Source organism: Burkholderia sp. Tr-862, assembly GCF_011753085.1.
Lineage (GTDB): Bacteria > Pseudomonadota > Gammaproteobacteria > Burkholderiales > Burkholderiaceae > Burkholderia > Burkholderia ambifaria.
Genome location: NZ_VWWG01000001.1, coordinates 56,476 through 114,146, shown reverse-complemented (window position 1 = coordinate 114,146; position 57,671 = coordinate 56,476). Strand labels below are relative to the sequence as shown.

Annotated in this window: 44 protein-coding genes (2 of these 44 only partly in view); 18 read left to right on the top strand and 26 right to left on the bottom strand. The window is 66.2% G+C overall.

Annotated features, from left to right (window positions below; all coding sequences use genetic code 11):
* The 15 genes from F3J14_RS00470 to F3J14_RS00400 form a co-directional block, all read right to left on the bottom strand.
* Nucleotides 1-1,059: the 5' portion of an FUSC family protein gene (locus F3J14_RS00470; protein ID WP_166721286.1), read on the bottom strand. It extends 972 nt beyond the left edge of the window; only the first 1,059 of its 2,031 coding nucleotides appear in the window; it begins with the start codon at nucleotides 1,057-1,059; its stop codon lies off the left edge, out of view.
* Nucleotides 1,060-1,073: 14 nt separating this feature from the next.
* Nucleotides 1,074-1,673, bottom strand: a complete 600-nt coding sequence (locus F3J14_RS00465) for an LUD domain-containing protein (protein WP_166721285.1) — start codon at nucleotides 1,671-1,673, stop codon at nucleotides 1,074-1,076.
* Nucleotides 1,670-3,043, bottom strand: a complete 1,374-nt coding sequence (locus F3J14_RS00460; protein ID WP_166721284.1) for a lactate utilization protein B — start codon at nucleotides 3,041-3,043, stop codon at nucleotides 1,670-1,672. The genes F3J14_RS00465 and F3J14_RS00460 overlap by 4 nt, the downstream gene beginning before the upstream one ends.
* Nucleotides 3,040-3,783 (bottom strand): (Fe-S)-binding protein, encoded by a 744-nt coding sequence (locus F3J14_RS00455; protein WP_166721283.1) that lies wholly within the window; start codon nucleotides 3,781-3,783, stop codon nucleotides 3,040-3,042. Before F3J14_RS00455 ends, F3J14_RS00460 begins: the two co-directional genes overlap by 4 nt.
* A 39-nt stretch (nucleotides 3,784-3,822) precedes the next feature.
* Entirely contained in the window at nucleotides 3,823-4,803 is a 981-nt protein-coding gene (cydB, locus tag F3J14_RS00450) for a cytochrome d ubiquinol oxidase subunit II (protein WP_166721282.1), read from the bottom strand.
* Between the two features lie 11 nt (nucleotides 4,804-4,814).
* Complete coding sequence (locus F3J14_RS00445; RefSeq protein WP_166721281.1) at nucleotides 4,815-6,230, bottom strand: cytochrome ubiquinol oxidase subunit I; 1,416 nt, start codon at nucleotides 6,228-6,230, stop codon at nucleotides 4,815-4,817.
* A gap of 159 nt (nucleotides 6,231-6,389) precedes the next feature.
* Entirely contained in the window at nucleotides 6,390-8,084 is a 1,695-nt protein-coding gene (locus F3J14_RS00440; RefSeq protein WP_166721280.1) for an ATP-binding protein, read from the bottom strand.
* A 376-nt stretch (nucleotides 8,085-8,460) separates the two neighbouring features.
* Entirely contained in the window at nucleotides 8,461-9,222 is a 762-nt protein-coding gene (locus tag F3J14_RS00435; RefSeq protein ID WP_166721279.1) for a response regulator transcription factor, read from the bottom strand.
* A 78-nt stretch (nucleotides 9,223-9,300) separates the two neighbouring features.
* The gene (locus F3J14_RS00430; RefSeq protein ID WP_166721278.1) at nucleotides 9,301-9,828 is read right to left on the bottom strand and encodes a TetR/AcrR family transcriptional regulator; all 528 of its coding nucleotides are present in this window, start codon (nucleotides 9,826-9,828) and stop codon (nucleotides 9,301-9,303) included.
* 199 nt (nucleotides 9,829-10,027) lie between these two features.
* The gene (locus F3J14_RS00425; RefSeq protein WP_166721277.1) at nucleotides 10,028-10,729 is read right to left on the bottom strand and encodes a PqiC family protein; all 702 of its coding nucleotides are present in this window, start codon (nucleotides 10,727-10,729) and stop codon (nucleotides 10,028-10,030) included.
* Complete coding sequence (locus F3J14_RS00420; protein ID WP_166721276.1) at nucleotides 10,726-12,321, bottom strand: MlaD family protein; 1,596 nt, start codon at nucleotides 12,319-12,321, stop codon at nucleotides 10,726-10,728. The genes F3J14_RS00425 and F3J14_RS00420 overlap by 4 nt, the downstream gene beginning before the upstream one ends.
* Before the next feature lie 40 nt (nucleotides 12,322-12,361).
* Nucleotides 12,362-13,735: a paraquat-inducible protein A gene (locus F3J14_RS00415; RefSeq protein ID WP_166721275.1), complete on the bottom strand. Its 1,374-nt coding sequence runs from the start codon at nucleotides 13,733-13,735 to the stop codon at nucleotides 12,362-12,364.
* Between the two features lie 136 nt (nucleotides 13,736-13,871).
* Nucleotides 13,872-15,338, bottom strand: coding sequence for an efflux transporter outer membrane subunit (locus F3J14_RS00410; RefSeq protein WP_166721274.1), 1,467 nt, complete (start codon nucleotides 15,336-15,338; stop codon nucleotides 13,872-13,874).
* The gene (locus F3J14_RS00405) at nucleotides 15,335-18,499 is read right to left on the bottom strand and encodes an efflux RND transporter permease subunit (RefSeq protein WP_166721273.1); all 3,165 of its coding nucleotides are present in this window, start codon (nucleotides 18,497-18,499) and stop codon (nucleotides 15,335-15,337) included. The genes F3J14_RS00410 and F3J14_RS00405 overlap by 4 nt, the downstream gene beginning before the upstream one ends.
* Complete coding sequence (locus F3J14_RS00400; RefSeq protein ID WP_166721325.1) at nucleotides 18,496-19,629, bottom strand: efflux RND transporter periplasmic adaptor subunit; 1,134 nt, start codon at nucleotides 19,627-19,629, stop codon at nucleotides 18,496-18,498. The genes F3J14_RS00405 and F3J14_RS00400 overlap by 4 nt, the downstream gene beginning before the upstream one ends.
* Nucleotides 19,630-20,046: 417 nt before the next feature.
* Here F3J14_RS00400 and F3J14_RS00395 point away from each other — a divergent pair, with 417 nt between their 5' ends.
* Nucleotides 20,047-20,772, top strand: coding sequence for a TetR/AcrR family transcriptional regulator (locus F3J14_RS00395; protein ID WP_166721272.1), 726 nt, complete (start codon nucleotides 20,047-20,049; stop codon nucleotides 20,770-20,772).
* Nucleotides 20,773-20,825: 53 nt separating this feature from the next.
* Here F3J14_RS00395 and F3J14_RS00390 read toward each other — a convergent pair whose 3' ends face one another.
* The gene (locus F3J14_RS00390) at nucleotides 20,826-21,455 is read right to left on the bottom strand and encodes a TetR/AcrR family transcriptional regulator (protein ID WP_166721271.1); all 630 of its coding nucleotides are present in this window, start codon (nucleotides 21,453-21,455) and stop codon (nucleotides 20,826-20,828) included.
* Between the two features lie 132 nt (nucleotides 21,456-21,587).
* Here F3J14_RS00390 and F3J14_RS00385 point away from each other — a divergent pair, with 132 nt between their 5' ends.
* The 7 genes from F3J14_RS00385 (at nucleotide 21,588) to F3J14_RS00355 (ending at nucleotide 28,294) form a co-directional block, all read left to right on the top strand.
* Nucleotides 21,588-22,670, top strand: coding sequence for an alkene reductase (locus tag F3J14_RS00385; RefSeq protein ID WP_166721270.1), 1,083 nt, complete (start codon nucleotides 21,588-21,590; stop codon nucleotides 22,668-22,670).
* A gap of 57 nt (nucleotides 22,671-22,727) precedes the next feature.
* On the top strand, nucleotides 22,728-23,516 hold the full coding sequence (locus F3J14_RS00380) for an SDR family oxidoreductase (protein ID WP_166721269.1): 789 nt from the start codon (nucleotides 22,728-22,730) through the stop codon (nucleotides 23,514-23,516).
* A 40-nt stretch (nucleotides 23,517-23,556) separates the two neighbouring features.
* Entirely contained in the window at nucleotides 23,557-24,402 is an 846-nt protein-coding gene (locus tag F3J14_RS00375) for an alpha/beta hydrolase (protein WP_211080313.1), read from the top strand.
* A 56-nt stretch (nucleotides 24,403-24,458) separates the two neighbouring features.
* The gene (locus F3J14_RS00370) at nucleotides 24,459-24,857 is read left to right on the top strand and encodes a helicase (protein WP_166721267.1); all 399 of its coding nucleotides are present in this window, start codon (nucleotides 24,459-24,461) and stop codon (nucleotides 24,855-24,857) included.
* Nucleotides 24,858-24,863: 6 nt separating this feature from the next.
* A complete protein-coding gene (locus tag F3J14_RS00365) occupies nucleotides 24,864-26,114 on the top strand; it encodes an NADH:flavin oxidoreductase/NADH oxidase family protein (RefSeq protein ID WP_166721266.1) in 1,251 nt (416 codons plus the stop codon).
* Between the two features lie 248 nt (nucleotides 26,115-26,362).
* Nucleotides 26,363-27,226 carry an alpha/beta hydrolase gene (locus F3J14_RS00360; RefSeq protein WP_166721265.1) on the top strand — a complete coding sequence of 288 codons (864 nt, stop codon included), beginning with the start codon at nucleotides 26,363-26,365 and terminating at the stop codon, nucleotides 27,224-27,226.
* 66 nt (nucleotides 27,227-27,292) lie between these two features.
* Nucleotides 27,293-28,294 (top strand): NADP-dependent oxidoreductase, encoded by a 1,002-nt coding sequence (locus F3J14_RS00355; protein ID WP_166721264.1) that lies wholly within the window; start codon nucleotides 27,293-27,295, stop codon nucleotides 28,292-28,294.
* Between the two features lie 103 nt (nucleotides 28,295-28,397).
* Here F3J14_RS00355 and F3J14_RS00350 read toward each other — a convergent pair whose 3' ends face one another.
* Genes F3J14_RS00350 through F3J14_RS00335 form a run of 4 tightly spaced genes read right to left on the bottom strand, consistent with a single transcriptional unit; the run spans nucleotide 28,398 to nucleotide 33,981 of the window.
* Entirely contained in the window at nucleotides 28,398-29,510 is a 1,113-nt protein-coding gene (locus tag F3J14_RS00350) for a Rieske 2Fe-2S domain-containing protein (protein ID WP_166721263.1), read from the bottom strand.
* Nucleotides 29,511-29,534: 24 nt separating this feature from the next.
* Complete coding sequence (locus F3J14_RS00345; RefSeq protein WP_166721262.1) at nucleotides 29,535-31,235, bottom strand: tryptophan 7-halogenase; 1,701 nt, start codon at nucleotides 31,233-31,235, stop codon at nucleotides 29,535-29,537.
* Nucleotides 31,236-31,279: 44 nt separating this feature from the next.
* The gene (locus F3J14_RS00340) at nucleotides 31,280-32,365 is read right to left on the bottom strand and encodes a monodechloroaminopyrrolnitrin synthase PrnB family protein (protein WP_166721261.1); all 1,086 of its coding nucleotides are present in this window, start codon (nucleotides 32,363-32,365) and stop codon (nucleotides 31,280-31,282) included.
* Nucleotides 32,365-33,981 carry a tryptophan halogenase family protein gene (locus F3J14_RS00335; RefSeq protein ID WP_166721260.1) on the bottom strand — a complete coding sequence of 539 codons (1,617 nt, stop codon included), beginning with the start codon at nucleotides 33,979-33,981 and terminating at the stop codon, nucleotides 32,365-32,367. Before F3J14_RS00335 ends, F3J14_RS00340 begins: the two co-directional genes overlap by 1 nt.
* A 1,079-nt stretch (nucleotides 33,982-35,060) precedes the next feature.
* On the opposite strand from F3J14_RS00335, the gene F3J14_RS00330 reads away from it, so the two are divergent.
* The 5 genes from F3J14_RS00330 to F3J14_RS00310 all read left to right on the top strand — a co-directional run bounded on the left by F3J14_RS00330 (nucleotide 35,061) and on the right by F3J14_RS00310 (nucleotide 44,167).
* A complete protein-coding gene (locus F3J14_RS00330) occupies nucleotides 35,061-37,334 on the top strand; it encodes a LamG-like jellyroll fold domain-containing protein (protein WP_166721259.1) in 2,274 nt (757 codons plus the stop codon).
* 59 nt (nucleotides 37,335-37,393) lie between these two features.
* Nucleotides 37,394-39,730 (top strand): dockerin, encoded by a 2,337-nt coding sequence (locus F3J14_RS00325; RefSeq protein WP_166721258.1) that lies wholly within the window; start codon nucleotides 37,394-37,396, stop codon nucleotides 39,728-39,730.
* A 554-nt stretch (nucleotides 39,731-40,284) separates the two neighbouring features.
* Entirely contained in the window at nucleotides 40,285-41,475 is a 1,191-nt protein-coding gene (locus F3J14_RS00320) for a M20 aminoacylase family protein (protein WP_166721257.1), read from the top strand.
* Between the two features lie 56 nt (nucleotides 41,476-41,531).
* A complete protein-coding gene (locus F3J14_RS00315) occupies nucleotides 41,532-42,863 on the top strand; it encodes an MFS transporter (RefSeq protein WP_166721256.1) in 1,332 nt (443 codons plus the stop codon).
* A gap of 188 nt (nucleotides 42,864-43,051) precedes the next feature.
* Nucleotides 43,052-44,167, top strand: a complete 1,116-nt coding sequence (locus tag F3J14_RS00310; protein ID WP_166721255.1) for a succinylglutamate desuccinylase/aspartoacylase family protein — start codon at nucleotides 43,052-43,054, stop codon at nucleotides 44,165-44,167.
* A 281-nt stretch (nucleotides 44,168-44,448) separates the two neighbouring features.
* Here F3J14_RS00310 and F3J14_RS00305 read toward each other — a convergent pair whose 3' ends face one another.
* Complete coding sequence (locus tag F3J14_RS00305; protein WP_166721254.1) at nucleotides 44,449-45,237, bottom strand: IclR family transcriptional regulator; 789 nt, start codon at nucleotides 45,235-45,237, stop codon at nucleotides 44,449-44,451.
* Nucleotides 45,238-45,463: 226 nt separating this feature from the next.
* Between F3J14_RS00305 and pcaF the strand changes: the two genes are divergently transcribed.
* Nucleotides 45,464-46,666 (top strand): 3-oxoadipyl-CoA thiolase, encoded by a 1,203-nt coding sequence (gene pcaF, locus F3J14_RS00300; RefSeq protein WP_041491539.1) that lies wholly within the window; start codon nucleotides 45,464-45,466, stop codon nucleotides 46,664-46,666.
* Between the two features lie 107 nt (nucleotides 46,667-46,773).
* Here the strand turns inward: pcaF and F3J14_RS00295 are convergent, their stop codons facing one another.
* Entirely contained in the window at nucleotides 46,774-47,301 is a 528-nt protein-coding gene (locus F3J14_RS00295; protein ID WP_166721253.1) for a DUF523 domain-containing protein, read from the bottom strand.
* Nucleotides 47,302-47,681: 380 nt separating this feature from the next.
* Between F3J14_RS00295 and F3J14_RS00290 the strand changes: the two genes are divergently transcribed.
* Nucleotides 47,682-49,226, top strand: coding sequence for a PAS domain-containing methyl-accepting chemotaxis protein (locus F3J14_RS00290; protein ID WP_166721252.1), 1,545 nt, complete (start codon nucleotides 47,682-47,684; stop codon nucleotides 49,224-49,226).
* A 56-nt stretch (nucleotides 49,227-49,282) separates the two neighbouring features.
* On the opposite strand, the gene F3J14_RS00285 is transcribed toward F3J14_RS00290, so the two are convergent.
* From F3J14_RS00285 to F3J14_RS00275, 3 genes are all read right to left on the bottom strand, one after another.
* On the bottom strand, nucleotides 49,283-50,428 hold the full coding sequence (locus F3J14_RS00285) for a hypothetical protein (protein ID WP_247682083.1): 1,146 nt from the start codon (nucleotides 50,426-50,428) through the stop codon (nucleotides 49,283-49,285).
* Nucleotides 50,429-50,568: 140 nt separating this feature from the next.
* Nucleotides 50,569-52,038, bottom strand: coding sequence for an NADP-dependent succinate-semialdehyde dehydrogenase (gene gabD / locus F3J14_RS00280; protein ID WP_166721251.1), 1,470 nt, complete (start codon nucleotides 52,036-52,038; stop codon nucleotides 50,569-50,571).
* A gap of 90 nt (nucleotides 52,039-52,128) precedes the next feature.
* Complete coding sequence (locus F3J14_RS00275) at nucleotides 52,129-53,418, bottom strand: 4-aminobutyrate--2-oxoglutarate transaminase (RefSeq protein WP_166721250.1); 1,290 nt, start codon at nucleotides 53,416-53,418, stop codon at nucleotides 52,129-52,131.
* 119 nt (nucleotides 53,419-53,537) lie between these two features.
* Here F3J14_RS00275 and F3J14_RS00270 point away from each other — a divergent pair, with 119 nt between their 5' ends.
* Entirely contained in the window at nucleotides 53,538-55,046 is a 1,509-nt protein-coding gene (locus tag F3J14_RS00270; RefSeq protein ID WP_166721249.1) for a PLP-dependent aminotransferase family protein, read from the top strand.
* 88 nt (nucleotides 55,047-55,134) lie between these two features.
* Here F3J14_RS00270 and F3J14_RS00265 read toward each other — a convergent pair whose 3' ends face one another.
* Complete coding sequence (locus F3J14_RS00265) at nucleotides 55,135-55,971, bottom strand: DMT family transporter (RefSeq protein ID WP_166721248.1); 837 nt, start codon at nucleotides 55,969-55,971, stop codon at nucleotides 55,135-55,137.
* Between the two features lie 108 nt (nucleotides 55,972-56,079).
* Here F3J14_RS00265 and selD point away from each other — a divergent pair, with 108 nt between their 5' ends.
* Together selD and F3J14_RS00255 are read left to right on the top strand one after the other, a co-directional pair.
* Nucleotides 56,080-57,144 carry a selenide, water dikinase SelD gene (gene selD, locus F3J14_RS00260; protein ID WP_166721247.1) on the top strand — a complete coding sequence of 355 codons (1,065 nt, stop codon included), beginning with the start codon at nucleotides 56,080-56,082 and terminating at the stop codon, nucleotides 57,142-57,144.
* A gap of 73 nt (nucleotides 57,145-57,217) precedes the next feature.
* Nucleotides 57,218-57,671, top strand: partial view of a LysE family transporter gene (locus F3J14_RS00255; RefSeq protein WP_166721246.1) — the 5' portion only. 137 nt of this gene lie beyond the right edge of the window; 454 of the gene's 591 nt are visible here — the first part of the coding sequence; the start codon lies at nucleotides 57,218-57,220; the stop codon falls past the right edge of the window.

Genomic DNA, 57,671 nt, shown 5'->3' with positions numbered 1-57,671 from the left:
CGGCGCCTGGTTTTGATCGCCGGCGCGGATATCGCCGATATCGGTGAATGCCGTCACGAGCGTCATGCACGATTGCAGCCATGCGCGCGCGTGGTCGTCGAGTGCGGAACCGTCCGCGCGCAGCGTCGCGCCGCGCATGTCGGCCGCCAGCCGGTTGCGCAGCCGTGCGAGCGCGGCCTCGCAGCCTGGCCGTTCGAGCACCGCATCGGCATGCGCATCGATCAATGCGACGAGCCGGTGCAGCAACGGAACGAGCAGGGTGGCCGCGGTGGTGCAGTCCGCGGGACGGTTGCACAGCAGGCTTTCGAGGCCCGCCAGCAACGCGATCGACCTTTCGCCGCCGAGTTGCCACACCGTGGCGGCCGTGCCGGCGCCCATCGGCTCGGCTCGGGCCGTGCGCGTCATCGCGTCGAGTCGCGTTCGCAACGCGGCGCGACTCGAGCCGCTTGCGCGCCGTGGATCCTGTGCGACCGGCACCAGCGCGCGCACGAACGAACTCGCCGCATACAGGTATGCGAAGGCCGCCCTGCGTGCGCGGGCTGTGTGGCTTTCCCGCCAGAATCCCACGAGACAGACGACCGCCCACAGGCTTCCGCCGGCAAAGCTCGCGGCATACTGGGCGGGCGCCGGCCATGGATGCGCGGGAAACGCGGCCGACACCGCGCATGCGGTGGCGAGCAGCAATCCGCGCGTGCCCATCACCGCGCCGCCGAGCCGTGCGAGGCCGCCGATGTAGACCGCGACGCCCGTCAGCGCGACGGCGAGCCACCCGACATCCGCGACGGTCGTCGCGCACGCGGACGCGAGCGCACCGATCGCACCGAACCACAACCCCGCACCGGTGCGCGTGCGGATCGATTCGGACGGATCGTCTGCAAGACACGTCCAGAACGCGGCGATCGCGGCCCAGCACAGCAACGGCGCGTGCAGCGTGGCGGCGAGCAGCGCGGGCGCCGCGCAGATCAGCCCGGCCTTGAGCGCTGCCGAGAGCGGCAGGTGGTGCCGCCCGTCGCGCAATGCGCGGGCGATCGTGTCGCGGATGCGCTTGATGGCGCTCATCGCATGCTCCTGCGTTATCGCGTGGTAACTGGCCTCGGCACCGGGATGATGGTGAGCGACCGAATGCCTTGCGCGCCGCGAACCAGTACGCCCTCGATGTCGGCGGTCGCCGACGGTCCGCTCATCAGCACCGCATAGTTGGCCGCGAAGAACTCGCTGCGGTGATACGCGTGATGCAGGTTGCCGACGATGTCCGCGGGGTCGAGCAGCGCGACCAGGTGCTGCGACAGGTAACCGAGCGCGTTGACGTTGTATTGCGTCTCGCTGAGCCATATCGAGCCTGTCTCCGAGACGGCGAACGCGGGGCGCACGATCCCGACGTCGACATCGTTCAGCTCACGCGGATCGTCGATCGCCGCGAGGTCGCGGTTGCCGTCGAATTCGGGGGGCGCGGAGCAGAACACGGATGCGCCGGGAAACCGGGAGCGAATGAATGCGTCGAGCGACGTGCGCTCCGGCAACGCGCACCACGTGCCGCCGAGCCGCGCGAGCGACGTGCGAAACGTGTCGACGGCGGGCGGCAGATTCGTGTCGAACATCGGCACCTGCGGCAGCGGCCGGCGGGTGGGGCGCACTTCGCGCAAACGGGAAAGCATCAGGTCTCGGCTGCTCATTTCTTGTTCCTCTTCAGATACCAGTCACGGAAAGTCTGCTCGGGCGCGTCGGGCACTTCGCGTTGCTTGCCCCACACATTGAGCGGGTTGTAGAGCACGGCGCGCGGCAGCACCGATACCGCGGTGCCCGCCGTCTTGACGGCCGCGCGGTACAGCGCGGGCCGCGACAGCACCTGGCCGGCGACTTTCATCGCCTCCTGCTTGACGAACGGCAACTCGTGCTGTTCGGCCACGATCTGCCGCCACTTGTAGATTTGCTCGTGGATGTTGATCCTCACCGGGCACACGCTGGTGCAACTGCCGTTCATCGTGGACGCGAACGGCAGCGAGCTGTACTTGCGCAGGTTGAAGGTCGGGTTGATGATCGCGCCGATCGGCCCCGAGTACACGCCGCCATAGCTGAGGCCGCTGCTGCGACGATAGACCGGGCACGTGTTCATGCACGCGCCGCAGCGGATGCACTTCAGCGAGTACCAGAAATCGTCCATGCCGAGTCGCTCCGAGCGGCCGTTGTCGACCAGCACGAAATGCATCTCGCCGCCTTTTTTCGGCCCGCGGAAGTGCGATGTGTACTGCGTGATCGGCGAGCCGATCGCGTTGCGCGACAGCATGCGTATGAACACGCCGAGATGTTCGAGCTTCGGAATCAGTTTCTCGATGCCGATCGACGCGATGTGCAGCGGCGGCACGTTGGCGCTCAGGTCCGCGTTGCCTTCGTTCGTGCACACGGTGATGCCGCCCGTTTCCGCGACCGCGAAGTTGCATCCGGTCATGCCTGCGTCGGCGTTCAGGATCAGCGGGCGCGTGGCGTTGCGCTGCGCTTCGGCCAGTTTGGGAATGCTGCTTTCGTTCGGGTCGGTGCCGATCTTCTCGGAGAAGATTTTGGCGACGTCAGTCGCGAGCTTGTGCACGGCCGGCACGACGATGTGCGAGGGCAGCTCGTCGTCGAGCTGCTGGATCTGCTCGCCGAGATCGGTCTCGACGACCGTGATGCCGCGCTCTTCCAGATACGGGCGCATCTCGCATTCCTCGGTCAGCATCGACTTGCTCTTGACGAGCAGCTTCGCGTTGCGCCGGTCCAGGATCTCGTACACGATCCGGTTGTGTTCCTCGGCGTCTTTCGCCCAGTGGACGACGACGCCGTTGGCCGTCGCGTTGCGCTCGAATTCCTCGAGATACTCGGGCAGATGCGTGAGCGTGTGCTCCTTGATCTCCGACGCGAGGGTACGCAGCTCCTCCCATTCGGGGATGCCGTGCACTTCGGCGTCGCGCGACGTGCGCAACTCCCACAAGCGCTTGTCGTGGAACTGGATGTGTTTCTCGTCCGCGATGAATTTCTCGGACGCTCCGACGTGGTCTACGCGTTTCATGCTCGTGCTCCATTCAGAATCTGCGCGATATGGATGAATTTCAGGCCGAGCTCGAGGCGGTCCGAGCAGCCTTTCTGGTGCATCAGGCACGACGAATCGGCTGATACGATGTACTCGGCGCCGTTGCGCTGATGGTCGCGAACCTTGTCCGCGCCCATGCGCGCCGACACAGGCGCCTCCGATACGCAGAAGGTGCCGCCGAAGCCGCAGCATTCGTCGGGGCGGTCGGGCTGGATGAATTCGATGCCTTTCACGCCCTGGAGCAGCGCCAGCGGCTTCGAGAAGAACGGCTCGTCGATCTCCGACATCTTCGCGGTACGCAGCGCGCGCAGCGTGCCGCAACTGTTGTGCAGCCCGACCTTGTGCGGGAACTCGGCCCACGGGAATTCGCGCACGCGCAGCACGTCGTGGAGAAATTCAACGAGCTCGTACGTGTTCTTGCGCACGGCGACTGCGTCGCGCGTCTGGTCGGCGGCCGTGAGGTGGTCGCGCACGTGGTGCACGCAGCTGCCGCTCGGCGCGACGATGTAGTCGTAGCCGGTGAAGTTCTTCACGAACAGGTTCTGTGTCGCCGCGGCCTGTTTTTCGCAACCGCTGTTGCCCATCGGCTGGCCGCAGCAGGTCTGGTCGAGCGGATAGTCGACATCGCAGCCCAGGCGCTCGAGCAACTGCAGCGTGGCAATGCCGACCTCGGGGTAGAACGCGTCGATGAAACACGGAATGAAAAGGGCGACTTTCATGGGATTCCTCGGTTGAATGGAATGCTGGAAGCGAATGCGTCAGTGGTACGCGTGCACGCTGGACGCCTTGCCGCGAAACACCGAATACGCGACGTACGTGTAGAACACGATGAACGGCAAGATGAACAGCCCGGCTCCCCAGAACATGAACGTCTGGCTCGAGCGCGGCGCGGCAGCCGCGTCGAGCGTGACGTCGAACGGCACGATGAACGGCAGATACGACGCGGCGAGCATCAGCACCATCGCGATGCATCCGGCGGCGGCGAACAGATAGGCCGCCGCACCCTCGCGTCGCGCCGCGGAGGGCACGTAAAGGAATGTCAGGCACGCGGCGACCGGCAGCGCGAACAGCAGCGGATGCAGGAGCCAGCGCGTTTCGACGGCAGTTTCGGTCAACAGGGTCGACGCGAGAATCGACAGGACGAACAGCGCGGTGATCGGCGCGAGCCGGTTGATCGCGTCGCGACCGATGTGCTGCAATGCGTCGCGTCCCTTCAATACCAGCCACCCCGAGCCGAGCAGCACATAGCCGAGCGCGAGGCTCGCGCCGCACCACAGCGCGAACGGCGAGCACCATTCGAACCCGTTGCCCGTGTAGCGCAGGTGATCGACCGGCAACCCCTGTGCGTAGGTGCCCACGCACACGCCCTGCATGACGCTTGCGAGCAGCGAGCCGGCGAACAGCAGGACGTCCCAGATTCGGCGCGAGCGGACCGCCTTGTGGCGGAACTCGATCGCGACGCCGCGCATGATCAGGCCGGCCAGCATCATGCCGAGCGGCGCGTACAGCGCCGGCAGCACGATCGAATACACCGACGGGAATGCGCCGAACAGGATCGTGCCGGCAATGACGAGCCACGTGCCGTTGCCGTCCCACACCGGCGCGATCGACGCGATCATCTCGTCGCGCGCATCGCCTGCAAAGGCCGTCAGCATGCCGACGCCGAGATCGAACCCGTCGAGCATCAGGTAAGCGACGAGCGCGAACGCAAGCTCGACGAACCAGAACCAGTTCATCATCGAAGTTCTCCTTATCGAATCTTGTGGACGGTCGGCGTCGGTGCGCGCTCCGGCCGCGCCGCGAGTGCATACGTCCGCTGAATGACATGGCCGTTCCAGACCGTCAGCACGTTGCCGTCAGCGAGGCCGCGCTGCACGATTCGCACGATGTAGTACACGCCGAAGCAGAAAATGAACGCGTAGATGGCGACGAACAGCGCGAGCGTCGCGGCGGCGAAGTGCGCGGTGAGCCCGGGCGTGAGCGCGTCGGCGGTGCGCAGCACGCCCCACACGGTCCAGGGCTGCCGCCCGACTTCGGCCGTGAACCAGCCGGCCAGGATCGCGATGAAGCCGAGCGGGAAGCTGAGCGCGAGCGGCCAGAGCAGCCAGCGTCGTTGCTCCAGCCTGCCGCGCCGGGCAACGGCGGTGCCTGCCCACGCAAGCGCCAGCATGACGAGCCCGCACCCGGCCATCACGCGGAACGCGAAGAACGGAATCAGCACGGGCGGCCGGTCGGCGGCGGCGAAATCGGTCAGCCCGACTTCACGCGAGTCGACGGTGCCTGACGCAACGAGGCTGCCGAGAACCGGCACTTTCCATTCGAGGCGATTGCGCTCATGCGCGGCATCGGGAATCGCGAAGATCACTTCGGCGGCCGGCTGCTCGTCGGTCCATCGTCCTTCGACCGCGGCGAATTTGGCCGGCTGATCGTCGTGCAGGTAGTCGCCGGTGAGGTGGCCGAACACGATCTGCAGCGGGACGAGTACGGCGGCGAGGGTGACGGACATCCGTACCATGACCGTGGCCTCGATCCGGTAACGATCCTTCAGCAGATACGCGGCGCCGACGGCAGCCACGCAAAATGCGGTCGTCAGATAGGCGCCCAGCAGCATGTGCGGGAAGCGGACCCATACGACGTGGTTGAAGATGATCGCCGCCCAGTCGGTCGGCACGAATACGCCGTTTTGTACGACGTATCCGACCGGATGCTGCATCCACGAGTTGTTGACGAGAATCCAGAACGCCGACATCGTCGTGCCGGCGGCGACGAGGATGCACGACGTCAGATAGAACCACGGCCGCACCCGGGCGCGGCCGAACATCATCACGCCGAAAAACGTGGCCTCGAGCGCGAACGCGGTAAACGATTCGTAAGTGAGCAGCGGCCCCTGGATCGGGCCGCTCGCGCGGGACAGCTCGCTCCAGTTCGTGCCGAACTGGAACGCCATCACGATGCCCGAGACCACGCCCATGCCGAACGCGACGCCGAAAATCTTCAGCCAGAACTCGAACACGCGGCGGTACACGCGATTGCCGGTCGCAACGGACATGGCCTCGAGCACCGCGAGCCACGCCGCGAGCCCGATGGTGAACGACGGGAAGATGATGTGAAACGAGACTGTGGCCGCGAACTGGATTCGGGACAGCAGGAGTGCCGTTGCTTCCATGCGTACGCTCCATTGCGAGATTGCGTTGCAATGGAGTGTCGGCGTTCGGCATTTCTCGTGCGTTGCAGATTGCGGCTGCCGTGTTACATCTGAAATCGAACCTGCCGTCGACGGCGACGGCGCGTCATGCGCGTCATGCGCGGCCGGCCCGGCGGTCGGTCAGCGCAGCACGGCGGCGAGCGCGCGCGCGAGATCGTGCGTCTTCAGCGGTTTGCGCAGCACCATCCTGACGCCGAGCGCGTCGGCCTCTCGTTCGAGCGCCGGTGTGCTGAAACCGCTGCACAGGATGACCGGAAGGTCGTTGCGCCGCCGCGCGATGCGCGCCGCGAGCTGCAAGCCTGTCAGATGCGGCATCGTATGGTCGGTCACGACGACGTCGAAGCGGGCCGGATCAGCATCCAATGCAGTCCAGGCGGCCTCGCTCGATGAAAATCCGACCGGTTCGTAGCCGAGATCGGCCAGCACCTCTTCCCCGAGCCGGACGAGCGCGTCCTCGTCGTCGACCAGCAGGACCACCTGCCCGCCGCCGTGAGGCACCGGGATCGTCTCGGCTAGCCGGGCCGGGCGCGCGTCCGCGGCGGGCAGATAAACGTCGAAACGCGCACCTTCGCCGGGCGTGGAGTGGACGTCGACGGCCCCGCCGTGTTCGCGGACGATGCCGTCGACGAGCGACAGGCCGAGACCGATCCCCTCGCCGGCGGCGCGCGTCGTGAAGAACGGATTGAAGATTCGCTCGAGGATCTCGGCCGGAATGCCGTTGCCGCCGTCCGCAACCGAGAGACGCACGAAACGGCCGGCGCTCACCGCGCCGTGCGACAGCGAGCGCGGCGTCTCGATGCAGACCAGGTCGAGTTCGACGCGCAGCGTGCCGCCTGAAGGCATGGCATGGATCGCGTTGCTGCACAGGTTCATCACGACCTGATGCAGATGCGTGGCGTCGCCCAGAATGCACATATCGTGCGCCGGTACGCGCACCTCGAGTGCGACCTGCGCCGGCAGCGTCTCGCGCACGAGCTCGATCGCCTCGTCGACCACCGCGCCGACATCGACGGGCACCCTGGCCGTCCGGCCGCTGCGGCTGAACGTCAGGATGCGCTCGACCAGCAGCCGCGCGCGTTCGCCGGCCCTCAGCACCTGTTCGATGTAGCGGTGTGCCGGTGCGTCGGGCGCAACGCTGGCGAGCGCCCGATCGCCGAAGCCGAGAATCGCGGCAAGGATATTGTTGAAGTCGTGCGCAACACCGCCGGCAAAGGTGCCGAGCGCTTCGAGCTTCTGCGACTGCCGCAACTGGCGCTCGAGGCCATGTCGCGCCTCTTCGTCGGCCCGGCGCTGCGTGATGTCCTCGACCGTCGCGATGATCAGGTCTTCCGCGTCCGTGTCGGCCGGCTGATGAGCGGAAAACACGCGCGCCACGCTCATGTCGGTCCACACGACGCGGCCGTCCCGGTGCACGTAACGCTTTTGAAACCTGACGCGATCCTGGCCGCGCACCAGCTGATCGATATGATTTTGCGTGAGTGCCCGATCGTCGGGATGCGTGATGTCCGATGCGCGCCGCTCAGCCAGCTCGCGGTCGCTGTAGCCGACCATCTGCTGAAAGGCGGGGTTGGCCATCAGGTAGCGGTCGTGAGCGCGCAGCACCAGGATCCCGACGGGGGCGTTCTCGAATACGGTGCGCCAGCGCTGCTCGCTTGCGCGCATCGCCCGGCTCGCGTGTTCCAGCCGGCGCATGTACGCGGTTAGCACATACATCAGCAGAATCACGCCCACGAAGATGGCGCCGACGCGAAACGTCGTGTCGTGAACGAACGCGGCGAGTACGAGCAGGAGGGCGAGGCAGCCGGCCAGCATCATGGCCCGGTGGCGCCTGGCTCGCCAGCGCGTACGGTGATAGGGCGACGTGTGTGGCATGGGCGTTCAGTCCTGCATCGACGGCGGGTTTCGTCTGTCACGCGCGGCGCCGCTGCGTGAAACGGCGCAGCAAGCGGGCGCGGCTGGAATCGGGCGGGTGCGCCGTGGCGTCGGCAGCCCAATTTTGTCCCTTTCGGAGCACGCTGTGCACGCACTGCGCGAGGTCGATGCGTTGCTCGGGGCCGACTGCACGTTACGCAAGCCGGTCGCGGCAGCCGAGCGCGTCGGCCTCGTCGTCCGGTTCGTCACACCGGCTTGCGGCTGCAACCGGCGCCGGCGCGGGGAAGGACAGGCCCCTCGGGGTGCGCGGCCGGTCCGCTCACTCGGCGCTCGCGCTCGTCCATCCCGCCGCCGCGCTCAGTCGGGTAACCGGCGCGTCCATCACGTAACCGGCGCCGCGCACGGTACGGATGAAAACCGGATGCGACGGATCGGGTTCGATCTTGCGGCGCAGGCGCAGGATCTGGACGTCGATCGAGCGGTCGTACACGTCGTCGTACAGCCGGCTGGACTCGAGCAACTGGTCGCGGGACAGCACGCGCCCGGGTGCGGCGAGAAACGCATTGAGCAGACAGAATTCGCCTTTGGTGAGTTCGACCGGGGCGCCGTCCGGATCCGTCAGCCGCCGGGTGCCGACGTTCAACTCCCAGCCGCCGAATCGATACGCGCGGGCGTCGTTGTTGCGCCCGGTCGCGGGGGCCGTCGCGCCGGCCCGCCGGAGCAATGCGCGGATGCGCGCGAGCAGCTCGCGGTTGCTGAATGGCTTGGTCAGGTAGTCGTCGGCGCCGAGCTCGAGCGCCATCACGCGGTCGGCTTCGTCCCGCTTGCCGGACACGATGATGATCGGCAGGTTCGAGCGCGCGCGCAGCTCGCGGGCGATCTGCACGCCGTCTTCCCCCGGCATGCGCAGGTCGAGAATCACGAGATCGATCGCAAACGTATCCAGCGCGCCCGCCATTTCCTGGCCGGAAGCGGCAACCGTCACGCGGATGTCGTTGTCGGACAGATAGCCGGACAACAGTTCGCGGATCGCCGGATCGTCGTCGACTACCAGCACGTGAGGAAGATTGGCGTCCGTCATTGTGCGGATACTCGTCGGGGAACGGCTGAAATTATAGCCGGGGGCGACGGTTCGAACGGGCGCTCGCGTGGTTGCTTGCTACGCTGGATCGTCGCGCCGGGCATCCCGCGCGCTGACGCTCAGCAGCGCGACGCCGAGCGCGGCTGCCCAGCCGGTCGCGGACGGCATCCGATCGGCGGCGCCCGCCGCGCCGCTGGCCGGCTCCGCTAGCGCAGCCGGTTCGGTGTGCAGGCAGTCGACGATGTGCCGAAACGCGGCATCGCGCAGCGCGTACAGATGAACCTCGACCCACAGCGGGAAACATTCCCAGCCGGCGGCAATCTCCGCGTAGTCGGCTGCGCTGCAGGCGCCGCCGCTCTCCGGCGCCGCCAGCCGAACTTTCGTGATCATTCGATCGTGGTCGCGGCGAAGGATCTCGATCAACAGCTCGCGCTTGTGTTCGAAGTGTGCATAGAACGCGCCGCGCGTGTACCCGGCGCCCTCGGCGATATGTTCGACGCTCGTATCGGCAAAGCCTTTCGCGATGAATAGCGCGCGAGCGGTGGCGATGAGCCGTTCGCGGGTGTCGAGCCTGCGTTGCTCGCGCGTGAGTCGGGCGGGTTTCATCCTGGGTTGTCCATGCAGGTGGAAATGATCGAAGCGGCGCCACACCGCACCGCGCGAAACGCTGGATCGACGCGGGAACGGCGCAGCGCCGATTCGTTTTTCGTCGGGATGATTTCGTCTAACGATGTCGCTTGATCGTGCAGGGCGCCGGCGCGAGGCCGGTCGCCCAACCTGACCGGGCGCGATTTCGCGGCCCGATTCAATCGTCGAGCGGATCCGGCGCGCCGCGCTCGGCGACGGGGGGCGCGATCCGTCGGTCGAGTGTTCCCGCGCGGCATCCGGCGGGCGGCGGCGCGTGCGTGGCCGCCGCGCGAATGCCCGCGGCGATGCCGAGCGCGAGCGTGTCGAGCGCATGGCGATGCGCGTCGACGAGCGCGTCGTAGCCCGCCGATGCACCGGCCCGAACGATGCTGCGGCACGTCAGTGCCGGCTGTCCGGAGCCGGCGTCCACGGTCCACGTCGCATCGAGCAGCACGTGAGACGCCGGCCACGATTCGACACGCTGGACGTCCACGGCGACCCGATAGACCGGCGTGCCATCCGGATGGGCGACGCGGTGAACGTCGATCGTGTTCAGCCGGGACGTGACGCGCGTCGACAGTCCGCCGCGCATCTCGTCGCCGAGCGGCGAAACCCAGCGCTCCTGTTCCAGAATGTCGACCCGTTCGGGGCCGCGCTGCACCGCGAGCCGGTTGCCGTCCGCTGGCGCCGCGACGTGCACGCTCTGCATGTCGATCAGCCATGCGGGACGCGAGGCGCCGGTTTCGCCGCCCGCGCCATCCGCCATTCCGAGCGTATGGAACCGTACGGGCGGCGACGCACAGGCGCTGAGCACGGCCAGTGCGACGCACGTTGCGATGCGGATCGGCATCCGGATCGTGCGAAACGAATGCAGCATCATTTCGGTTCTCCTTTCTTGCCGAAGAGCAGCGCTTCCGGATGCCGCTCGAGATAGTCGGCCAGCGTATTGAGCGACTGGAGCGTATGCGTGAGCGATTGCATCGCGTCATGAACGTCCGATTGCATCGGCGAATCCTGTCGCAGCGTCGCCTGCGCGGCGTCGAACGTGCGTTGCGCCGCCGCCAGCGTGTCGCGCGCCTGCGGCACGACCTGCTCGTCGAGGTGGCCGAACAGCTGATTCGCATGCTCGAGCGCACCGTTCAGACTGTTGCCGATCTGGTCGAACGGAACCTTGTCGAGCTTCCGTGCGATGTCGGCGAGCTGAACCTGCAGTTCGTCGAGCGTGTTCGGAACGGTCGGCAGCTCGACCGGCGTGCGGCGCACGTCCACGCTCGCGCGCGGCGCCTTCGGGAACATGTCGAGCGCCACGTACAACTGGCCCGTGAGCAGGCTGCCGGTGCGCAGTTGCCCGCGCAGCCCCTGCAGCACCAGGTGCTCGAGGAGTTCGTGGCCGCCGGCCGTATCGGGGGCCGGTAGCGCGGTGTCGCTGTGCCGGCTCAGTCTCGACGGATACAGCGCCATCGTGACCTTCATGCTGAACGTGCGCGAGTGCTCGTTGTACTCGATCCCGATGTTCGTGACCTGACCGAGCGCGATGCCGCGCAAATCGACCGGCGCGCCGACGGACAGTCCGCGCAGCGACTGGTCGAAGCGCATGACGACCATCAGCGGCGTGCCGTCGGGGTCGCGCATCGCCTCGGCTTCGTCCGGCGCGAGCCGGAACGACGCGTTGTCGGCCGCCGGCGGTGCATCGGCTTGCTCGGGCGGCGACTGAAACGCGAGGCCGCCGACGACCACCGTCGCGAGCGACTGCGTGTTCAGCTTCAGGCCGTTCGAATCGAGCCGCAGATCCACGCCGCTTGCATGCCACCAGCGCGTGTTGGTGCCGACGTATTTGTCGTATGGCGCCTTCACGAACGCCTGCACGTCGACGCCCGTGCCATCCTTGTCGAGCGAGAAGCCGACCACCTGGCCGACCTGCAGGTGCCGGTAGAACACCGGCGAGCCGATGTCGATCGAGCCGAGCGAATCGCCGTGCAGCAGGTAGCGGCGCCCCTGCTGGTCCGCGGTGACGGCGGGCGGCGTCTCGAGGCCGGTGAAGTCGGTCTGCTCATGCGGCGAGCGGCCGAGGTCCGCGCCGATGTACGCGCCGGAGAGCAGCGTGCCGAGCCCGGAGATGCCGGTGGCGCCGACACGCGGCCGAACGACCCAGAATCGCGTATCGCGGTTCGCGAACCGCGCGGCTTCCTTGGTGAGCTGGATGCGCACGATCACGCGCTTGAAGTCGGGCGTGAGCGTGATGGCCTGCACCGAGCCGATATCGACGTCCTTGTAACGGACCTTGGTCTTTCCGGCTTCGAGGCCTTCTGCGTTCGCGAACGTGACGGTGATCGTCGGGCCGGTCGCGGCAATGTTGCGGTACACGAGCGACAGCCCGATCAGCGCGCACACGAGCGGAACGATCCAGACGAGGGACGGGATCCAGCGGCTGCGCGGCCGGATCTCGGGTTCAGGCAAATCGAGGGGAAGCATCGTATGAATAGTCGTAGAGTTGCGACGGGCTTGCGCTCGTTCAGGATCGAGGGCTGGCGGCGGAGCGGTGCGCGCCGTCCCAGATGAGTCGCGGATCGAACTGCATCGACGCGCACATGGTGAGTACGACCACGGCACCGAACGCCAGCGCGCCGGGGCCGGGCGTGATCTCGGCGAACGAACCGAAATGCACGAGCGCGATCGTCAGCGCGACGACGAACACGTCGAGCATCGACCAGCGGCCCACGCGCTCCACCAGTCGATGGAGCCGCGCGCGTTCCAGCGGGCGCCGTGGCGTGCCGCGATGCGCGGCGATGGCCTGCAACGCGAGAATCGCGAGCTTGAGCATCGGCACGAGCACGCTCGCGACGAACACGACGACGGCGAGCGGCCAGTCGCCGGACGTCCAGAAGTACGCGACGCCGGCGAGAATGGTGTCGTCCTCGGCGCGGCCGAGCGAGGTCGCGTGCATGATGGGCAGCAGGTTCGCCGGAATGTAGAGAAGCGCGGCCGCGATCACGAGCGCGCCCGTGCGGGCGGTGCTGTGCGGGCGGCGTTCGTGCAGCGTCGAACCGCAGCGCGTGCAGCGCGCGTCGGCGACCTCGGTATGCGGTTGCTGCACGCGTCCGCAGGTATGACATGCGACCAGCCCCGCGGCACGGGCCGTGACGCTTGCCGGGCGGTGGTGCCCCGTCGCGCTGGTCGCGTTCATGGCGTCCGCTGTGTCGGGCGCCACCGGTGCAGCGCGTCGCGGCGTGTGCCGCCGGCGCGACTCCGCGGCGGGCGTACCGCCGTCGCGCAGCGCGATGATTTCGTCGCGCGCTTCCCACAGGCCGCCCGGGTCGAACGACGCGAGAACGCCGAGCATCACGGTGAGGGCGCCGAACGCAAACAGCGCGGGGCCCGGTATCACGTGCGCGACGCTCGTCATCTTGACGATCGTGACCAGGATGCCGAGCAGGAACACTTCGACCATGCTCCACGGACGCAGCCGTTGCATGTTGCGCAGGACCGGCTCGAAGCAGGGCGGTACGCGGCCCGCGCGCAACGGCACGAGCACGTACAGCCATGCGGCGAGTTCCAGCAGCGGGAACAACATCGTCGTGCCGAACACGATCGCCGCCACGACCGGTTGCCCGTGCAAGCGCAACGCGGCCACCGCGTCGGCCAGCGTCGCGTGTGATGCGATGCCGGCTGCATCGAGCGCGACGATGGGAAAGGCCTGCGCGATGAACAACGTGAACAGCGCGGCGAGCGCGATCGCGCACCGCCGGTCCAGCGCCGGACGGCCGTGCGCGCTGCCGCCCACGCGGGCACGGCACCTCGGGCAGTGCGCAGCCAGCGCGCGCAGGCGCGGCGGCCGCCAAAACAGCAGGTCGCATTCGTGGCAGGCGACCAGGTTTTCGGGTTTCATCGGGAATCGATCATGCGGAGTAAAGGAGTGCTCGGCGCCGCGGTACTCGCGGTGCGTCGGGCGTCCGGCGCCGGGCGTCGGGCGCCGAGGTCCGGGCCGGCGGCACGCGCGGCCGACCCGTCGACGCAAGCAGCCGTTATTGCCGGGCCGCGACTGCCGTGCGGGCGTCGGGCGGCAACTCGCCCATTGCCTGCAGCAGCGCCGCCGTATCGGTCATTCGCCGGCTCGCGGCACGGACCGCGTCGAGCTCCGCGGTCAGATATTGCCGCTCGCTCGCCTGCTGCGCGGACACCGGAACGGCGCCCAGCGTGCGACGCTGCGCCGTTTCGTCGAAGGCCGCGCCTGCCGCCCGCGCCGCGATTTCGTTCGCGGCGAGCGTCTGCGCGTCGTTGTCGAGTGCGGCGAGCGAATCCGCGACGTCACCGAACGCGGACAGCACCGCCGACTTGTACTGAAGCACCGCCGCGTCGTACGAATCGAACGCCGCACGCCGGTGGGCCAGCAGCGCGCCGCCATGGAAGAGCGGCTGCGACAGGCCTGCGCCGACCGCCCACAGCCCGCCCGCCCCCGACAACAGCGCCGGCCAGCTGAAGCCGCCGCGTCCCAACGTCGCCGTGAGCGACAAACTCGGGAACAACTGCGCGGTCGCTTCGCCCGCATCGGCCGCGGCGGCTTTTACCGCGGCTTCGGCCGCGCGGATGTCGGGGCGCGCCTTCAGCAGGTCGGACGGTACGACGACCGGCACGTGCTCCGGCAGCGACAGGCTGTCGAATGTGGGGATCGGCGGCACGGCGTCGGGCGTGCGGCCGAGCAGGATCGCGAGCGCGTGAACGGTTGTCGCGCGCTGCTGACGTAGCGCCGGCAGCGTCGCGGCGAGCGATGCCGCATTCTGCGTCGACGCCAGCGCCTGCGCATGCGAGATCGCGCCGAGCGCGTAGCGCTGCGCATCGTCGTGCGCGGACGATGCCGCGATGGTGACGAGCCGCTCGGTCAGCAGGATCTGCCGGTCGAGCGCCGCAGCGGAGATGGCGGTGCCGACGATGTTGGCTGCCAGCGCGCGCCGCGCCGCTTCGAGCTCGCAAGCGCGCACGTCGACGCGCGCGGCGCTCGCCGCATTCGCGTAGCGCGTGGCGCCGAACAGATCGAACGTGTAATGCGCCTGCAACTGACCGACGAACACGTTGTAGCGCAGGGTCTGCGCGCCCGTGCCAGAGATGTCCGGCGTGCGGGTGCGGGCCACCTGCGCATTCGCGTCGAGCGACGGCAGCGTCGATGCGCCGACCTGCGCGCGCAGTTCCTGCTGCGCGGCGGCGAGCGTCTTTTCGGTCGCGGCAAGCGTCGGATTCGCGCTCAGCCCTTCGTCGACCAGCGCGTCGAGCGCGCCGGAGCGATAGAGCCGCCACCACTGCGGAACCGGCGCGGCGCCGACGTCGAATTGCTGCGCGACGCCCGCGGCTTCGGCGGTCCGCGTCTGCTGCGGCGTCTCGCCGTAGTGAGCCGGCGACGGCATCGCGGGCGGCGTGCTGCTCGGGGCCATCGCGCAGCCGGACAGGCCGAGCGCCGCGGTCGCGGCGAGCGCCGCGGTCATACGGGTAAGTTTCATTGACATGTCTCCGGGGACGCGACGGCCGTGGCGGTCGACTCGCGTTCGTCGCCTCGCACCTTGAAGCACGTCGCATAAAGGGCGGGCAGGAAGAAGATGGTCAGTCCCGTCGCGATCGTGATGCCGCCCATCAGCGCCGTTGCCATCGGGCCGAAGAAGCCCGAGCGCAGCAGCGGGATCAGGGCAAGCACGGCGGCGGCGGCGGTCAGCATGATCGGCCGGAAGCGCCGCACCGTCGCGCTGACGATCGCCGTGAAGCGCGGCTGTCCGGCTGCGATGTCCTGGTCGATCTGATCGACCAGGATCACGGAGTTGCGCATGATGATCCCGAACATCGCGATCACGCCGAGCAGCGCGACGAAGCCGAACGGCTTGCCGAACAGCAGCAGCGCGGCGACCACGCCGATCAGGCCGAGCGGCGCGGTCAGCACGACGATGAAGGTGCGCGAGAAGCGCTTGAGCTGAATCATCAGCAGCGTCAGCACCGCGATGATCATCAGCGGCATCTGTGCGTTGATGGACGTCTGGCCCTTCATGCTTTCCTCCGCCGCGCCGCCGATGTCGATCCGGTAGCCGGTGGGGAGCGTCGCGCGCAGCGTCGCCAGCGCACCGTCGATGTCGCGCGTGACGCCGATGCTCGCTGCGTCGCCGCGCACGTCGGCCTGCACGGTGATCGTCGGCTGGCGGTCGCGTTCCCAGATCACGCCGTATTCGAGCGTGTCGCGCACGTGGCCGATCGCGCCGAGCGGCACCGGGCCGTGCGGCGTCGGAATCGCGATGCCGGCGAGCTTCGACGGGTCGACGCGCTCGCTCTTCGGCGCCCGCAGGTCGACGTTGATCAGCTTGTCGCGCTCGCGATATTGCGTGACCGTGTAGCCCGACAGCGTCATCGCGAGGAAGCTCGACACGTCTTCCGACGTCACGCCGAGCTGGCGCGCCTTGAGCTGATCGATTTCGAACGACACCGAGCGCTCGGCCGGCTCGTCCCAGTCGAACTGCACGTTGCGCGTGCGCGGGTCGGCGCGCACCTTGTCCGCCACCTTCTCGGCGATGGCGCGCGCGGTCGCGATGTCGTCGCCGCTCACGCGGAACTTGATCGGGAAGCCGACCGGCGGCCCGTTTTCAAGCCGCGCCACACGCGTGCGCACGGTCGGGAAACGGGTTGCGAGCGTCGACTCGAGCCAGTGCGACAGCCGGTCGCGCGCGTCGACGTCCTTCGCCGTGATGACGAACTGTGCGAAGTTCGGCTGCTGAAGCTGTTGATCGAGCGGCAGATAGAAGCGCGGCGCACCGGTGCCGACGAAGTCGACGACGTGATCGATTTCGGGGCGGCCTTCGAGCGTCTTCTCGAGCCTCGTGGCCTCGCGCAGCGTCGCGTCGAACGACGCGCCTTCCGGCAAGCGCAAGTCGACCAGCAGTTCGGGGCGCTCCGAGTTCGGGAAGAACTGCTGCGGCACGCGCGTGAAGGCGGCCATGGCGATCGCGAACAGCACCGCGGTCACGCCGAGCACGACCCAGCGGCGTTCGATGCAGGCCGAGATCCAGCCGGACAGGCGCCGGTAGAAGCCCGTGTCGTACACGTCCTGCCCATGCGCATGCCCGTCGTGATGCTTGAGCTCGGGCAGCATGTGGTAGCCGAGCAGCGGCACCAGCACGACGGCGGCAAACCACGACACGATCAGTGAAATGGCCGACACCTCGAAGATCGAGCGCGTGTATTCGCCGGTGCTCGACTTCGCGAGCGCGATCGGCAGGAAGCCCGATACCGTCACGAGCGTTCCCGTGAGCATCGGGAACGCCGTGCTCGTGTAGGCGAACGCCGCTGCACGCGTTCGCGTCCAGCCTTGCTCGAGCTTCACCGCCATCATTTCGACGGCGATGATCGCGTCGTCCACCAGCAGCCCGAGCGCGAGCACCAGCGTGCCCAGCGACACCTTGTCGAGCCCGATGCCGAACACATGCATGCACAGCGCGGTCACGGCCAGTACGATCGGAATCGTGATGACGACCACCATCCCGGTGCGCAAGCCCAGCGACACGAGGCTGACCACGAGCACGATGGCGACGGCTTCGCCCACCGCCTCGACGAAGTCGTCCACCGAGTGCTTGACCGCGTGCGGCATGCTCGACACCGCGCTCAGCTTCACGCCGGCCGGCAGGCCTGCCTGGAGTTCGGCGGTCCTGGCGTCGAGCGCCTTGCCGAGATCGATCACGTCGCCGCCCTTTTGCATCGTCACGCCGATGCCGAGCACGGCGTGGCCGTTCGTCCGCATCTGCGTGACGGGCGGATCGTCGTAGCCGCGGGTGATCTTTGCGACGTCGCCGAGCCGGAACGTGCGGTTGTTCACGGTGATCGGCATGTCCGCGAGCGCCTGCATGTCCTTGAACGCGCCGGTGGGACGCACGAACACGCGATCGTCCGCCGTCGTGATCGTGCCGACCGGCGCGACGGCATTCTGCGCGTCGATTGCCTGCGCGAGCTGTTGCGGCGTGATCGCGAGCCGGGTCAGCTGCGCGTTCGAGATCTCGACGAACACGTGCTGATCGGGGTCGCCGAAGTAGTCGACCTTGGCGACGCCGGGCACGCGCAGCAGCGCCGCGCGCAGCTTGTCCGCGTAATCGTGCAGTTGCGCCGGCGAGTAGCCGTCGCCTTCGAGCGCATAAATGTTCGTATAGACGTCGCCGAATTCGTCGTTGAAGAACGGGCCGACCGTGCCCTTCGGCAGCGTGGCGCGGATGTCGCCGACCTTCTTGCGCACCTGATACCAGGTTTCCGGCACCTGATTGACGGGCGCCGAATCCTTCATCGCGAAGAAGATCATCGACTCGCCGGGGCGAGAGTAGCTCTTGATGTTGTCGACGTACGGCGCGGCCTGAAGCTGGCGGCCGATCCGGTCGGTGACCTGCTCCTGGACTTCGCGGGCGGTGGCGCCCGGCCAGTAGGTCTGGATCACCATCGTGCGGAACGTGAACGGCGGATCCTCGGATTGCGCGAGGCGCGTATAGCCGATCACGCCGAAGATCGTCGCAAGGCCGATCAGGAAGATCACCAGTTGCTGATGCTTGAGCGCCCATGAGGACAGATTGAAGCGACGGTCGTCGGCCGGGCCGGCGTCGGTTCGCGCGTCGTCCGGCAGATGCTGATGTTCGGGGGCGTTCATGACGGGAAGTCCTCCGGATGCAGCGGCGGCACGACGCGCACGCGTTCGCCGGCGGTGACGGTATGGACACCTTGCATCACGACGCGCTCGTCGCTCGCGAGCCCCGACGTGATGGACACCGTGCGTTCGTCGTAGCGTCCGATCGACACCGTGCGCAGTTCCAGCGTGTCGCTGCCTTTACGGACGACCCACACCGCCGGCGCTTCGCCGCGGTGAAAGAGGGCGGTGGCCGGCAGCGTGATCGTATGGTCCGCGGCGGCGTCGGTGCTGCCGTCGAACGCGACGTTGGCCGTCATCCCGGAGCGCACGTCCGGGCTCGGCGCGATCAGCGTCAGTTTTACCCGCCACGTGCGGCTTTGCGGATCCGCGGCGGCCGCGACCTCGCGCACGCGCGCATCGAACACTTTGCCCGGCAGCGCCGTCAGGCTGACGCGCGCGCCCCGGCCGATCGCGAGATCGCGCAGGTCGCGCTCCGAGGCGTCGCACACGATGTCGAGCTCGCCGCTCCAGTCCAGATGAAACACCGCCTGCCCCGCCTCGACGTTCTGCCCGGTATCGGCATCCTCGGACGTCACGACGCCGTCGTGATCCGCGACGAGCGTCGCGTAGCGCAGGTGATCTCCGGCGAGCGCCATCTGCGCGAGGGCGGCATCGCGCTGCGCGACCGCCGACGTATAGGCATCCTGCGTTGTCTCGAGCTGCGCGGGGGCGATCAGCGCCGCCTGTGCCTGCGCGCGGTCGCGCTCCAGCTGCTGCTTCGCGTAGACGACCCGATGCTCGGCGGCGTCGAGCTGCGCGCGGGCATTGAGCAGCGTGTTGTGCAGATCGGCAGGATCCAGGGCCGCGAGCGTTTGTCCGGCCTTCACGGTGTCGCCGATGCGCACGCGCCGCTCGACGATCTTGCCGCCGACCCGGAACGATAGCGCCGTCGAATAGCGCGCCTGGACCTGCGCCGGCAGCACGCGCTGCGATGCGCCACTGTCTGCGTGAGCCGGCAGCGCGACCACCGACTGCAGTTCGGGTGCGGGGGCCTCATGCGAATGACAAGCCGTCAGAAGAATTGCACAGCATGCGAGCGCGATCGGCGCCCGCTGAACCGGCGGCGCGATGCGTGTCAGGAGCCGGCGCATCGAAGTGCGCGCATCAAGACTTGGTGATTTCACGATGTTTCCAAGACGAATGAAGGGCCAACTAAAAAAATCCGGCGACCTCGGCGGGCCGGCCGACTGGGGCGGGGCGCGATCCGGCTTCGCTGCCGACGGCGCATCCACGTGTTAAATCAGTACTCCGATGTTTGCGTGGCAGCGTCCGATGCCGGCACGCTAGATCACGCAGCCTGCGCCCGCCGCACGGAGCGGCGGGGCTGGCTACCGCACGGGCATCGAATGCCCGTGCTGGCGGTTACCGCACGTCGAGGACCCTTCCCGGCAGACACGCTCGGCGCAGCGATTTCCGAGATTAGACTCATAACTGATAACATTGTCAAGTATGAGCCAATAATCTAGAATTTCGGGAATGCAGAAATTTTCGAAAGGGGAGACGCTGTCATGGAACAAACGTCCGAGCCGCGGCGGCCCACCGGTGCCGCCATCGCGACCGAGCACCGGCTGCCGCGGGGCGCGCGGCGCAAGCAGGCGACGCGCATGCGTCTGCTGCGGGCGGCGTTCAGGCTGATGGCGGAAAAGGGGATGGACAACGTGGCTATCAGCGAGATCACCGAGGCGGCCGACGTCGGGTTCGGCTCGTTCTACAACCACTTCGCATCGAAAGACGGACTCTTTGCCGCGTTGATCGAGTGGGTGTTCGATGATTTCGCGGATCGGCTCGAGCGCGTGACCGGCGGTTTGTCAGATCCGGCGGAGGTCGTGTCGGTCTGCGTGCGCCATACGCTGATGCAGGCGCATCGGGAGTGGATGTGGGGTCAGTTCTTGATGCGCGAGGGTGTTTCAGTGCGCGCGCTCGACCGCGGGCTTGGGCAGCGCTTGCGGCGGGACAGCGCGCGCGGCATCGCGGCGCGGCGCTTCGTCGTCAGCGATCCGTTCGTCAGCGTTCTGGCGTCGACGGGGACGATTCTCGCGGCAATCGCCGCGCAGCTTCACATCGCCAGGACGGTCAAGGACGGGACGAGGCAACGGGCGGCCGGCGTCGGCAGTTTCCCGGAACGGACCGCCGCGACCGTGCTGCAGACGCTCGGCATTGCGCGCGCCGAGGCGCACGCCATCGCGAATCGCCCGCTACCGCCGGGCGATTTCACTGTCACGGGTGGGGATTGAGAGGGGCGGCGATCGTCGTCGACCCCTTTCCAGGCGGCCATCGGCGCCCGGCGTCACTTCGACTTAGCGGAGCTGTCGTTACGATGATTGCGGCCGGGTTCGCGCGCTGTCGCCGATGGGCTCAGTGTCGCGAGAATCTTGTCACGGCATACCGTCAGGATTTCGTCGGCCAGTGGAGAATCATCCGGGCACGCGCGCGACAACACAATGGCGCCGACCGCATGCGCCATGATGTCGAGGCAGTCGGCTCGCGCCTCCGCCGAGTCTGCACCGTCTGACGAATCACGTTCCTGGACCAACGCCGCCAGCAGTCTTTCGATGCCGTCCGCGAATGTGGCCCGGACCGCTTCGGGTTGACGCGCGGCATCCCCGCCCAGCGCGGCCATCGTGCAGCCGGTTGCGCGCGCGTCGCGGTGCTCGCGCGCGAGATACAGTCGCACGAACTCCGCTGCGTCCACCCCAGCCGACAGCGCAACGGTCTGCGCCATGCCGCAGGCCGACGATTCCGCCATCAGATCGGCCTTTGAGCGGAAGTGCTTGTAGAAGCCGCCGTGGGTGAACCCGGCTGCGCTCATCAGATCAGCAACTCCGACCCCATCAAAACCGCGCTCCCTGAACAGCGTCGACGCTGTTTCAACAACGTGGGCCCGGTTGGCCTGGGCCTGTGCCTTGGTGACTTTCACTTTTCCTCTCCGTGGGCGCGTTCCTGTCTGATGGCCTGACTATACATTGATGTTGGTCATCATCAAAGTATTGACATGTTAGATTATGGTCGTCATCATTAAGCCATTCCCACCACCCGACGCTGGAACGACATGTCAGAGAAAACGCTTTTCGAGCCGTACGCCCTCGGTGACCTGACGCTCACCAATCGCATCGTCATGGCACCGCTGACCCGCAACCGTGCCGGCGCCGGGCTGGTGCCCAGCGAGCTTGCCGCGACCTACTACGCCCAGCGCGCGTCGGCCGGCCTGATCATCACCGAGGCCACTCAGGTTTCGGCCCAGGCCCAGGGCTATCAGGACACGCCCGGCCTGTACACGCCCGAGCAGATCGCTGGCTGGCGTAAGGTCACGGACGCCGTCCATGCGAAGGGTGGCCGCATCTTCGTGCAGCTCTGGCATGTGGGCCGCGTCTCGCACACCGACCTGCAACCTGGCGGTACGGCGCCGGTCGCGCCTTCCGCCATCCGCGCCGAGACGAAAACCTTCGTCAACAACGGATTTGCCGACGTGTCCGAGCCGCGCGCGCTGGAACTCGCCGAGCTGCCGGGCATCGTCAACGACTTTCGACAGGCTGCGGCCAACGCGATTGCCGCCGGTTTCGACGGCGTGGAAATTCACGGCGCCAACGGATATCTGCTGGAGCAGTTCATCAAGGACGGAGCCAACCAGCGCACCGACGACTACGGCGGCTCGATCGAGAACCGTGCGCGCCTGTTGCTCGAAGTGGTCGCCGCAGTGGTCAAGGAAATCGGCGCAGAGCGCACGGGCGTGCGCATCTCGCCGGTTTCGCCGGCAAACGGCATTTCCTGCAGCGATCCGCAAGCGCAGTACGACTACATCGCCGAACAGCTCAACGCGCAGGGCGTCGTCTATCTGCACGTGGTCGAAGGTGCGACTGGCGGCCCACGCGATGTCGCCGCGTTCGACTATGACGCGCTGCGCCGCCGTTTCAAGCAGACCTATCTGGCCAACAACGGCTACGACGTGGAATTCGCCACCACGCAACTCAATGAGGGCAGAGCCGACTTGTTCGCGTTCGGCCGTCCGTTTATCAGCAACCCGGACCTGGTCGAACGCCTGAAGCACGGCGCACCCCTGACGCAACTCAACCCGGCGACGCTCTATGGCGGCGGCGCGGTGGGCTACATCGATTACCCGACGATTTCCGGCTAAGGCTTCGTGCCCTTGATTGAGTCTCCGCCAGAAGAACCCTTGCAAAGGAAAGTACCCATGACCACGCTTCCGACTGTCCTCATCACCGGCGCCTCCAGCGGCATCGGTGCCACCTACGCCGAGCGTTTCGCCCGGCGTGGCCATGACCTCGTCCTTGTCGCCCGTGACAAGGCGCGACTCGATGCGTTGGCAGCGCGCCTGCGTGAGGAAAGCGGGGTGGCCGTGGAAGTGCTGCAGTCCGACCTGACCCAGTCCGCCGATCTGTCCGCGCTCGAGGCTCGTCTGCGCGATGACAATCGAATAGGAATTCTGATCAACAATGCCGGCGTGGCTCAGTCGGGCGGCCTCCTGCAGCAAACCCCTGAAAGCATCGAACGCCTGATCACGCTCAACACGACGGCGCTGACGAGGCTTGCAGCCGCGGTCGCGCCACGCTTTGTGCAGTCCGGCAACGGCTCGATCGTCAACATTGGCTCGGTGGTGGGTTTTGCGCCCGAGTTCGGCATGTCGATCTACGGCGCGACCAAGGCATTCGTGCTGTTCCTGTCGCAGGGCCTGAACCTCGAGTTGTCGCCCAAGGGTGTCTACGTGCAAGCCGTCCTGCCGGCGGCGACGCGCACGGAGATCTGGGAGCGCGCCGGGGTCGACGTGAACACGCTGCCCGAGGTGATGGAAGTGGGCGAGTTGGTGGATGCCGCACTGATCGGGTTCGACCGTCGCGAACTGGTCACGATCCCGCCGCTGCACGTAGCCGGGCGGTGGGACGCGCTGGATGGCGCTCGCCAGGGACTGTTGTCGGACATTCGACAAGCACACGCGGCCGAGCGTTATCAGCTCAACGCCTGACTATTCAATTGCAGCAAACGGCGGAACGATGGATACCACGATGACCGACAACCATATCACTACACCCACGCGCTTCGTGGATGTCAACGGTACCCGATTCGCCTACCGCCGCTGGGGTAACGCAGATTCTTCGCAGCCGCCGTTACTGTTCCTGCAGCACTTCCGCGGTGGGATGGACAACTGGGATCCGCTGATGACGGACGGTCTTGCCCAAAGCCGCGAAGTCATTCTCTACAACGGTCGCGGCGTCGCTTCCTCCGGCGGGCAACCACGAACTCGCATCGAGGACATGGCCGATGACGCAGCGGCCTTCGTTCGCGCACTCGGCTTGCAGCAAATCGACGTTCTGGGTTTTTCGCTGGGCGGGTTTCAGGCGCTCGACCTGACCTGGCGCCATCCCGAGCTCGTGCGCAAGCTGATGCTGCTGGGCACCGGGCCGCGCGGGGGTAATCCGGAAATGGAGCAGCGCGTATTGACCACCGCGGTCAATCCGGTCCCGGCGTTCGAAGACTTCCTCTACCTGTTCTTCGGACGATCAGCAGAGGCCGAGCAGGCGGCAAGGGCGTTCTGGGAGCGGCGCCATATGCGAGCCGACCAGGATCCGCCATCCTCGCCGGAGGTCGCGATCGCGCAGATCGAGGCCAACGTGCTGTATATGCCGAGGCTCTCGGAAGACGATCCTTTCGCGTATCTGCGCGGTATCCGGCAACCTACGTTCATCCTCAATGGCGTGAACGACGTGATGGTCCCGACGGTTAACTCCTTCTACATGGCGCGCAACCTGCCAAATGCGCAGTTGTTCATTTACCCGGATGCCGGCCACGCCGCACAGTTTCAGTACCCGCAACGCTTCCTGGGTCACGCAGTTCAGTTCCTGAGCGAGTGACGCGACGATCGTCATGGTCCGAACGCGCTTTTCTCAGGTCAAAAAGGATGCCCGAAATGCTTAAGTTCAAGTTCCTGTTGTGGGCATTCGCCCAGCTGCTGAGACGCAAGATCAGGCGCGACGCCAACGCCGCGCGCTACGTCGCGTCCAAGAACCTGGTCTGCCAGATTCGTACGGTTTCGGGTGCCGGGCGCTACTTTGTGATCAAAGATGGCACCGTCCGATCGTACGCGGGACTGGCAGCGACGCCTCGATTCACGCTCACCTTTACGAGTGCCGCCAAAGGCTTCGAGATTCTGTCGGCCAAGGATGCCCAAGCGGCTTTCCTCAGGGGGGTGGGCAGTAAAGACTTAACCATCAGTGGCGACTTCCGGGAAGTGTTGTGGTTCCAGGGCCTGACGGCGTTCCTGCAGCCTCCGAAAGTCGTCTCGCCTTACGACCGCACCGTCTTCTGAGTTGCCATGAAACCCGATCTGCTGAACCAGCCACTGCACCTGCCCAATGGCAGCGCTCTGCGTAACCGGCTCGCCAAGGCCGCCATGAGCGAGACCCTGGGCACCTACGATAATCGCCCGACACCGGACCTGGTGCAGTTGTACCGACGCTGGGCTGCGTCGGGGCTCGGACTGATCATGACAGGGAACGTGATGATCGACCGCCGCGCGTTGGGCGAGCCCGGGAATGTCGTGATCGAAGACGAGGCAGACTTGCCCGTGCTGCGCCAATGGGCGGAGGCTGCAACCGCGCAAGGGGCGTCGATCTGGGTGCAGCTCAACCATCCTGGAAAGCAATCGACCAAGGGTTTGAACGCCTTCAACCTGGCGCCCTCCGCGGTTCCTTTCCGCGAGGACATGGCGGCATTCTTCGAGACACCGCGCGAAGCGACCACGTCCGAGATTCAAGAAATCATCGAACGCTTCGGGCGCAGCGCGGCTATTTGCAAGAAAGCCGGGTTCAGTGGCGTAGAAATCCACGGAGCCCATGGTTATCTGATCAGCCAATTTCTTTCTCCGCACCACAACCGCCGCAGCGACGAATGGGGCGGCAGTCCCGAGAAGCGGCGCCGCTTCGTTCTGGCCGTCTATGCGGAAATCCGCCGGCAGGTCGGCCCGGACTTCCCGGTGGGAATCAAGCTCAATTCGGCCGACTTCCAGCGCGGTGGTTTTACGGAAGAGGAATCGATCGAGACAATCCGCGCGTTGAGCGAGGCGGGGATCGACCTGATCGAGATTTCCGGCGGTACCTATGAGGCGCCTGCCATGAGCGGGGCGATGCAAGAACCGAAGAAGGAATCCACCGCGGCCCGGGAAGCCTACTTCCTTGATTTTGCCCAGAAGGTGCGCGCGGCGGTCAAAGTGCCGCTCATGGTGACCGGTGGTTTTCGCACCGCCGCCGGCATGAACGCGGCGCTGGACTCCAGCGCGCTGGATGTGGTGGGCCTGGCGCGGCTGCTGGCGATCGATCCCGATGCCCCCGCCGCCTTGCTTCAAGGGCGCGACAGCCTGCAGCAGGTGCAACCGATCAGTACCGGCCTGAAGGCGGTCGATCGCCTCGGAATCATGGAGGTGCTGTGGTACACGCGCCAGCTCAAGCGCATTGCGAGGGGGAGAGAACCGCGCCCCGACGAGGGCGGGCTTGCAGCATTCTTGAAGTCTGCTTTCAGCAGCGGCTGGGGAACGTTTCGCACGCGGCGTCTACGGGCGCGCATTTGAGTGCCGAGGGCTTGCGATCAGAAACTGATCGCTGATGAACGTCAGATGAAACGACCCACCGCCCGATCCAGGGAAGCCACGCACGAGCGCATCGTCGATGCTGGCGCGCGCAGTCGACGAAGAGTCGTTGTCCGAATCGATGCTTGAGGCCACACTTGAGCATCGGTTTGCGGCGCGGATTGAAGTCCCCCCTTATTCCCGGTCAGCTTGATGCTCGACATATGAAAGCAGCATCCAAGGAGTCAATGATGCAGAGCATCAACGCGGACACGCAATCGACAACGTCGTATGCGAGCGCACCGAACAAGTTCGTCAACGCGGCTGGAACCCGCTTCGCCTACCGTGAACTGGGGCAGCACGGCGGCATTCCTTTGGTTTTGCTGAACCATTGGGGCGCTGTACTGGACAACTTCGACCCGCGCATCGTCGATGGCTTGGCTCGCAAACATCGCGTTATCGCGATCGACTATCGAGGAATCGGCTTATCCGGTGGCATCGCGCCCGTGACCGTGGACGAGATGGCGCGCGACACCATCGCGCCGATTCGCGCAATGGGTTTCGATCAAGTCGATCTGCTCGGCTTCTCGCTTGGCGGCTTCGTGGCGCAGGACGTGGCGCTCAAGGCGCCAGGCCTGGTGCGCAAGCTCATCCTCACTGGCACGGGCCCCGCCGGCGGTCACGGCATCGATCGTGTGGGCGCCGTGTCCTGGCCACTCATGCTCAAAGGCCTGCTAACGCTGCGCGATCCGAAGGCCTATCTGTTCTTCACGTCCACAACCAACGGCCAGCAGGCGGCAAGCGCCTTCTTGAAACGGTTGAAGGAACGTAAGGCTGGCCGCGACAAGGGGCCGACACCTCGCGCCTTCCTTCGTCAACTCAAGGCGATCAAGGCTTGGGGCCAGCAGGCGCCCCAGGATCTCGCGAGTCTGCCCATGCCTGTCCTGATCGCCAATGGGGATAACGACATTATGGTGCCCACCGCACTCAGCCACGAGATGGCCCGCCGCATCCCCCAGGCGCAGCTCGTCATTTATCAGGACGCTGGCCACGGCGGAATCTTCCAGCATTACGCCAACTTCGTACCCACGGCACTGGAATTTCTATCGCAATGAATACTTTGTGGACTAGGCGTATGAAGTATTCTCGCGAATACAACGCAGCATCGGAGTAAGAGCAACATGAAAGCACTCACATTCAAACGCTATGGCAAATCACCCGAGATCGGGTTCGCCGAAGTGCCGCGCCCCACGCTCAAGCCCGACGAACTGCTGGTTGAGGTGCACGCCGCGGGGGTGAACCCGATCGACAACATGATTCCAACGGGAATGTTCAAACCTGTCTTGAAGGTCCAGCTGCCCGCGATCATGGGTAGCGATCTGGCCGGCATCGTGATCGATGTCGGCAGCCGCGTCACTCGCTTCAAGAAAGGCGACGCCATCTTTGCAAGTCTGTTCGATCTTGGAAGCGGATCTATCGCCGAATATGCCGTGGTACCGGAGAGCGCTGCAGCCCCGAAACCGGTGAATCTGGACTTCGTGCAGGCCGCCTCGGTCCCAATGGTCGGGCTCACTTCATGGCAAGCACTGAAGGAGCGTGCCAAGCTTCAGCCGGGTCAGAAGGTGTTCATTCCCGCGGGGTCCGGCGGCATTGGAACATTTGCGATCCAGCTGGCCAAATATTTCGGCGCCAAGGTGGGGACCAATACCAGCACGGCTAATATCCCGTTGGTGACAAGCCTGGGCGCGGACGAAGCAATCGACTACAAGAAGCAAGCGTTCGAGAAAGTGCTGCGCGACTACGATGTAGTGCTTGGCACGATCAGGGGCGACGCGGTTGAAAAATCGGTAGGAATCCTGAAGCCGGGAGGGAGGATCGTCTCTCTTATCGGGCCGCTGGACGCAGCGTTCGCCCGTGCTCGCGGGCTGAACTTCGTCCTGAAGTTCGTATTCGGCCTGATGAGCCGCAAGATCATGCGTCTTGCGAGGAAGCGAGGCGTCACCTACTCGTTTCTCTTCGTACGCCCCGACGGTGCTCAACTCGCCGAGATCGGCAAACTGCTCGAATCCGAACGTATCCAGCCTGTGATTGACAAGATATTTCCGTTTGAACAAGCAAAGGATGCACTGGAATACCTGGCCCAAGGACGCGCCAAGGGCAAGGTCGTCGTCAGGATCAAGTGAAGGATCGCGAGGAACGCCGCCCAAGGCCTCGACCAGCGCCTGTCTCGGCGTTCATCGGTGGAGAAGCGTGCCGAGCCCCAACGACTGACTCACGCATCGCCGCTCACTCGCGGCGGCGCGGTCGAGCGGCTGGCTCTGTGACACGATCGACCCAGCCCCGGTAGAACGCGCGGTACTTGAGCACGAGCTTGTCGTACTTGCTGTACGCGCCGCCGCCGTCCGGCTTCATCCCGTTCCAGATCTTGACGTCGTACCCCGCGGCCTGCTTGGTCTGCAGCCCGAACAGCACGAAGTCGGTCGCGCGGCGCAGGATGCCGCCCACCTTCTTGATCGAGATGAGCATGTGCATGACGTTCTTGCCGTCGCTCACCGGCGTCACACACTGGAGCAGCTTGTATTTGACATCTCCGTCCAGGGCGACCGTCATGACGCACCCGCCGGGATAGCCATCGAAGTGCAGGTTCATCTGCGACATGTCCATGCCGAGCGCGCGCGACAGCATGCCGAGGGGCCCGAAGTACCGGTTCACGGTGAAGTCGATCCCGGCACCGAACCACGCGCCCGCCCGGGCCAGCGACTCGACCTCCGGCCACGGGCGCCAATCGTCGAATAGCTTGAGCTCGAAGGCCGAGATCGGGAGCGCGTGCACGGGGGTCGCGTGCTGCGCGTCGTAGAAGTTCTCGACAATCCGCAACACCGCCGTCGTCGTCTCGAACGCGAAGTGCACGTGCATGAAGTCGCTGTTGTCGACGTCGGCCGCGGCGATTTCGGGCAGCGGGTGCAGCGGCTGCGGGGAGCCGTACCAGACCCACACGTAGCCGTATCGCTCGGCGGTGACCAACGTCGGCTGGCGTGCCCCGCGCGGGACGGGCTCCAGCCGGCTCACCGCCTGGCTGTGACCGGGAATGTGAACGCACTGGCCGTGCTCGTCGTAGCGCCAGTGGTGAAACGGGCACTGGATGCACCCGTCCTTGATCTGCCCGTCGGCCAGGTTCGCGCCGAGGTGCGCGCAGTGGCGGTCCATCACCACGGCCCGCCCCGTCGTGCCGCGCCACGCCACGCACGGACGGCCGAAGAGCGTCAACTCCGTCGGCTTGTCCTTGAGGGCGTCCGAGCGCATCGCAACGTACCAGCTCGCGGCCACGCGCGTGGTCGCGTCGTACACCGCCTGGGGTTGCTCCTTGACGCTCGCTTCATCGAATTGAATGTCGTCCATCGTTTTTGTGTCGTCGTTGGTCGATTACTTCAGCGCCAGGCCGATGCGGGTCGTGATGTACGCCCTGAGCAGCGCGAACATCGGGTTGTAGTCGAAGTACTTTTTCACCTCGGCCGGCGCGCTGGTTTGCGTCCAGTACATCAGCTTCATCGCCGGCAGCAGGCTGTACTTCGAGTTGTTGAGCTGCGGTTTTTCCCCCGTGATGCAGTACCCGAAGCCGAACATCGGCTTGGCGAAGTCTCGCTCGTCGATGAGGGCGTGAATTCGCGCCGCGGCCTCCTCGGCCGGCTTGCGCCCGGCGCTCACGGCCTCGACCTCGGCTTTGGCGTCGTTGAACAACTGGTAGTACTCCTCCATGTCCGCGCACAGGTAGCCGAGGTATGGCGGGTCGTTGTCGAGATGATCGAGGTCGCCCTCGTCGCGCGACGCGCGGAATCTCGCATGGGCTTGCACGAGCCGGAACTGCCCGAGAATCGTGCCGACCGCCCACAGCCTGTGGAACGCGTCCCACAGCCGGAAGTCCTTGAACGCCGTGTAGCAGCAACTGACGAAGTCGTCGTTGTGGTCCAACAGCTTCTGCTGCAGGCGCTCGATGTACTCGAAGCGCTCGGGGGAGAAGTCGTCGTCGCGCAGCGCCTTGATGAGGCGCGCCGCGAGCGCGTGGATGGTCACCGCGGTGTTCTCGAGCCCGCGGGAGAAGAGCGGGTCGATGAACCCGTTCGCGTGCAGCATCAGGCAGTAGCGGTCGCCGACGCAGGCGCTCGACGAGAATTGCAGGCGGTCGGTCTTGACCCAGTCGCGCACCGGCACGGCGTCCCGGAACTGCGCGCCGATGCTCGGGAACCGCGCGAGGAACTCGTCGAATTCCTGCTGCGCGGGGATGTCCGTTTTCGGGTAGACACGCGGGTCGAGCTGCAGGCCGACGCTCACCAGGTTGTTGGTCGACCGCGGGTGGTTGTTGAACGGAATCACCCAGAGCCAGCCGCCCTCGAACATGTGGTGCAAGGTCCCCTCGTGCCAGCGCCAGCGCTGCCCCTTGACCTTGAAGATGTCGTCGAACGGCTTGACGCCGAGCATGTGCGTATAGAGGCTGCGCGAGTGCGTCTTGAAGCGACACGGTTCTTCGCGGAGCCCGAACTTGGTCGCGAGCGGCGCGCGGGGTCCGCCGCAGTCGATCATGTATCGGCCGGTGAACCGGTCGCCCTGGGCGGTGGTCACCGCGACGCCGTCTTTGTCCGCGTGATATTCGGTCACGCTCGTCTTCTGGCGGACCGTGCAGCCGTATTTGATGGCGGCTTGCAACAGGTAGGCGTCGACGTCTTGCCGGTAATAATGGCTCTCCGGACCCCACGGCAGCTCGGGAATCACGCACTGCGTGAACTCCTTCGGGTCGTGCTCCTGGCCGGGCTTGTGGAACACGAAGCCGAAGTTGCGCTTGATGCCCGTGCTCGACGCGACGTAACGCTGCGTCGAGTAGAACGACGTGATGTGGTCGAGCTCCGGAATGCCGTAGCGATCGGCGATGATCCGGTTCATGAGAGACGTCTCGGGGATCGACGATTCGCCGATCGTGAACCGCGGGTGCGACGACTCCTCGATGATCAGCACCCGAAACTGTTGTTTGGCCAGGATGGCGCCCATCTGGGTGCCGGACATGCCCGAGCCGAGGATGATCACGTCGAAGTGGTTGCTATCGCGCCCGTTCGCGGGGCTCATCTGAGTCATGGGGGCAAACTCTCCTTGTGAGATGGAACACATCGTCGCGTGCGTCAGGATTCGTCGAGCGCGGCGCGGATGCGGGACCGCGCGGCGCGCGTGAGCGTGAGTAGATCGCCGAGCATGCTGGGCGCGTACCCCCCGCTGCCGATGCTTGGGCCGCTTCGACCGACTTCGTACGCGCGCTCAGCCAATTTGACGTGAGGCGCCCGGAAGCGCAGCAGGACCTCGAACACCCGGTCGAGGGCCGCCAGCCCGGCCCGAACGGGCTCGCTTCGCGCACCGATCGCGTGCGCCTCGCCGAGCGCGCGGTCGACGAGCGCCGGCTCCCCGGCGAACCGGGCGTAGACCGCCCTGAACGCGGGAAGCACGTAGGGCAGGTACGTCTCCTTGAATTCTCGATAAGCTGCGTGGTTCGATTGCGAGCCCCACAGCACGTGCTCCAGCACGAAGAGGGGCATTTCCACGGCACCGGGGCCGAGGTAGCTCTGGCCTCCGATTCGAATCGGTTCGTAGAAGGGGCGGAGCTCGTCGTAGAAGACCTGCAGCGAGATGAAGCGGTAGGCGTACACGATCGACTCGACCATTTTCTGCAGATAGGCTGCCAGCTCGTCGCAGCCTTGCGCGAACGCGGGCGAGCGCAGGGACACGTCGGACAGCTCGACGGTCACCGCGATGGCCGCCTCGAGGGAAGCCATCGAGATGCGCACGCTCTCGAGCAGGTGCGCTTCGTCGGGGAGGCCGGTGTAGCTGCGCTGCGCGTCGGCCGCCGCGGGGTTCCAGACCGTCACATGCAGGAGCGTCTCGCGCGGCGGCAGGTCGGTCGCGCGCGCCAGGTCGAGCAGCACCGGCTCGAGCCCGGGCACCGCGTCCGCGGGCTCGTGTCCGTGCCGCTTGAGCGAGCCCAGGAAGAACCCGATGTCCCGCATCGCGGCGGCGGCTTCGACGAAGCCCCAGCCGGCGGGCACGCCGCGCGCCGGGAGGAACGCGCGCAACAGGCCGACGATGCCGGGCACGTCCTTTTTACGGTTCAGGCCCGGCAGCTGCAGAACGAGCGAGCGCGCCCGCAGAGGATCGCAGGCCGCCACGGCGGCGTGCGTGGCCGCGAATGCGCCTACCCGGTCCAGGGTGCGCTCCACTACAGGATTTCCTGCGCCGCGAGCGCCGACCCGCGCTGGCTGCGAGACAGCCCCGCGTCGCCGTCACGCAGCGACCGCAGGTAGTCGTAGTTCGTCGGCAGGCTCGTGCGCAGACGCTCGGCCTCGCGCCGGATGCTGGCGAACATCGCCTCGGCCTTCTCGATCGATTCCGGTCGGTGCTGCAAGAGCGGCAGCGACCGGTCGGGCAGTAGCCCCAAGCCGGCAAAGATGCAGTAGTAGTTGCCGTTCAACCAGAAGTTCTTGAATTCGTAGTCGAAGGTTTCGTAGTACGTCGAATCGTCGAACGACGTGGTGGTCAGCGGCAGCCCCGCCTTGTAGCGCTGAACCTTCTCCTTGATGGCGTCCGAGAGCCGCAGATCGTGCCGGTTCGCGAGCCAGAACGGCGTGTCTTCGCGCGACGTGGTGAAGTAGTGCGCCTGGACGAAATCCCGGCAGTCGTCGAACATGTAGACGATCTCGGCGTTGAATGCGTCGCTCAGCCGCGGGTCGAACGAGGTGTCGGGGAAGTGCTTCACGAGCTGGTAAAGCGCCGCGTAGATGAAGTAGATGCCCGTCGATTCCAGCGGCTCCAGAAAGCACGACGACAGCCCGATCGACACGCAGTTGTTGACCCACGCCCGCTTGTTGCGCCCGACCCGGAACTTGATCTGGTTGAGCGGCTGATTGTCCGAGAGGCCCCAGAGGTTGAGGAAGTCGGCAGTGGCCTGGTCGCGCGAGGTGAACTTGCTCGAGAAGACATAGCCGCTGCCGAACCGGCCCAGCATCGGAATCTTCCAGGTCCACCCCGAGTTCATGGCGATCGCGGAGGTGTACGGCTCGATCCCGTCGCGCGCGTCGTCGTTGGGCACGGCGCTGGCGACCGCGCTGTCGCACAGCAGGTGATCGGACATGTCAATGAACGGCTCCTTCAGGGCCTGGTTGATCAGGAGCCCCCGCATGCCGGAGCAGTCGATGAACAGGTCCGCCTCCAGCGTCCGTCCCTCCTTGGTGGACAGGCTGGAGATGTAGCCGCGCTCGTTCAGGTGAACATCCACGACCTCGTCGACCACGCGCTTCACCCCGCGTTCGACGGCCCAGCGCTTCAGGAAGTCGGCCACCAGGTGCGCGTCGAAGTGCCACGCGTGGGACATCTGGCGGGTGCCGTCGGCCAGGCACGGTGCCAGCTTGCTGTCGAGCGCGCCGGGCTGCGGGTAGCACGCGTACGCCATCGCCTGCTGGAAGCCCTGCTCGCGCTTGCGCAGCCAGTAGTGGGTAAGCGGCACGCCGTCGCAGTTCGGCACGTTGCCGAACAAATGGTAGAAGTGATCGTCGCGCGAAGAGTCGGGAGACTTCCTCCAGTTCACGAACTTGATGGCGGCCTTGAACGCGCCGTTCACCTGGGGCATCCACTCCCGCTCGGGTATCCCGAGGAAGTCGAAGAACACCTTCTGCAAACTCGGAATGGTTGCCTCGCCCACGCCGATCCGGGGGATCGCCGCGGACTCGATGAGCGTAATGTTCGCCTTCTGCTGGAGCGCCCGGACGAGGTACGAGGCGGTCATCCACCCCGCGGTGCCGCCGCCCACGATAACGATATTCTTGATCGGATTGCTCATGCCACCTTTCCCATAGGATTTAAAACCTCAATGGATAGTGACGCCTTATCGAGTCGAACGCGCAACTCGTCCGGTAACGCGTCATAACGTGTCTGATTCATCGCGATAAATGACACCGGGAAGGCGTAGTGAAATCGTGGCAAAGGACGTCCCTCCGCGAAATATCCGGACATCCTTGGCCGCAGTCCCAGAGTGTGATCTGAGGCTGTTCCGCTCTCAATTCAAATAGAGAAGCACAATCGAATAATGCTAGGCGCCCATTGCAGCGGCGGCACACCGTGCAAGGGCTTGTCGAGGCTTGTCGGGCCGTACATGTAACCACACCGACGCACCATAGCAGTGTTCACGATGGCACGTCTCGCAAAATTTCATATCAATCTCGGTTAATCCAGAGAAATACTCAATATCGGCGAAGTATCCGATAACAAACGATTTAATTTTTTAGAAAGTAGAAATTTACGTTTTCGTTGAGGGTGTGTGCGCCAGCGGATTTATTGTATAAAAATTCGAAATTAAAGTCTTGATTGACGAGGGGAAGTAACGGCGTCGCCATTTGCGAAACAAAGATGTCAATTGGCCCTGGCCCAAGAAATAGTCCGGCTTAAAAGTGGAGAAATTCGGAGGGCTGGCGAGCCCTTGTTCCCGTGCCATCCCGTTGGGCATTGCGTCACAGACGGGCCTGGAGTTCTTCGATCCGCCGGGACTGCGGATCGAGCCAACTTCGTCTCAGGGGTGCGGAAGCTCAGTTGCGAGCGCCCACACTTTCCACGGGGAGAGGCGAGCGGAAGGCTGAATGCTCTCCGCGGTGCGGGGAGAATTGGGTGGTCGCCGTGGTTTCGCCGTTGCCGAGACCTACGGCTGTGCCCAGCCGCTTCGCGCATCCCTCAATCCCTGCATCACCGATGTGACAAGTGCGTGTCATTGGTGAATTTGTTTTTTTTCGCTTGATTGAATCCCTATCGCACTGGATAGAATGCTACGCGTTCCTGATGAATACGGAACGGTTCGTACATTTTTGTCGCTTCGACTATAGCTAAAAAGCTGGGGATCCAGACATGCGAGACAACGGAGCACCGACGATGCTACCCGAGGAAATCGTCCCACTCGGCGACATCGAAAATATTGCTCGACGCCATTTCGTGATGGGGCTCGGTGCAACGCTTCTGGCCGGATGCGGCGGCGACGGAAGCAACGCGGTTACAGGCGGTGAGCGTACATCGGCAAACGGCACCGGCCAGGCGTCCGGAGTTGCTCCAGCTTCGGACGGTATCGACGCAGGGGCGACGTCGGCAGGCACTGCCCAAACCCGCGCCTTCACGCATCCCGGTTTGCTGCATACCGAGGCGGATTTCGAACGCATGCGCGCTAAAGTCGGGGCCCACGCTTCCCCGTGGATCGATAGCTGGAACGTGCTGGTCGCCAACGGTCACACGCGCCTGACGAACAAGCCGAACCCGCAGGTCGGCATCTATCGCGGCAATGATCCCACGCATGGTCAGAACTACGGCGCCCTCTACAACGACATCGCCGCCGCCTACGGCGACGCGCTGCGCTGGAAGGTGTCGGACGACAAACGCTACGCCGACAAAGCCGTGGAGTATCTGGACCAATGGGCCTCGACGCTGACGACGCTTGGCGGCAGTGACGTGGCGCTCGCCGCCGGCATCTACGGCTACGAATTCGCCAACGCAGCCGAAATCATGCGCGGCTACAGCGGCTGGAGTCCGGCCGGCCTCGCCGCATTCCAGGCGATGATGCGCAATGTCTTCTACCCGGTCAGCCATGCTTTCCTGACCCGTATCGACACCGCGATGGACACGCACTACTGGGCCAACTGGGGCCTGGCCAACATCGCGTGCGTCCTGGCCATCGGCGTGTTGTGCGACGATGCCGAGCTCGTCAACGAGGCCATCACCCATTTCAGGACCGGTGGCAGTAACGGCTGTATCCGGCAAGCCGTGTACTACATGCACCCCGGCAACCTCGGGCAATGGCAGGAAGCCGGCCGGGACCAGGGCCACAGCACGCTCGGCATTGCATTGACGGGCGCCATTTGCGAGATGGCGTGGAATCAGGGCATCGACCTGTACGGCTATGACAACAATCGCTTCCTGGCGGGCGCGGAATACGTGGCCAAGGCCAACCTGAAGCAGGCAGACGGCGCGTTCTACACGGTGCCTTTCGTCACGTACGCGAACAGCGCCGGCGTCATCCAGACGCAGTTCGCCGTCGGCGGGCGAGGCGATGCCCTGGGGCGGCCCTGCTGGGCGCTGGTGGCCAACCATTACATCAACCGCAAAGGTCTGGCGGCGCCTTACACCCAGCGCGCTGCCGAGCTTGTGGCACCGGAAGGCGGCGGCGGCAACTACGGCCCCAACAGTGGCGGCTTCGACCAGCTTGGCTACGGCACGCTCACCTGCACGCTCGACGCCGGCACTCCTGCCGCAACACCGACCGGCCTGACCGGCTACGCCAACGCGGGCAAGGTGGTGCTGTCGTGGTGGGGCAGCAGCAACGCCGTCAGCTACAACGTCAAGCGCGCCACCATTGCCGGCGGACCGTACAGCACCATCCGGAGCGGTATCACCGATCTGCTGACCTATACCGATATGCCAGCCGGTGCCGGCACGTATTTTTATATCGTGACAGCGCAAACGATTGCGGGCGAATCGGCGCCCTCCAACGAAGTGAAAGTGATCACGGCGCAGCAGCTGCTTGCGCACCTCACCTTCGATGAAGGCAGCGGCATCACGGCCGCCGATAGCTCGGGCAACGGGCGCAATGGCACGCTCAACGGCGCAACGTGGGCAGCGGGGCACAGCGGCAACGCGGTCTCGCTCAACGGTTCGGGCGCGTATGTGGCGTTGCCCGACGATCTGCTGGCCGATGTGTCGGACTTCACCATCGCCAGCTGGGTGTTCTGGAACGGCTCGCAAACGTGGGCTCGCCTGTTCGACTTCGGCACGGGCTTCCACCGCTACATGATGTTCACGCCGCGCGGGCAGATGCGCAACGGCTGGGCCGGCATGCGCTTCGCCATGACGGCCAACGGCCCCGGCGACGGCCCTCCGGAACAGATCATCGACGCCCCCACCGAGCTGCCGAGCAAGCGATGGGTGCATGTGGCCGTCACGCTATCGGGTTCGACCGGCACGATGTACGTGGACGGCATGCCCGTCAGCACCAACACGGCGATGTTCCAGGCGCCGTTCCGCTTGGGCAGAACCACGCAGAACTGGCTGGGCAAATCGCAATACAGTGCCGACGCCACGTTCCACGGCCTGATCGACGATTTCCGCATCTATCGCGGTGCGCTCAGCGCCGCGCAGATCGCATCGCTCATGGCGAATTGATTGCGCGGGGCTCGATGGCGGGCCCTGCGATGGACTCTCTTCCTTTAAGGATTTCTTCGATGACCGCGTTTTCTCAACGATGGATTGCCGCTGCGGCGATGGCGTGTGCGTTATGGGGCTGTGGCGGCGGATCCGATAGCGCGACAGGCGTGACCAATGCGGGTGCCAATGTAGCCGCTAATCGTAGTCAGATCGGCGGAAATGGCAGCGGCAGCAACCTGCCGGCGGCCAGCTGGACCAGTGTCAAGTGGGGCGGGGGCGGCTATGTCACCGGCCTCATCTACCATCCAGCCAACGCGAGCCTGCTGTACGCACGCACCGACGTTGGCGGCGCGTACCGCTGGAACGCGACCAACTCGACGTGGACGCCTATCACCGACGGCATCGGTTTCGGTGCAGGCGAGGGCGATTTCCACGGCGTCGAAAGCCTCGCGCTCGACCCGAACAACGATCAGCTCGTCTACATGATGACCGGCATTACCGTGACGCAGGGTCACAACGGCCGCATCTACATCTCGAGCGACCGTGGCAACACCTGGACGCACTACGACCTGCCGTTCCCGGTGGGCGGCAACGACAACGGCCGCGCCACGGGCGAGCGCCTGCAGGTTGACCCGAACAATCCGTCGACGCTGTTCTACGGATCGCGCACGGCCGGCCTGTGGAAGAGTGCCGATTCGGGCCGGACCTGGACGCAGGTCACGGGTCTGTCCTCCACCACGATCAGCGGTGGCAGTTCCCCGATCGGCGTCGAACAGGTGATCTTCGATACGTCGGGCAAGGGTAGTGGCCAGCCGACCTGGATCATGTGGGCCACCGTCGCCCCGGATTACGCCAACGCGGCGGGCCTGACGTCGACCCTGTACAAGTCCACCAACGGCGGCTTCTCGTGGACGCCGGTGCCCGTCCCGCCGACGGTGTCCGGCTACTACATCCCGCACGTCGTGCGTACGTCCGACGGCAACTTCTACGTGGTGTTCAACGCGGGCGTCGGCCAGGGCATCGGCGGACCGAGCTATCTCTACAAGTTCGGCGGAAGTAACAACAGCAACTGGACGCTGCTCAACAGCTCCAACAGCAACGGCTTTGGCGGCCTGTCCGTCTCCGGTCTGGGCTCGTCCGCCCGCATCGCACTGGGCATGACCGGCTGGAGCGACACCAGCAAGACCATCCAGCTATCCGACGACGGCGGCAGTACGTGGCGCGAAATCGAGGCCGGCATGCCGCATACCGGCACTGCCTCGGGTGGCTGCGCCGGCTGGGTCGAGGGCGTCACCATCGACCCAGCCAATCGCGATCACGTCATGCACGTCCACGGCGGCGGCATCTGCGAAACCATGAACGCCTCGTCGCCCACGCCAACCTGGAGCCCCAAGGTCGACAACCTCGAGGAAACCGTGACGCTGGCGCTCGTCACGGCGCCGCCCGGCGCGTCGTACAACTTCATCAACAGCGCCGGTGACATCGGCACATGGGTCAATACGGACCTCTCGACGAGGCCGACGAAAGGCCCGTTGAACACGTGGAGCAGCGGCAATTCGGCCGATATGTCGTGGTCCGATCCGACGTACATCGCCGCCGCGGGCGTCGACAACGCCAACGGCCATGCCACCAAGGGCTTCTGGTCGGGCGACAGCGGCAATACCTGGGCGACGTTCGCGTCGCTGCCCAACGGCGCCGCGGCAAGCCAGAGCAACGTGGGCAACCTGGTCGTCCCGTCCCGCAACAACGTGACGTGGGCACCGCCGGACTCGGTGCCGTCGTATACGACAAACAATGGCGCCAGCTGGACGGCGACCAACCTGCCGGCGTTCAGTGCCACATGGAACGGCTTCCCGCGTGCCTACCGCCTGGCCGCGGACCGCAAGAACCCGAACAAGGTCTATGCCTACGACTCCGGCGGCGCACCGTGGAGCTGGCAGCGCGGCAAGATCTACGTCTCGAACGACGGCGGCCACACGTTCGCGCTGAGCCAGGGCTCCGTGAACGCGAACCTGGCCTGGAATTCGTGGCGGGATACGTCGATGGCGGTCAATCCGAACGCCGAGGGTGACCTCTGGTTGGCCGACGGCACGGCCGTGTACCACTCGGTGGACTCGGGGGCAACCTGGACGAAGCTCAGCGTCTTTGCGTCGACCAACGACACACCGGGCGCCACCGTGATCGCCTTGGGCAGGGCACCGACCGGTTCGTCGTACTCGGCCGCGGTCTACGTGGAAGGCACATTGAACGGCGTGTGGGGCATTTACCATTCCGACGACGGTGGTGCAACGTGGGCGCGCTTCAACGATGACACGCACCAATTCGGCGACTCCGGTGTGATGGCCGGCGACTGGAACACGTATGGCAGGATTTACGTCAACGGCGCCGCTCGCGGTCTGATCTATAGCAATTGAGGTTGATCGACCGTAAGGGGTCCATTCTCGACGTCTACGTCACGGCGCTCTGACCGAGGAGCATAGGTGTCCACCGATTGGGGAGGTGGGCACCTATGGCCGACAAAGACTCTGAGTTGATCTTTTACCACTACGGTACGATCGCCTGCTCAAACTCTGGTTTCGTACAACGCGCGATAGGAGTTGCCGGCGCTGCTCGGGAGTTGACACCGGTCTTCGCAAGGCTATGGTCAGTGCCAGCTTTAATTCGCGACGTGTACCTTCTGAGTTGCCGCGACGAGCGACGTCGTTCAACACGGGGCGGTTCGAATGATTCGAACCGCCGCACATGGATTTCGCCATACGAACGCATGACCGGATCTGGCGCTATCTGCAAGCGGGCAGCCCAGCGATTCTCCCAGCGCCCGTATCCACATCTAATCGAAGGCTACAAGTAGCGCCCCCCCGTACTAACCCTGATTAAAAAATCTTATCGCGGTGAAAAATTCCGCATCTTATTGAGCCGATATCGGCTCGATATAGTGGCTCGCTTTCCCATCAGCAGGAGCCGCTTGATGACCACCGACGTCCGATTCACCGAAATCGAGGATCTGATGCCCGCCGCCGGCGGGCTGCGCGAGATCCGCCATCACATTCACCACCACCCGGAACTCGCGTACGAGGAGCACGAGACGGCCGCGCTCGTCGCGGACAAGCTCGAGCAATGGGGCTGGCAGGTGACGCGCGGGGTCGGGCAGACGGGGGTGGTCGGCACGCTGCGGGTCGGCGACGGCACGCGCAGCATCGGCATCCGCGCGGACATGGATGCGCTGCCGATCCTCGAGGCAACCGGCCTGCCGTATGCGAGCGGCACGCACGGCAAGATGCACGCGTGCGGCCACGACGGCCACACGACGATGCTGCTCGGCGCCGCGCAGCACCTCGCGAAGACGCGCAACTTCTCCGGCACCGTGCACCTGTATTTCCAGCCGGCCGAAGAGCACGGCGTCGACAGCGGCGCGAAGAAGATGATCGACGACGGCCTGTTCGAGCGCTTTCCGTGCGATGCGGTGTTCGGCATGCACAATCATCCGGGCGCGGCGCCCGGCGTGTTCCTCACGCGGCGCGGCCCGTTCATGTCGGCCGGCGACAAGGCGATCATCTCGATCGAGGGCGTCGGCGGCCACGCGGCGCGGCCGCACCTGACGGTCGACCCGGTGGTCGTCGCGGCGAGCATCGTGATGGCGCTGCAGACGATCGTCGCGCGCAACGTCGACCCATCGCAGCCGGCGGTCGTCACGGTCGGCTCGATGCACGCGGGCACCGCGAACAACGTGATCCCGAACGGCGCCCGCCTCGAACTCAGCGTGCGTTCGTTCAGCCCCGAAGTGCGCGCGCTGCTGAAGCGCCGCATCGTCGAGCTCGCCGAATCGCAGGCCGCGAGCTACGGCGCGATTGCGCACGTCGAGTACATCGAAGGCTATCCGGTCGTCGTCAATACGGATGCCGAAACGGATTTCGCCGCGCAGGTCGCGCGCGAGCTGGTCGGCGACGCGCACGTCGTCGACCAGGCCGACCTGCTGATGGGCAGCGAGGATTTCGCGTTCATGCTGCAGCAGCGGCCCGGCTCGTTCGTGCGGCTCGGCAACGGCGAAGGGGAAGACGGCTGTATGGTGCACAACCCGAAGTACGACTTCAACGATCGCAATCTGCCGATCGGCGCGGCGTTCTGGACGCGCCTCGTGGAGCGTTACCTCGGGCAGTAATCCCGGCGGCGGCGCGTGGCCGGCGCTTCCGGCCGCATTGAGAGGAGAGACGAACGATGCAGAAAGACCATCTCGCGCTGCACCCCGCGTCGACGGGCGCCGCCGCAACCGATACGCGCGACGCACCGGCCGTCACGAAGCGCGGCGCGATCGCGGCGGCCGTGATCGGCAACTGGCTGGAATTCTTCGATTTCACCGTGTACGGCTTTTTCGCAGTACTGATCGGCAAGCTGTTCTTCCCGTCGAGCGACCCGACCACGTCGCTGCTGCTGTCGGTCGCGACGTTTGCCGCCGGCTTCTTCACGCGGCCGCTCGGCAGCGTCGTGCTCGGCGTCTATGCGGACCGCAAGGGCCGCAAGGCCGCGCTGAACCTGACGATCATGCTGATGGCGCTCGGCACCGGCCTGATCGCGATCGCGCCGACCTACGCACAGGCCGGCGTGGCCGCGCCGCTGCTGGTCGTCTGCGCGCGGCTGATGCAGGGCTTCTCGCAGGGCGGCGAGTTCGGCGCGGCGACATCCACGCTGATCGAGCAGGGCGGCACGTCGCACCGTGCGTTCCGCGCGAGCTGGCAGCTCGCGACGCAGGGCGGCGCTGCGCTGATGGGTTCGGGTTTCGCGGCGCTGCTGTCGAACACGCTGACGAAGGATGCGCTCGAGGGCTGGGGCTGGCGCCTGCCGTTCTTCGTGGGCGTGCTGATCGCCCCAGTCGGTATGTACCTGCGCCGCCGGCTCGCGGACGATGCGCCCGGCGACAGCCACCACGGAATCGAACGCGGCGTGCTGCGCGAGCTGTTCTCGCAGCACACGCGCACGGTGCTGCTGTTGATGCTGACGGTGATGGGCGGCACGGTGTCGACCTACATCCTGACCTTCTACATGCCGACCTACGCGATCCATACGCTCGGGCTGCCGATGAAGCTGTCGATGTTCGTCGGCGTCGCGTCGGGCTGCGTGATGCTGGTGACGTGTCCGCTGTTCGGCTGGCTGTCGGACCGTCTCGGCAGCCGGCGCATGCCGATCTTCGTGGGGCGCGGTGTGCTCGTCCTGCTGCTGTTCCCGGCGTTCTGGCTGATGAATCATCATCCGACGCTGTCCGTGATCCTGCCGCTGACCGCGCTGATGCTGCTGTTCTATTCGCTCGGGTCGGCATCCGAAATGGCGCTGATGTGCGAATCGCTGCCGCGCCATGTGCGCGCGACGGGGATCTCGATCGCGTATGCACTCGCGGTGACGATTTTCGGCGGCACCGCGCAGCTGATCGCGACCTGGCTCGTGAAGACGACCGGCAGCAAGCTCGCGCCGGCCGGCTACGTGGCCGCATGCGTGGTGCTGTCGCTGATCGCGGTGGCGATGCTGCGCGAGACCGCGCGCGAGTCGATGGACTGACGTGCCGCGCCGCGGGCGGCGATCCGCGCCAGCCGGAGGGCGAGGGTTTCGCGTTCGCCGATGCGGTCGCGCCGAGGCTGAAGGATGGCACGTGCGACCGGCTCGGGAAGATGTACTTCGATTTCAACCCGTACGGTGACTGATCCGCGCGCGCCGTTTTTCCCCGCATTTTTCGTTCGAGACCCTCGATGCAGATTCGCAACACGCCGCTCCTGTCGCCGTCGATCGGCACGCAGCGCACGCTGACGAGCTTTCATTTCGGGCCGGCCGACGCGGGCCGCAAGATCTACCTGCAGGCCGCGCTGCACGCGGACGAAACGCCCGCGATGCTCGCCGCGGTCGTGCTCAAGCAGCGTCTCGCGCAGCTCGACGCCGACAGCCGGCTCGCGGCCGAGATCGTGCTGGTGCCGGTCGCGAACCCGGTCGGGCTCAATCACCATGTGCTCGGGCAATTCATCGGCCGGTTCGATCTCGCGAGCGGGCGCAACTTCAATCGTGGCTTCCTGCCGCTTGCGGACATCGCCGCACGCGCGCGCGACCGGCTCGGCGCGGATCCCGAACGCAATCGCGCGATCGTGCGCGAATGCGTCGGCGCGGCGCTCGACGCGGTCGCACCACGGACCGAATTCGACGCGTTGCAGCTGGCGCTGCTGAAGCTATCGCATGACGCCGATGTCGTGATCGACCTGCATTGCTCGCTCGAAGCCGTGATGCACGTGTACACGAGCGACACCGCGTGGCCGCAGGTCGAGCCGCTCGCGCGCTATCTCGGCGCGGCGGCATCGCTGCTGGCCGAGGATTCGGGCGGCCACGCGTTCGACGATGCGCATCACCTGCTGTGGTCGCAGTTGCGGCAGCACCTGCCGGAGCGCACGCCGATGGCGGCGGGCACTGTGGCCGTGACCGTCGAATGCCGCGGCCAGCGCGATGTGACGTATGAATACGCGGCGCGCGACGCCGACGCGCTCGTCGACTATCTGGTGTGGTGCGGCGCCGTGCGCGGCGAGCGCACGCCGCTGCCGCCGCTCGCCGCGCCGGCCACGCCGCTCGCGGGCAGTGAGCAGTTCTACGCGCCGGTGAGCGGGATTCTTGTGCACCGCGCGGCGATCGGCGCGACGATTCGCGCGGGCGATCCGCTGTTCGACATCGTCGATCCGCTGACCGACGCGATCACGACGGTATCGAGCAGCACCGACGGCGTGTTCTACATGCGGCGCGCGATCCGCTTCGTGACGGCCGGCGCGCCGCTCGGCCGCGTGACGGGGGCGGTGCCGGTGCGCAAGGGGATGTTGCTTGGCGCGTGAGTGGCCGGGCGGCACGGTGACCGAGAGGCGCCGTGCAATTTCGTTCTCGTCAAATTGACCCGGCTTTGCCGCGTCACTAAATTGGTGGTGCGGAGTTCGCTCCGCCCTCCGTGAGAAGGATGTTGCAATAGAGTCAGAGAGTTGAGCGGGCGGCGCATGCCGCCCGTCTTTTTATGCGCGCGACTTGTCGTATCGCCGACACGACAATCGAGGCAGCCCACCGCGGCGCTCCGGCTGCGGGGGAAACGTTCCGCGCGAGCCTGCCGGTTCGCTAGGCCCGCTCACCCGCGCCGTGCCACCAGCTCCGATACCGTCTGCGCGGCCTGCTGCAGCGGCCCGAGAAACTCTTTCACCATCTGCTTCGCGGTATGCCGCTGCGCGTTGCCGCTGATGTTCATCGCGGCGATCACCTGCCCGCGCCGGTTGCGGATCGGCGCGGAAATCGACATCAGGCCCACTTCCAGTTCCTGGTCGACCACGGCCCAGCCTTGCTGGCGCGCCTGCGCGATCGTCGCCTTCAACTCGCCGATGTCGGTGATCGTGCGGGGCGTGTGCGCACGGATGTTGCTCTGCGCGAGCGTTTCGTCGAGCGTCGCTTCGTCGAGCGCGGACAGCAGCACGCGGCCCATCGACGTGCAGTACGCGGGCAGGCGGCTGCCGATCGACAGGTTGATCGTCATGATCTTGCGGGTCGGCACGCGCAGCACGTAGACGATCTCGGTGCGGTCGAGCACGGCGGCCGAGCAGCTTTCGTGGATCTGCGCGGACAATTGCTCCATCACCGGATCGGCGAGATTCCAGAACGGCATCGACGTGAGATACGCGAAGCCGAGCTCGAGGATCTTCGGCGTGAGCCGGAACAGCCGGCCGTCGGCCTCGACATAGCCGAGCGTCTGCAGCGTCAGCAGGATCCGGCGCGCGCCCGCGCGGGTGAGCCCGGTGGCCGAGGCGACCTCGGTGAGCGTCTGCTCCGGGCGCTGGGCGTCGAACGCGCGGATCACCGCGAGGCCGCGCGCGAACGACTGCACATAGGAGTCGCCGGGTTTCGTCTGGATGTCTTCGGTTGTCATGAACGGTCGGATTGTCGTGCAGCCGAGAAGATAGCGCATGGGGCCTGACACGCCAACCGCCTCGCTGACCGGCGCTTGACAGGTCGTCCCCGCACTCCCTATGATGCGTTAAACGTTCGATACACGATCTTATGTTCGTATATAGAACATTTAAGCGCATCCCGGCGGGCAATGCAAGGGGCGCGTTTCATTCATTTCCCAGCTTTGCATGAGACCGGAGACACTGATGACCGAAGCTTTTCTGTGTGATGCGATCCGTACCCCGATCGGCCGCTACGGCGGCGCGCTGTCCGGCGTGCGCGCCGACGACCTCGGCGCGGTGCCGCTCAAGGCGCTCGTCGAGCGCAACCGCGATGTCGACTGGACGGCGATCGACGACGTGATCTACGGCTGCGCGAACCAGGCCGGCGAGGACAACCGCAACGTCGCGCGCATGTCCGCGCTGCTCGCGGGCCTGCCGGAGGGCGTGCCGGGTTCGACGATCAACCGCCTGTGCGGTTCCGGGATGGACGCGGTCGGCGTGGCCGCGCGCGCGATCAAGTCGGGCGAGGCCGCGCTGATGGTGGCCGGCGGTGTCGAAAGCATGACGCGCGCGCCGTTCGTGATGGGCAAGGCCGCCAGCGCGTTCGCGCGCCAGGCCGACATCTACGACACGACGATCGGCTGGCGTTTCGTCAATCCGCTGATGAAACAGCTGCATGGCGTGGATTCGATGCCGGAGACGGGCGAGAACGTCGCGGTCGACTACAACATCAGCCGCGCCGATCAGGATCTGTTCGCGCTGCGTAGCCAGCAGAAGGCCGCGCGTGCGCAACAGGACGGCACGCTCGCCGAGGAAATCGTGTCGGTCACGATTCCGCAGAAGAAGGGCGATCCGGTCGTCTTTTCGCGTGACGAGCATCCGCGTGAAACGTCGCTCGAAGCGCTCGCGAAGCTGAAGGGCGTCGTGCGTCCGGACGGCTCCGTGACGGCCGGCAACGCGTCGGGCGTGAACGACGGCGCCGCTGCGCTGCTGCTCGCGAACGAGGCTACCGCGAAGCGCTTCGGCCTGACGCCGCGCGCCCGCGTGCTCGGCATCGCGACGGCCGGCGTCGCGCCGCGCGTGATGGGCATCGGCCCCGCGCCGGCCACGCAGAAGCTGCTCGCGCGGCTCGGGATGACGATCGACCAGTTCGACGTGATCGAGCTGAACGAAGCGTTCGCATCGCAGGGTCTTGCGGTGCTGCGTATGCTCGGCGTCGCCGACGATGATCCTCGCGTGAACCCCAACGGCGGCGCGATCGCGCTCGGCCATCCGCTCGGCGCGTCGGGCGCGCGTCTGGTCACGACCGCGATGTATCAGCTGCATCGCACCAACGGCCGCTTCGCGCTGTGCACGATGTGCATCGGCGTCGGCCAGGGCATCGCGATCGCGATCGAACGTGTGTGATCGCGTGATGCGGTGAAGCGGTGAAGCGCGCGCGGCATGTGCGCCGCTTCACCGTATTCTCTTTTCGGATGATGTGGCCGCGCGCGATCTTCGTGCCGGCCACATCGTCATTCAGCGGGCGATTGTCGCGCGAGGCGCGCGGCGAGCGCGTCGATCTCGGTGTCCGCGAATACCTCGACGCCATGCTGGCGCAGCAGCGCCGCCGTCACGCCGGCGCCGGCATGCCGCCGGCCCGCAAAACTCCCGTCGTAAATGAAACGGCTTCCGCACGACGGACTACCGTCCGCCAGGATCGCGAAGCGGCAATCGTGCGCGCGTGCCAGCGCGAGCGCGGTCTGCGCACCGTCGACGAATTGCGCCGTCACGTCGGTACCGTGCACGTCGACGATGCGCGCGGCACCCGCCAGAACGCGTGGCCCCGATTCGCCGTTCGCGATTTCGGCGGGTGGACGCGGCACGCTCATTCCTCCTGCGAGTTCCGGACACACGGGCACCAGACGCCCTTCACGCTGCCACCGTGCGAGCGTTTCGTGCGCGGCGGTCTTCGCCGAGCCGTTGTAACGGACGGGATGACCGAGCACGCACATGCTGACGAGGATCTTCGGCATGGCCGGCGGCCGCGGCGCGTTCTGCAAAGTCGTTCTCCGTGTGGGCGGGGTTGAGCGAATGGAAATACGTTCGAATGCCGGTTGAATGAAGCCGATCAGGCTGAATCGTTTTGCCGCGTGCAACGGCTGCCCGGATTGGTGCGTCGCTTGACGTTATCGCGTAACGCAGTCGGACTGCATCCGCCAAGCGCCGGACGCGATTATCGCGAGATTTCGCGGGATTATTTGATCGAAATCATCCTGAAGCCCGAATTCGATATTTTACGCGCGTCCGGATTAAGGTTTTTCCGGAAATTGCCGACAGTTAGATCGAGACCGTCGTGAAGCGATAAACCGTTTTTCGGCTACTGAGCGTGATTTTCGCGCCGCGCGGGTCCTGCGTCCGGATCCGCTTTTCGGAGCCCTGCATGCGCAACAACCAGCCTGTCACCCAACAAGAATTCGAATTTCCCGACGACGTCACGCTGATGTCGACCACCGATGCCGACAGCATCATCACGTACGCGAACACGACGTTCGCGCACGTGAGCGGCTTCTCGACCGACGAACTCGTCGGCCAGCCGCACAACGTCGTGCGGCACCCGGACATGCCGAAGGAGGCGTTCGCCGACATGTGGGCGACGCTGAAGAACGGTGAACCGTGGACGGCACTCGTGAAGAACCGCCGCAAGAACGGCGACCATTACTGGGTGCGCGCGAACGCGGTGCCCGTGATGCGCAACGGCGCGCCGCATGGCTATATGTCGGTGCGCACCAGGGCGCCGCGCGACGAGATCGCGGCGGCCGACGCGCTGTATCGCGCATTCCGCGAAGGCAAGGCGGGCCAGCGCCGCTTCCACAAGGGCTTGATCGTCCGGACCGGGCTGATGCGCATCGCGTCGCTGCCGCAGACGATGTCGGTGCGCGCCCGCGTTCATGCGGCGCTGTGCGTGCTGGCGCCGGCCGTCGTCGGCGCGGGCTGGGCCTGCGGGCTGACCGGTGGCGGGCTCGCGGCGTTTGCGGCGGCGACGGCCGGCATGTCGGTGGCGGCCGGGCTGTGGCTCGATGCGCAGATCGTGCGTCCGCTGAAGCAACTGCACGACCAGGCGCTGAACGTCGCGACCGGCGAAAGCCGGCGCGGCGTGCGGATGAACCGGGTCGACGAGATCGGCATGACGCTGCGCACGATCAACCAGCTCGGGCTGATGTTCCGCTGGCTCGTCGACGACGTCAGCGAGCAGGTGCACAACGTGCAGCGCGCGAGCAACGAGATCGCGCAAGGCAACAACGACCTGAGCGCGCGCACCGAACAGGCTGCGTCGAGCGTGCAGGAGACGGCCGCATCGATGGCCGAGATGACGGCCACCGTCGACAGCAATGCGGAGACCGCGCTGCAGGCAAACCGCTTTGCGGTGTCCGCGAGCGATGCGGCCGAGCGAGGCGGGCAGGCGGTGAGCGAAGTCGTCACGACGATGCGCGACATCACCGACAGCTCGCGCAAGATTGCCGACATCATCGGCGTGATCGACGGGATCGCGTTCCAGACCAACATTCTCGCGCTGAACGCGGCAGTCGAAGCGGCACGCGCGGGCGAACAGGGGCGCGGTTTCGCGGTGGTTGCCGGCGAGGTGAGGGCGCTCGCGCAGCGCAGCGCGAACGCGGCGAAGGAAATCAAGACGTTGATCGGCGCGAGCGTCGACCGGGTCGAGTCGGGTGCCCGGCGGGTCGACGATGCGGGCAGGACGATGGAGGATATCGTCACGCAGGTGAAGCGCGTGTCGGACCTGATCGCGGAAATCAGTTCGTCGACGGCCGAGCAAAGCACCGGCGTCGCGCAGGTCGATCAGGCGGTCGTGCATCTGGACAACATCACGCAGCAGAACGCGGCGCTGGTCGAGCAGAGCGCGGCGGCGTCGGAAAGCCTCAAGCAGCAGGCGACGCGGCTGGTGGATGCGGTGAACGTGTTTCGTTGAAAGCGGGGTGCGGCGGAGAGGAGCGGCCCGCGCATCACCTCCGCCCGCGGCAAGGATCAAATCAGCGCCGGTTGCAGCGGCGCACGGTGCTCGCGAACCTTGACGATCCGGTATTCGTTGCGAAGCCCTTCGTCGGTGATGATCTGCGTTTGACGCAGATCGACGATCAGCACGTCGCCCTTTCCGAAGCGCTCGCCGGCATCGACCTTCGCGATGAACTGTTCGTCGTCCAGTGCGGCAAAGAACGCTGACGTGCCGTCGTGCACGCGCCATTTGTTGCCGTCCTTGAACACGACGGATTCGAGCTTCAGCATCTTGAGCGCGATCGTGTCGGTGACCACTTCGCCGGGATCGTCGCTGCTCGCGAACGTAGCGAGTTCGTCGCATTCGATCGAGAGTTCGACGGTGTCGTCGCGCACGATGCCGAAGCGGTCGATGCCGTCGCGTTCGAGCGGCGACAGCACTTTCTGCAGGTTCACGCGAATGGCCCGATTCCGATACAGCCGGACGATGGGTTCATCGACGACGAAGCATTCCTGCTCCGAGATCCAGATCCTGACGTTCGTTCCCTCCGGCTCGGTGCGATGCGGTTTGCGTCCGCGCAGCGTGCGGATGAGGCCGATCAGGCCGCCGCCTCCGACGATCCCCAGTGCGGCGAGGATCGCCAGCGCGTTGCTGAACGCATTGGCGTTCGGCGCCGCGAACAGATCGCGGATCTGGCTCGCGAGCGACTGCACGAAGATCAGTTCGGCGTGGAACGAGCCGGCCTTGAAGCTGCCCCTGACCTCGAGATGTACCTCGGCGTGCTCGCCATTGAGTTCCTTGTTGGCGCACGAGAACAGGTCGGCGATCGCGAGCAGCACCGGCGCGAGGTCGCGCACGTCCATCCGGTGCTCGCCGAGCGCGGGCCCGTCGTAGACGATGTTGAACGGCTGGTGATTGCTCGTGCCGCCGGGCTTTCCCGCCGGACCGGACGTGCTCGCGATCATGCGCGGGCTCCTTGCATGCAAGTTGTGCCACCCGGGCGAGCGGGAGGACGCAGTGCGGGGAGGACGCGGGTCGGGCGGACGGGAGAAGGGTTCATGCGCGGGCAAACCGGAGCGGGGTGGAACGCTCAATCTAGCGGGTGGCAGCGCAACGAGAAATCGGACTTGGACGAAATTGCCGAACGGTATGACGTTCGGCCGACGCGGGATCGACATCGCGCACATGAAGCATGGCGACATCGCACGCGGGAAGGAGGCGACGCGGACACGGCGGAGAGGGCCACCGGCCCGCGTCGTGACCGCCCGGTTCCGGCCGGGCGGTCGGGCCTGTCACGAACGCGACAGGCCACGAACCATCAAACAGCCAGGCAGAGGTACTTGATCACGACGTAGTCGTCGATGCCGTAGTGCGAGCCTTCGCGGCCGAGGCCCGACTGCTTGACGCCGCCGAACGGCGCGACTTCGTTCGAGATCAGGCCCGTGTTCACGCCGACCATCCCGTATTCGAGCGCTTCGGCGACCTTCCACACGCGGCCGATGTCGCGACTGAAGAAGTAAGCGGCCAGGCCGAACTCGGTGTCGTTCGCAAGGCGGATCACCTCGTCGTCGCTGCTGAACTTGAACAGCGGCGCGAGCGGCCCGAACGTCTCTTCCTTTGCGACCTTCATCGCCGGCGTGACGCCCGTCAGCACGGTCGGCTCGAAGAAGCCGTGGCCAAGCGCATGGCGCTTGCCGCCCGTCACGACGGTCGCGCCCTTCGCGAGCGCGTCCTCGATGTGCGCCTCGACCTTCAGCACGGCCGCTTCGTTGATCAGCGGACCCTGCGTGACGCCCGGCTCCGTGCCGCGCCCAACCTTCAACTGGCCGACCGCCGCCGCGAGCTTCTGCGCGAACTGGTCGTACACGGCTTCGTGTACGTAGAAGCGGTTCGTGCACACGCACGTCTGGCCGCTGTTGCGGTACTTCGACGCGATCGCGCCCTGCACGGCCGCATCGAGATCGGCATCGTCGAACACGATGAACGGCGCGTTGCCGCCGAGCTCCAGCGACACCTTCTTGACCGTCGCCGCGCATTGCGCCATCAGCAGGCGGCCGACCGGCGTCGAGCCGGTGAACGACAGCTTGCGCACGATCGGGTTCGACGTCAGCTCGCCGCCGATCGCCTTCGGGTCGCCCGTGACGACGCTGAATACGCCGGCCGGCACGCCCGCGCGCTCGGCCAGCACGGCCATCGCGAGCGCGGAGAACGGCGTCGCTTCGGCCGGCTTCACGACGATCGGGCAGCCTGCCGCGAGCGCCGGGCCGACCTTGCGGGTGATCATCGCCGCCGGGAAGTTCCACGGCGTGATCGCCGCGCACACGCCGATCGCTTCCTTCGTCACGACGATGCGCTTGTCGCTCGCCGGCGTCGGGATCGTGTCGCCGTATACGCGCTTGCCTTCTTCCGCGAACCACTCGAGGAACGATGCCGCGTAGCCGATCTCGCCCTTCGCCTCGGCCAGCGACTTGCCCTGCTCGGTGGTCAGGATCAGCGCGAGATCGTCGGCGTTTTCCATCATCAGGTCGTGCCACTTGCGCAGGATCGCCGCGCGCTCCTTCGCGGTCTTCTTGCGCCACGCCGGCCATGCGGCGTTCGCGGCTTCGATCGCGTGGCGCGTCTCGGCCGTGCCCATCGCCGGCACGGTGCCGAGCAGGCCGCCGGTCGCCGGGTTGCGGACTTCGAACGACTCGCCGTTCGCCGCGCCTTGCCATTCGCCGTTGACGTACGCCTGCTGGCGGAACAGCGACGGGTCTTTCAGTGCCAGGGTTTCCTGAACCGTGCTCATATGAATAGCCTGCTTTGAAAAAGGACGGATGAAACGGCCGCCGCCGTCGTGAAGACGGCGGCGGCGCAATCAGTTGAAGTCGGCGGGAACTCAGGCCGGCACGCCGACCGTCTCCTTCAGCACTTCCTCGAGGATCACGAGCGCTTCGTCGAACACGGCCTGCGGGATCGTCAGCGGGAACAGGAAGCGCACGACGTTCGAGTACACGCCGCACACGAGCAGCAGCAGCCCGCGCTCGAGCGCACGCGCTTGCACGCGCTTCGTGAAGTCGGCGTCCGGCTCGCCCGAACCCGGCTTCAGGAACTCGACCGCGATCATCGCGCCCGGGCCGCGCACGTCGGCGATCTGCGGCACGTCGGCCTGCAGCGCATTCAGCTTCGCCTTCAGCACGTCGCCGAGTTGCGTCGCACGCTCGCACAGCTGCTCTTCGTCGATGATCTCGAGCACCGCGTGCGCCGATGCGACCGCCAGCGGGTTGCCCGCGTAGGTGCCGCCGAGGCCGCCGGGAGCCGCCGCATCCATCACGTCGGCGCGGCCGACAACGCCCGACAGCGGCATGCCGCCCGCAAGGCTCTTCGCCATCGTGATCAGGTCGGCCAGCACGTCGTAGTGCTGCATCGCGAACAGCTTGCCGGTGCGTGCGAAGCCCGTTTGCACTTCGTCGGCGATCAGCAGGATGCCGTGTTCGTTACAGATCTTGCGCAGCGCGCGCACGAATTCGGCCGGCGCCGCGTAGAAACCGCCTTCGCCCTGGACCGGTTCGAAGATGATCGCGGCGACGCGCTTCGGATCGATGTCGGCCTTGAACAGCATCTCGATCGCCTTGATCGAGTCGGCCGTCGTCACGCCGTGCAGCGCGTTCGGGTACGGGGCGTGGAACACGTCGCCCGGGAACGGGCCGAAGTTCAGCTTGTACGGGGCGACCTTGCCGGTCAGCGCCATGCCCATCATCGTGCGGCCGTGGAAGCCGCCCGAGAACGCGATGACACCCGGACGGCCGGTCGCGGCGCGTGCAATCTTGATCGCGTTTTCGACGGCTTCGGCGCCGGTCGTGAAGAACGCGGTCTTTTTCGGGAAGTCGCCCGGCGCGCGTGCGTTGATCTTCTCGGCCAGCTCGACGTACGACGCGTACGGGACGATCTGGTAAGCGGTGTGCGTAAAGTTGTTCAGCTGGTCCGCGATCGCCTTGACGATCTTCGGGTGGCGATGGCCCGTGTTCAGCACCGCGATGCCGGCGGCGAAATCGATGAAGCGGCGGCCTTCGACATCCCACAGCTCCGCATTCTCGGCGCGGGCTGCGTAGAAATCACACATCACGCCGACGCCGCGCGGGGTGGCGGCGTTCTTGCGGGCCTGCAGGTCGGCATTCTTCACGGTCATCTCCTTGATGTCTGTCTGGTGGGATAAAAATCGGCCGCGTTGGCAGCCCATGGAGGCGACTATAATCACATTTGGCTCTGACAATCAGAGCCATTTCAATAAATAATCAGGAGCCAATCATGCGCGCAAGCGTGTTGTCGGACTGGCTGGCGCAGCGCCTCGTGCGTAGCGGCGAACAGCCGATCTACCGACAGCTGCATCGGCTGCTGCAGCAGGCGATCCTGTCGCGCGAACTGCCGGCCGGCACGCGCGTGCCGTCGTCGCGGCTGCTCGCGGCCGAACTCGGGATCGCCCGCAACACGGTCACGCAGGTTTACGAACAGCTTGCGCTCGAAGGCTATGTGAACTCGGCCACCGGGCGCGGCACCTTCGTCGCCGACAGCGCGCCGGACGAGATCGTCGGCGCGCCACCCGATCCGGCCGCCGGCCCGGCGGTGGTGCCATCGTCCGCGCGGCGGCTGTCCGTGCGCGGCACGCGGCTCGTCGAAGGCGCGGGCGTGTCGAAGCGCCAGGGCGGCGCGTTCATGCCAGGCGTGCCCGATGTGTCGCGCTTTCCGGCGCGCGTGTGGACGCGGCTGCACAACAAGTACTGGCGGCGGCTGCGCCCGGACCTGCTGACCTACGCGCCGGGCGGCGGGCTCGCGCTGTTGCGCGAGGCGCTGGCCGACTACCTGCGCACGTCGCGCTCGGTGCGCTGCACGCCCGAGCAGATCGTGATCACGACCGGCATCCACCAGTCGATCGACCTCGCGGTGCGGCTCCTGACCGATCCGGGCGACGCCATCTGGACCGAGGATCCGTGCTACTGGGGCGTGCGCAGCGTGCTGAACGTGTCGGGGCTGACCACGCGGCCGATTCCGGTCGACGACGAGGGGATCGCGCCATCGGCCACCGATCTTGCCGAGCCGCCGAAGCTGATGCTCGTCACGCCGTCGCACCAGTATCCGCTCGGGATGGTGATGAGCCTCGCGCGGCGGCGGATGCTGCTCGAATACGCGCGCCAGCACGGCTGCTGGATCATCGAGGACGACTACGACAGCGAATTCCGCTACGGCAGCCGGCCGCTCGCGTCGCTGCAGGGGCTCGATACGGCCGGGCAGGTGATCTACGTCGGCAGTTTCGGCAAGACGCTGTTCCCGGGGCTGCGAGTCGGCTATCTGGTCGCGCCGGAGCCGCTCGCGGAAAGCTTCGCGACCGCGAGCGCCGAGTTGTACCGCGAGGGTCAGCTGCTGCAGCAGGCCGTGCTCGCCGAGTTCATCGCGGAAGGGCACTTCGTGTCGCATATCCGCAAGATGCGCACGCTGTACGGGCAGCGCCGCGAGGTGCTGCTCGATGCGGTCGCGCGCCGCTACGGCGATACGCTGCACGCACTCGGCAGCGACGCCGGGCTGCATCTCGTTACGCGGCTGCCGGACGGGGTCGACGATCGCGCGGTCGCGCAGGCCGCGCTCGAACGCAATATCGTCGTGCGGCCGCTGTCCGGCTATTACGCGGAGCGCGAACGCGCGGCGTCGGGGTTGCTGCTCGGCTATGCATGCGTGCCGGAGGACGAGATCGCGACGGCGTTCGAGACGCTCGCGGAGGCGATCGACGAGCGGGCGTTCGGCAGGGGCGTCGTGCTGGCTTGACGGGGGCGGTGCGACGGCACGGTCGCGGCTTGGTGCGGGTTGTCGAGGCGAGGCCGGCGCATGCGCTTGGCGGCGCGCCTGCGCTCGCTCAAAGCCGGATCAGCGCCGCGCCCGCGACCACCAGCGCGCATGCGGCGAGCCGCTGCGCGCCGGGCCGCTCGCGCATCACGAACCAGCCGATCGCGACCGCGAAGATCGAGCTCGTCTCGCGCAGCGCCGACACGGTCGCGACCGGCAGGTGGCGGTACGCGAGGATCACGATTCCGTACGCGGCGAGCGAGATCGTGCCGGCGATCGCGCCCTGCGTGAGCGCGGTGCGCGAACCGAGCACCGCGCGCGGGCCGCCGCGCACCGCGCAGACCAGCACGAGCTGCGGCACGCTCCACAGCAGGTACACCCACGCGATGTAGCCGAGCGCGCTGCCGGACACGCGCGAGCCGATCCCGTCGCAAATCGAATACGCGGCGATGAACACGCCGGTGAGCAGCGCATACGGCACGCCTTCCCCGGAGAACCTGAAGCCGCGCCGCAGCGCGAGCGACATGATGCCGAACGACACCAGCGCGATACCTGCGAAGCCGAACGGCGTCGGCTGCTCGTGCAGCGCCGCCAGCGCGAGCACCGACACGAGCAGCGGCGAGATCCCGCGCGCGATCGGATAGATCTGGCCGAACTCGCCGTTGCGGTACGCACGCGCGAGCGTGAAACAGTATGCGACCTCGAGCGCGGCCGACGCGGCGATGTACGGCCACGCGGCGGGCGCCGGCGCGGGCAGCAGCGCGGCGCCCGCCGCGCCGAATGCGAGATACGGCAGCGACATCGTGCCGAGCTGCACGAGCCGGTCCTCGCTGACATGGAGGAAGGCATTCCAGATGGCGTGCAGCAGCGCGGAGCACAGCACGAGGCCGATGAAGAGGTGATCCATGAACGAAGAGAGGGGCGGGAGCGGCGGGCGCCGTCAATTATGTGGGTATCGGGCGCGCTCGCGCGGAATTGTCGATAATGGAACGTTGTTATTCACCGGATGCCGACGATGACCGAAGCCACCCTTACCCCGCCCGCCGTTCCGCGCCTCACGAGCCTGTCGCACGGGGGCGGCTGCGGCTGCAAGATCGCGCCGGGCGTGCTGTCCGAGCTGCTGAAGCGGGCGACGCCGCCGGCGCTGTTTCCGGATCTGCTGGTCGGCACCGAGACCTCCGACGACGCGGCCGTCTACCGGCTGAACGACGAGCAGGCGATCGTCGCGACGACCGACTTCTTCATGCCGATTGTCGACGATCCGTTCGACTTCGGCCGCATCGCGGCGACCAACGCGCTGTCGGACGTCTACGCGATGGGCGGCAAGCCGATTCTCGCGCTCGCGCTGGTCGGGATGCCGATCAACGTGCTGCCGCACGAGACGATCGCGGCGATCCTGCGCGGCGGTGAATCGGTGTGCGCAGAGGCCGGCATTCCGGTCGCGGGTGGCCATTCGATCGATTCGGTCGAGCCGATCTACGGACTCGCGGCGATCGGCGTCGTGCATCCGTCGCGCGTGAAGCGCAACGCGGCCGCGCGCGCGGGTGATGTGCTCGTGCTCGGCAAGCCGCTCGGCGTCGGCGTACTGTCGGCCGCGCTGAAGAAGAACCAGCTCGATGCCGCGGGCTACGCGCAGATGGTCGCGACGACCACCAAGCTGAACCGGCCGGGCGCCGAGCTCGCCGCGCTGCCGGGCGTGCATGCGCTGACCGACGTCACGGGCTTCGGGCTGCTCGGCCACACGCTCGAGCTCGCCCGCGGCGCGAACCTCACCGCCCGCGTGCATTACGCGTCGCTGCCGTGGCTCGCGGGCGTCGAGGCGTTCGTCGCCGACGGCGTGTTCACTGGTGCGTCAGGGCGCAACTGGGCCGCGTACGGCACCGACGTCCAGCTCGCCGACGGGCTGCCGCCCGTCGCGCAGGCGCTGCTGACCGATCCGCAGACGTCGGGCGGGCTGCTGGTGGCGTGTGCGCCGGAAGCGGTCGACGACGTGCTCGCCTGCTTCCGCGCCGACGGTTTCGACCGCGCTGCCGTGATCGGCGAGATGATGGACGGGCCTTCGCGCGTCGACGTCGCCTGACGCCGCATTCACACCCCGGATCGTTTTTGACGTCGTTAGAATCGATGCCTTCCGTCGAAGGCATCGAGGACCGGTGAACGACTTCCTGTTCGGGCTGGCGATCGCGCTGTCGGTCGGGCCCGTTGCGCTGATGATCGCGAACTACGGCATGCGTGCCGGTACGGCTACCGGCGTGCGCGCGGCGGTGGGGGTTGCCGCTGCCGACGGCTGCTATGCGGTCCTTGCGTTCACGCTCGGCGCGCTGCTCGCGAGCACGCTCGCGTCGCAGCTGTGGCTGTTTCGCACCGTCGGCGCACTCGTGCTGCTCGCGATGGGCGCGCGCATGCTATGGCACGCGCTGCGGGACCGGCGCCGCACGCTCGACGGCGATGCACCGACACCGGGCATTCGCCCGTTCATGTCGATGTTTCTCGTCACGCTCGCGAATCCGCTGACCATCCTGCTGTTCTACGGCTATGCAACGGCCGCCGCCGGTGCGCATCGGCACTGGCTGACCAGTGCCGCGTGCGTGTTTGCGGGCAGCCTCG

Coding starts and splice junctions, on each gene's coding strand:
- F3J14_RS00385 (WP_166721270.1), top strand. CDS start 21,588: ATGTCAGAGAAAACGCTTTTCGAGCCGTACGCCCTCGGTGACCTGACG.
- F3J14_RS00400 (WP_166721325.1), bottom strand. CDS start 19,629: ATGCGCCGGCTCCTGACACGCATCGCGCCGCCGGTTCAGCGGGCGCCG.
- F3J14_RS00440 (WP_166721280.1), bottom strand. CDS start 8,084: ATGATGCTGGCCGGCTGCCTCGCCCTCCTGCTCGTACTCGCCGCGTTC.
- F3J14_RS00445 (WP_166721281.1), bottom strand. CDS start 6,230: ATGGAAGCAACGGCACTCCTGCTGTCCCGAATCCAGTTCGCGGCCACA.
- F3J14_RS00430 (WP_166721278.1), bottom strand. CDS start 9,828: ATGAAACCCGCCCGACTCACGCGCGAGCAACGCAGGCTCGACACCCGC.
- F3J14_RS00325 (WP_166721258.1), top strand. CDS start 37,394: ATGACCGCGTTTTCTCAACGATGGATTGCCGCTGCGGCGATGGCGTGT.
- F3J14_RS00320 (WP_166721257.1), top strand. CDS start 40,285: ATGACCACCGACGTCCGATTCACCGAAATCGAGGATCTGATGCCCGCC.
- F3J14_RS00265 (WP_166721248.1), bottom strand. CDS start 55,971: ATGGATCACCTCTTCATCGGCCTCGTGCTGTGCTCCGCGCTGCTGCAC.
- F3J14_RS00305 (WP_166721254.1), bottom strand. CDS start 45,237: ATGACAACCGAAGACATCCAGACGAAACCCGGCGACTCCTATGTGCAG.
- F3J14_RS00415 (WP_166721275.1), bottom strand. CDS start 13,735: ATGAAACCCGAAAACCTGGTCGCCTGCCACGAATGCGACCTGCTGTTT.
- F3J14_RS00335 (WP_166721260.1), bottom strand. CDS start 33,981: ATGAGCAATCCGATCAAGAATATCGTTATCGTGGGCGGCGGCACCGCG.
- F3J14_RS00290 (WP_166721252.1), top strand. CDS start 47,682: ATGCGCAACAACCAGCCTGTCACCCAACAAGAATTCGAATTTCCCGAC.
- F3J14_RS00380 (WP_166721269.1), top strand. CDS start 22,728: ATGACCACGCTTCCGACTGTCCTCATCACCGGCGCCTCCAGCGGCATC.
- cydB (WP_166721282.1), bottom strand. CDS start 4,803: ATGATGAACTGGTTCTGGTTCGTCGAGCTTGCGTTCGCGCTCGTCGCT.
- F3J14_RS00455 (WP_166721283.1), bottom strand. CDS start 3,783: ATGAAAGTCGCCCTTTTCATTCCGTGTTTCATCGACGCGTTCTACCCC.
- F3J14_RS00275 (WP_166721250.1), bottom strand. CDS start 53,418: ATGACCGTGAAGAATGCCGACCTGCAGGCCCGCAAGAACGCCGCCACC.
- gabD (WP_166721251.1), bottom strand. CDS start 52,038: ATGAGCACGGTTCAGGAAACCCTGGCACTGAAAGACCCGTCGCTGTTC.
- F3J14_RS00420 (WP_166721276.1), bottom strand. CDS start 12,321: ATGCTTCCCCTCGATTTGCCTGAACCCGAGATCCGGCCGCGCAGCCGC.
- F3J14_RS00360 (WP_166721265.1), top strand. CDS start 26,363: ATGCAGAGCATCAACGCGGACACGCAATCGACAACGTCGTATGCGAGC.
- selD (WP_166721247.1), top strand. CDS start 56,080: ATGACCGAAGCCACCCTTACCCCGCCCGCCGTTCCGCGCCTCACGAGC.
- F3J14_RS00395 (WP_166721272.1), top strand. CDS start 20,047: ATGGAACAAACGTCCGAGCCGCGGCGGCCCACCGGTGCCGCCATCGCG.
- F3J14_RS00425 (WP_166721277.1), bottom strand. CDS start 10,729: ATGATGCTGCATTCGTTTCGCACGATCCGGATGCCGATCCGCATCGCA.
- F3J14_RS00370 (WP_166721267.1), top strand. CDS start 24,459: ATGCTTAAGTTCAAGTTCCTGTTGTGGGCATTCGCCCAGCTGCTGAGA.
- pcaF (WP_041491539.1), top strand. CDS start 45,464: ATGACCGAAGCTTTTCTGTGTGATGCGATCCGTACCCCGATCGGCCGC.
- F3J14_RS00365 (WP_166721266.1), top strand. CDS start 24,864: ATGAAACCCGATCTGCTGAACCAGCCACTGCACCTGCCCAATGGCAGC.
- F3J14_RS00285 (WP_247682083.1), bottom strand. CDS start 50,428: ATGTCGATCCCGCGTCGGCCGAACGTCATACCGTTCGGCAATTTCGTC.
- F3J14_RS00355 (WP_166721264.1), top strand. CDS start 27,293: ATGAAAGCACTCACATTCAAACGCTATGGCAAATCACCCGAGATCGGG.
- F3J14_RS00375 (WP_211080313.1), top strand. CDS start 23,557: ATGACCGACAACCATATCACTACACCCACGCGCTTCGTGGATGTCAAC.
- F3J14_RS00460 (WP_166721284.1), bottom strand. CDS start 3,043: ATGAAACGCGTAGACCACGTCGGAGCGTCCGAGAAATTCATCGCGGAC.
- F3J14_RS00310 (WP_166721255.1), top strand. CDS start 43,052: ATGCAGATTCGCAACACGCCGCTCCTGTCGCCGTCGATCGGCACGCAG.
- F3J14_RS00345 (WP_166721262.1), bottom strand. CDS start 31,235: ATGACTCAGATGAGCCCCGCGAACGGGCGCGATAGCAACCACTTCGAC.
- F3J14_RS00410 (WP_166721274.1), bottom strand. CDS start 15,338: ATGAAACTTACCCGTATGACCGCGGCGCTCGCCGCGACCGCGGCGCTC.
- F3J14_RS00350 (WP_166721263.1), bottom strand. CDS start 29,510: ATGGACGACATTCAATTCGATGAAGCGAGCGTCAAGGAGCAACCCCAG.
- F3J14_RS00405 (WP_166721273.1), bottom strand. CDS start 18,499: ATGAACGCCCCCGAACATCAGCATCTGCCGGACGACGCGCGAACCGAC.
- F3J14_RS00330 (WP_166721259.1), top strand. CDS start 35,061: ATGCTACCCGAGGAAATCGTCCCACTCGGCGACATCGAAAATATTGCT.
- F3J14_RS00270 (WP_166721249.1), top strand. CDS start 53,538: ATGCGCGCAAGCGTGTTGTCGGACTGGCTGGCGCAGCGCCTCGTGCGT.
- F3J14_RS00435 (WP_166721279.1), bottom strand. CDS start 9,222: ATGACGGACGCCAATCTTCCTCACGTGCTGGTAGTCGACGACGATCCG.
- F3J14_RS00315 (WP_166721256.1), top strand. CDS start 41,532: ATGCAGAAAGACCATCTCGCGCTGCACCCCGCGTCGACGGGCGCCGCC.
- F3J14_RS00465 (WP_166721285.1), bottom strand. CDS start 1,673: ATGAGCAGCCGAGACCTGATGCTTTCCCGTTTGCGCGAAGTGCGCCCC.